The organism is Sphingomonas hylomeconis (assembly GCF_025370105.1).
GTDB lineage: Bacteria > Pseudomonadota > Alphaproteobacteria > Sphingomonadales > Sphingomonadaceae > Sphingomonas > Sphingomonas hylomeconis.
The window spans coordinates 1-57,671 of record NZ_JANQBK010000015.1 but is presented as its reverse complement, the minus strand read 5'-3'; the positions used below and the strand labels follow the sequence as shown (position 1 = coordinate 57,671).

Sequence of the window (57,671 nt, the reverse complement as noted above, 5' to 3'; positions counted from 1 at the left end):
TGGCAGGCGCTGGGGCCGCATGCGCCGGATCCGGTGACCGGTCGGCGCAAGCGGTCGATCGAAACGCATCCGCAATTCCATCTCAAGCTGCTGCTGGAGCGGATGAGCGTCAACCGCGGCGAGTTCGCCACGTGGCGCGACGGCAGCGATCACGACGCGACGATCGCGCGGGGCCGGGCAGTGGCCAATGCGCTGGCCCCGGCGGAGTTTACCGGCAAATGGACCGAGCTGCCGGCGGATCAAAGGCGGCTGTCGGGGATCGCCGCGGCGGAACTGGCGACCCCGGCGGAGGAAGCGCAGGCGATCGCGCTGGCGCTGCGCGAGGCGCTGGAGACGGCGGGGCGGACTGCGGCCCTGGTTACACCGGATCGCGGACTGGCGCGGCGCGTGGCGGCGCACATGCAGCGCTGGGGTGTGGAGATCGACGATACCGCGGGGCGGCCCTTGTCGATTCTGCCCAGCGGCACCTTGCTGACCGCTTTGGCCGAGGCGGCGGTCCAGCGCTTTGCGCCGCTCGCGCTGCTGGCGCTGCTCAAACATCCCTTGGTGCGTGCGGGCACGGAGCGGATGGCCTGGCTGAATGGCGCGCGCGCGTTGGATCGGGTGCTGCGGGGGCCGAGGCCGGCGGCGGGGCTGGCGGGAATCGACGCGCATCTTGCCGATGCGCCGGAGCGTGAGGCGCGGCGCCGGGCCGAAGCCGCGGCTTGGTGGCCGGAGGCGCGCGCGCTGCTCACACCGATCGAAAAGGTGTTCGAGAGCGGCGCTCAGCCCTTGCCGGCGATGATCGCGGCGTTGCGCGAGGCCGCACAGGCCCTGTGTGGAGACGCGCTATGGGGTGGGCCGGCCGGTCGCGCAGCAGCAGAATTCCTGGCCGAGCTGGAAGTGCAGGCGGCGAACGGGCCGCCGGTGATCGATCCGGACAGCCTGGCACCGTTGCTCAAGACCTTGATGGACGAAATGGCGGTACGGCCGGCGCAGGGCGGGCATCCGCGGCTGGCGATCTACGGCCTGATCGAGGCACGGTTGCAGACCGCCGATCTGATGATCCTGAGCGGCTTGAACGAAGGCACCTGGCCGGGCCAGCCGGCGCCCGATCCGTGGCTCGCGCCGCGCATCCGCAGCGAACTCGGCTTGCCGGGGCTCGAGCGGCGTGTCGGCTTGGCGGCGCACGATCTGGCGGGGGCGCTGGGCGCGCCGGCGGCACTGCTGACGCGCGCGCGCCGCGATGCCAAGTCGCCGGCGATCGCCTCGCGCTTCTGGCTACGGCTGCAGGCGCTGGCTGGCGACCGGTTCGACCGGGCACGTGTGCTTGAGGGATGGACGCGCGCGCTCGACGATCCCGGCGTGCACGAGCCCGCCGCGCATCCCAAGCCGTCGCCCGCCGCCGACCTGCGCCCGACGCGGATTGCGGTCACCGATGTCGATCGGCTCAAGGCCGATCCGTACGCTTTCTACGCCAAACGCATCCTGCGGCTGGCATCGCTCGATCCGGTCGATGCCGATCCCAGTGCGGCGTGGCGCGGCACGGCGGTGCACGACGTGCTCGAAGCATGGGCGCGCGAGGACCAGTGCGACCCGCTGGCGTTGCGCGCCCGGGCGCTCGACATGCTCGACGACGAGCGCACCCATCCGATGATGCGCGCCTTGTGGCAGCCGCGGCTGATGGAGGCGATCGACTGGATCTCGGCCAAGATCATCGAGGGGGCAGAAGCCGGGCGCAGCGTGCTGGCGGTGGAGCAGGAGGGCAAGATGCCGATCGCCGGCGTCACGCTGACCGGCAAGTTCGACCGCATCGATCGCATGCCGGACGGCGGATTGGCGGTGATCGACTACAAGACCGGGCAACCGCCCTCTGCCGCGGCGTTGCGCGCGGGGTTCAGCCTGCAGCTCGGGCTGCTCGGCCTGATCGCCGAACATGGCGGCTATGACGGGATCAAAGGCACCGCGACGGCGTTCGAATATTGGTCGCTGGGGCGCAAGGGTGATGGCTTCGGTTATGTCACCACCCCGGTCGATCCGGAGGGCAAGCGCGATCGCATTCCGACTGCGGAGTTCACCCAGACCGCGGCGCATCACTTTGCCGAGGCGGTGCGGACCTGGCTGACGGGGGATGCGCCGTTCGAGGCCAAGCTGCACCCGGAATTCGCGCCGTATGCGGAATATGATCAATTGATGCGGCTGGACGAATGGTATGGCCGTGAGGGTTGATTTGGTTCGCGCGGCGGCGCGGAGGCGCGGAGGTGGGCATGTCGGGCGCGTGAGTCACCGTTCTCCTGCGCACGCAGGAGCCCAGGGTACCGAGCGCAACGCTTGTGGCTCTGGGCCCCTGCTTTCGCAGGGGAACACGGGATTGACCGTTCGGCCGAGACGGGGACCGCTCAAGTCCGGGATGACGGCGGGGTGGGGGCGGGCGACTGCCCCGCACGCAACACCTTCGCGCCTCCGCGCCTCCGCGCGAACCCTCCTTCTTTCCACGCAAGCCTCCTGATGTCCGGCCAGCACAAAGGCGGCCTGCCGATCCTCAAGGACAATCAGGCCCGGGCCAGCGCGCCGGACCGCCATGTCTGGCTCTCCGCCTCGGCCGGCACGGGCAAGACGCAGGTCCTCGCCGCGCGCGTGTTCCGGCTGCTGCTGCGCGGCACCGAACCCGGCGCGATCCTGTGCCTGACCTTCACCAAGGCCGGCGCGGCGGAGATGGCGGGGCGGATCAGCGAACGGCTGGCGGCCTGGGTGCGGATGCCCGAGCCGGAGCTGAAAAAGGATCTGTTCGCGCTCGGCGAGGATCATCTCAACCCCGATCAGGTCGCCTATGCGCGCACCCTGTTCGCCAAGGTGCTCGATGCGCCGGGAGGGGGGATCCGCATCCAGACGATCCACGGTTTCTGCCAGGGGCTGCTTGCGGCATTCCCGATTGAGGCGGGGCTGGTGCCCGGCTTCCGCCCGCTCGAGGCACGCGAGGAATCGCTGCTGGCACGCGAGGCGCTGGCCGAGATGTTGGTCGCCGCCCCGGCGCGCGCGATCGAGATCGTCGGCCTGCTCAGTCTGAGGCTGGGCGAGGGCGAGGCGGAGAATTTCCTGCGGGCCTGCGCCCGCGCGCCCGAGGCGATGGCCAATCTGCCGAGCGAGATCGGCCCGTATCTGCGCCAGGCGATGGACCTGCCGGTCGGCGATATCGAGGCGGAGATCGGCAGCGCCTGCCACGACGACGTGTTCGATCACGAATCGCTCGATGCGGTCGGCGGGCACAATGCGACCTGGGCGACCAAAAGCGGCAAGGAGCGCGCCGCACTCGTCTCAGCCTGGCTCGAGCGTAGCCCTGAAGACCGTGCGGCGACGCTGCACGAACTGCACCGTATCTGGGCCAAGGCCGATGGCGACGTGCGCTCGTTTGGCAAGGGACAGGCGCCGCAGGATCCGGATTATGCCGAGCTGGCCGGCGGGCTGCACAGCACCTGTTCCGAACTGCTGTCGATGCGCACGCGCGCGGCCTATGCCGATCTGCTCGCCGATGCGCTCAGCGTCGGGCGGGTCTATGCCGCGGATTACGCCATGGCCAAAAGACGTGTCGGCGCGGTCGATTTCGATGATCTGATCCGCGCGACGGTCGATCTGTTTGACCAGCCGGGCATGGGCGAGTGGATCCGCTACAAGCTCGATCAGGTGACCGAGCACGTGCTGATCGACGAGGCGCAGGATACCAATGCGCATCAGTGGCGCATCGTCCGCGCCCTCTCCGACGAGTTTTTTGCCGGGCAGGGCGTGCATGCGCCGAAGACTCGCACGCTGTTCACGGTCGGCGACCAGAAGCAGGCGATCTTCGGCTTCCAGGGCACCGATCCGCGCAACTTCGAGGCGGCCGAGCTCTATTTCAGCCGCCGCGCGGAAGAGGCGCTGGGCGATGACGATACGGCACCCGAGGAGCGCGGGCTGCCGATGGCGCAATTATCGCTGACCCAGTCGTTCCGCTCGACCCGCCCGGTGCTCGAATTCGTCGATGCCGCGATCGACGCGATCGGCGCACCGGCGATGGGGGCGCAAGCGGTCGATGTGCATGCCAGCGAAGTGCCGGGCCCCGGCGCGGTCGAGCTGTGGCCACCGGTGGTGACGGGCGGATCGGACGAGGACGCCGAGGGCTGGGTGCCCGATGCGACGCGTGCGCTGGCGCGGCAGATCGCGCGGCAGATCCGCGACTGGCTGTATGGCCCGACGCCGCTGATGCTGGAGAGCAAGGGGCGGGCGCTGCGGCCGGAGGATGTGATGATCCTGGTCAAGCGACGCGGCGAGCTGGCCTCGCTGATCGTTGCGCGGCTTTATGCCGAGGGCGTGCCGGTGGCGGGCGTGGATCGCCTCAAGCTCAACGCGCCGCTCAGCGTGCAGGATCTGCTCGCCGCGATCCGCTTCGTGCTGCAGCCGGGCGACGACCTGTCGCTCGCGTCGCTGCTCGTCTCGCCGCTGATCGGCTGGACGCAGGACGAGCTGATGCTGGCGGCGCCGCGCGGGTCGGGCAGCCTGTGGGCGCATCTCGGCAAGACGCAGCCGCCCGAACGGCTGGCACCGTTGCGGGCGATGCTGGCGCGGGCCGATATCGCCACGCCGTATCGCTTTCTGGAGGAATTGCTCACCGGACCATTGAACGGCCGCCGCAAAATGCTGCGCCGGCTGGGGCAGGAGGCACGCGATCCGATCGAGGAATTGCTCAACGCGGCGCTGGATTTCGAGACGCAGTCGACGCCGTCGCTGCAGCGCTTCCTCGACTGGTTCGATCGCGGCGACGTCGAGATCGTGCGCGATCCGTCCGCGCCGCTGGATGCGGTACGGGTAATGACCGCGCATGGCGCGAAGGGGCTGCAGGCGCCGCTGGTGATCCTGGCCGACGCCACCGCCGATCCGACGCGCACGCCTTCGCGCGTGCTGAAATGGACGCCCGAGGGCGGCGCACCGATCCCGATCTTCCGGCCGCGCAGGGAAGAAGTCGGCGGGCCGTTGGTCGACGTGATCGAGACCGCGTCGGCGCGCGAGCTGGAGGAGCATTGGCGCTTGTTCTACGTCGCGGCGACGCGCGCGGAGGAACGGCTGGTGGTGGCCGGCGCGCTCGGGCCGATGGCCAAGGGCGTGCCACCGGAGCAGAGCTGGTATTCGGCGGCGGATCGCGCGTTCGGGGCGCTGGGCGTGACGCCCGCGGAACAGGCGCGGACGTTCGGCGGGCGCGAGCCGCAAAAGGCGGTGCCGCTGCGGCCGGCGTCGGGCGCGCCCGAGCCGGGGCCGGGCGCAGTGCCGGACTGGGCGCATGCCCCCGCGCCGATCGAGGCCAAGCCACCGCGGCCGCTGGCGCCGTCGTCGCTCGGCGAAGACGAAGTGTCGGATCCTCCGCCCTCGCCGGCGATGCGGCTGGCGGCAGAGCGCGGACGGCTGATCCATGCCTTGTTCGAACGCTTGCCGGCGGTGGCGCCCGAGGCGCGCGCGGCGGCGGGTGAACGCTGGCTGGCCGGGGCAGGCGGCGTCGCGGACGCCACGCTGCGCGCTGAGATCGTGGCGACGGTGCTCGCGGTGCTGAACGATCCGGCGCATGCCGCGCTGTTCGGCGCGGATGCGCTGGCTGAAGCGCCGATCGCGGCGGTGGTCGGCGACGGTGTGGTCGTGTCGGGGACGGTCGATCGCCTGCTGGTCACCGACGACATGGTCCGGCTGGTCGATTTCAAGACCGGGCGGCATGCGCCGGCGTCGCTCGTCGAGCTGCCGCCCTACCACCTGCGGCAGATGGCGGCGTACGTGCAGGCGCTCGGCGTGATCTTCCCCGGTCGCGCGATCGAGGCGGCGTTGCTCTATACATCGGGGCCGGTGCTGTTCGATCTGCCGGGTGATCTGCTCGATGCGCACAAGCCGGGCTTCGCCTGACGGGAGCAAAGCTTGCGCTCATGCGCTTGAGGAGCAACGCCCGCATCCCTAGATAGCGGTCAACGAAGGAGAATTCGACATGGCGACCAAGAAGATCACCGACGGCAGCTGGGACAACGACGTGCTCAAGGCCGATGGCCCGGTGCTGGTCGATTTCTGGGCGGAATGGTGCGGCCCGTGCAAGATGATCGGGCCGAGCCTGGAAGAGATTTCGGAGGAACTCGGCGAGCAGGTGACGATCGCCAAGCTCAATATCGACGAGAACCCCGATGCCCCGGGCCGCTACGGCGTACGCGGCATCCCGACGATGATCCTGTTCAAGGGCGGCGTGCCGGCCGCGACCAAGGTCGGCGCGGAGCCCAAGGGCCGGCTGAAGGCATGGCTCGAGGGCGAGCTGGCATAAGCTTTCCCGAGCGTTCGAGAAGGGCCGTGCGAGCGATCGCGCGGCCTTTTTCATTCGTGCTCCTGCGAACGCAGGAGCCCAGGGTTATCGGCGGCGGCGTATGCGGCTCTGGGCTCCTGCGTTCGCAGGAGCACTAGTTAGCATCAGGCGGGACGCACAATCTGGCCGAGCCGCGGGAAGTGCACCGCGACCCGGCCCACGCGAGGATCTTCGCGTAGCAAGACCAGGTCGCGCGGCGTGAGACGGGCAAGCGTGCCGGCGACCGGATCGGCGCCGGGATCCTCGGTGCGGACGGTCACCGCCTGCCCGGCGGTGAAGCCGCTATCGGCATCGACCTGTTCGGTCACTGCCGGCTCGGCAGTGCGGGCGATATCCAGCGCTTCCTCCGCCGTGGTGTCGATTGGCGTGCCGTGGCCGATCGCCTCGACCCGCGCGATCCAGGCGGCGACCTGCGGGAAGGGCGCGAGGCGCGCGTCCTTCAGCCCGAAATTGCCCTGGAACCACACGTTCATGCCGGCGGCGCAATCGGCATAGCCAGGCGCGTCGCCGCCCAGGAACGCGCGGCCATCGGCCAGCGCATCCTCGAGCCGCGCGAGCCAGGCAGTGAACTGCGCGATGAGGTGCGGCGCGGCCTGCTTGATACGATCGCGATCGAAGCCGAACAGCTTCTTGCGGTCAGCGATGAAGTCGTCCGGGATGCGATCGATGAACGGCGCCATTGCCGAGCTGACGGCGTGGCTGAACGTCGCGCCGCCGGCCTGCTGCGCGATCAAGGCGCCGAGCCGGCCGAGCGGGCCGGGGAAAAGGGTCGGGCCAGGCTGCGCCTCGATCGCCTCGATCACGATCGCGGTGTCGCAATAGATGTCGGCCCCGATCTGGAACACGGGCGTCTTGCGATAGCCGCCGGTGAGCGGGGTGAGATCGGGCTTGGGCGCGATGCTCGGAATGATCACCGAACGCCAGCGGGCGCCCTTGATGCCGAGCGCGAGGCGGAGCAGTTCGCTGTACGGCGAGCGGTCGTAATGGTGGAGGATGAGGTCGGGCATCTGGCTCTCCTGTTGTTATTTTCCTTCAAGCACGTACCCGCCGAACGCCGAAGATCAGTCGCGACGGAAGATGTCACGTCGCGCGGCGCGCGCCGTGATCCTTACGACCGGTAATCGGCGTTGATCGAGATGTAGCCGTGCGTCAGGTCGCAGGTCCACACCGTCGCCCGGCCTTCGCCGAGCCCGAGGTCCACGCCGATCTCGACGTCGCTGCCCTTGAGATGCGCGGCGACCGGGGCCTCGTCATAGCCTTCGACCGCGAGCCCGGCTTCGGCCACCTGCGTGGTGCCGAAGCGGATCGCCAGCTTGTCGCGCTCGGCGGGTTCGCCGGCCTTGCCGACCGCCATGACGACGCGGCCCCAATTGGCGTCCTCGCCGGCGATCGCGGTCTTCACCAGCGGCGAATCGGCGATCGACATGGCGATGCGGTGCGCGCTGCGGTCGCTGTCGGCGCCCTCGACATCGATGCGGATGAACTTGGTCGCGCCTTCGCCGTCGCGCACGACGAGATGCGCGAGCTGGCGGCATAGATCGGCCAGCGCCGCGGCGAACGCGTCGGCACCGTCATCGTCCGACGACGTGAGCGGGGCGTTGCCTGCCTTGCCGGTGGCGAAGGCGAGCACGGTGTCGCTGGTCGAAGTGTCGCTGTCGACCGTGATGCACGAGAAGGTCTTGGTATTGGCAGCGGCGAGGCAGCCTTGCAGAAATTCGCCGGACACTGCGGCGTCGGTGAAGATAAAGCCGAGCATTGTCGCCATGTCCGGCGCGATCATGCCCGACCCCTTGATGATGCCGACCAAATTAACCGTCTTGCCGTCCACAATCGCGGAAGTGGTGGCGGCCTTGGGGAAGGTGTCGGTGGTTCCGATCGTATTAGTCGCGTCCTGCCAGCTGCACACGTCTGCGACGAACGCGGCATCCAGCCCTGCCTCCGCCTTGTCGATCGGCAGTGGCACGCCGATCACGCCGGTCGAGGCGACGTAGATGTCGGAGGGCTGGCAGCCGAGCGCCTGCGCCGTGCGGGCGGCAATCGCCTCGACCGCGGCGCGGCCGCGCGCGCCGGTGAAGGCGTTGGAATTGCCGGCATTGACCACCAGCGCCCGGGCATTGCCGAGCACCAGCGCCTTGCGACACCATTCGACTTCGGGCGACGGGCATTTGCTCTGCGTCAGCACGCCGGCGGCGCTGGTGCCCGCATCGAACGTGACGAAGGTCAGGTCGCAGCGATCCCAGTTCTTGTACTGCGCCCGGGCAACGCGCGGCGTGACGCCGGGAATCGCCGGCAGCGTGGGGAAGGGCGAAGCAAGCGGGGAAATGGTCATGCCGCCCTCATAGATGGCGCAGGCGTTCGCGCAAATGCTCTGGCCGTCATGCGCGCGTATCGTGGCGCTTTGTGCCCTGCCAAACGCAGCAGGGCGTGCGCACGGAAGCGTGCGCACGGCGGTGCCGACCCACCGTCATTCCGGCGTGATCCGGGATGACGGTGGCTCGGCGCCCGGATCACGCCTGTGGCATGATGAGATATTTGGCGCCGGTCGCGCGCCGGTTGTACGCGGCGATCATCGCCGGTTCGATCGCCTGTTCCAGCGTGATGCGGCTGGTATAGGCGCTGGCGAACGTGGTCTTGAGTTCGGCGCCGACCTTGGCCCGCAACTTGGCGGTTTCCTCCTGGCCGACGCGCTGCAGGAAATAGGTCAGCAGGAAGCCGCCGATGCTCCACGACATGCCGAAGCCACGGCTGAGCTCGGTCGGCGCGGTGTTGAGCCCGCCATAGAGATAGACCTGCTTGTGCTGCGTCGAGCCATAGGGGCCGTTGGCCTTCTGCGTCTTGAGCGCTGCGGCTTCCATCGCGGTGAGGATCTGCCCGGCGAGGCGCCCGCCGCCGATCGCGTCGAACGCGAGAAAGGCCTGCGTCTCGCCGATCGCCTCGGTCAGCGACTTCATGAAATCCGGCTGCGAGGAATCGACGACATATTTCGCGCCGAGCCCCTTCAACAGATCGACCTGCTCCTGGCTGCGCACGATGTTGATCAGATCGATGCCCTCGGCGAGGCACAATTTGACCAGCATCTGCCCGAGATTGGAGGCGGCGGCGGTGTGGATCAGCGCCTTGAAGCCATCGAGCCGCATCGTGCCGACCATCGCCAGCGCGGTCAGCGGATTGACGAACGAGGAGGCGCCTTCTTCCGCCGAGGTGCCTTCGGGCACGACCATGCAGGCACTGGCCTTGGCGGTGCGATAGGTGGCGTACATGCCGCCGCCGGCGAGCGCGACGGTCTTGCCGAGCAGGGCCTGGGCGGCGGGCGCGCTGCCGGCCTTGACGACGAGGCCGGCTCCTTCGTTGCCGATCGGGATCGAGACGCCCTTCCGCGACGCGACGTGGCGCAGCATCGCTTCGGGGATCGCCGCCGAGGCGCTGTTCTCGCCCGCTTCGAACGCGTTGCTGTCGGCCACCGTCAGCATCACGCCCAGATCGGACGGGTTGATCGGGGCGGCATCGACGCGGATCAGCACTTCATCGTCGCCCGGCTCGGCCACCGGCACGGTGCGCATCGCGAGTTCGAGGCGGCCGTCCTCGGTGACGGTCGAGAAAAGCTGCTTGGCCGTGGTCGGTATGGTGTCGCTCATGGTCATCCTGCTCCTGCTGGCGTGAATGCGGTCGCGCTGGTGGCGGCCGTCGATCGAGGCCGGCATAGGGGGAGTGCGCGCGTCTTGCTAGTCTGGACGGGGGCGCACGAAAAGGGCGCCCGGATCGCTCCGGACGCCCCTGTCGTCAGTCACACCGCGGCTGAGCCGGGCTTAGTAGCTGTAATACATATCGAACTCGACCGGGCTCGGGGTCATTTCCCAGCGCGCCACATCTTCCATCTTCAGCTCGATATAGCTTTCGATCTGGTCGGCGGTGAACACGTCGCCCTTGAGCAGGAAGGCGTGGTCCGACGCCAGGTTCTCCAGCGCTTCGCGCAAGCTCGCGCAGACCGTCGGCACTTCGGCCAGTTCCTCCGGCGGCAGATCGTACAGGTTCTTGTCCATCGCTTCGCCGGGATGGATCTTGTTCTGGATCCCGTCCAGGCCGGCCATCAGCAGCGCGGCATAGCAGAGATACGGATTGGCCATCGCATCAGGGAAGCGCACTTCGACGCGCTTCGCCTTGGCGCCGGTGCCGTAGGGGATGCGGCACGAGGCGGAGCGGTTGCGCGCCGAGTAAGCGAGCAGCACCGGTGCCTCATAGCCCGGGACCAGCCGCTTGTAGCTGTTGGTCGACGGGTTGGTGAAGGCGTTCAGCGCCTTGGCGTGCTTGATGATTCCGCCGATGAAATACAGGCAGGTGTCGCTGAGGCCGGCATAGCCGTTGCCGGCGAACAACGGCGTGCCGCCGTCCCAGATCGACAGATGCGTGTGCATGCCGCTGCCGTTATCTTCCTTGATCGGCTTGGGCATGAACGTGACCGTCTTGCCGTAGGCCTGCGCGACATTGTGGCAGACATACTTGTAGATCTGCATGCGATCGGCAGTGGTGGTCAGCGTGCCATAGGTCAGGCCGAGCTCGTGCTGGCCGGCGGCGACCTCGTGGTGGTGCTTGTCGCACGGCAGGCCCATTTCGAGCATGGTCGAGACCATCTCGCCGCGGATGTCGACCGCAGAATCGACCGGTGCGCACGGGAAATAGCCGCCCTTGGCGCGCGGGCGATGGCCCAGATTGCCGCTCTCGTACGACGTGCCGGTGTTGGTCGGCAGCTCGATATCGTCGATCTTGTAGTAGGACGTGGCGTAGCTCGTCTCGAACTGCACGTTGTCGAACATGAAGAATTCGGCTTCCGGCCCGATATAGATCGTGTCGCCGATGCCGGTGGTCTTGAGATAGGCTTCCGAGCGCTTCGCGGTCGAGCGCGGGTCGCGCGCGTAGAGCTCGCCGGTCGATGGCTCGACGATGTCGCAGACCAGGATCAGCATCGGCGTGGCGGAGAACGGATCGGTCCAGATCGCATCGAGATCCGGCTTCAGGATCATGTCGGATTCGTTGATCGCCTTCCAGCCCTCGATCGAGGAGCCGTCGAACATGAAGCCGTCGTCCAGCTCGTCTTCGCCGACCACGCCGGCGACCATGGTCAGATGCTGCCATTTGCCCTTGGGGTCGGTGAACCGCAGATCGATCCACTCGATCTCTTCGTCCTTGATCATCTTCAGGACGTCTTTTGCCGTATTAGCCATAAACCCCATGCCCTTTCGTGTTCGATCGTTCGCCCGACAGAATCGGGAATATTGTTGCCGCGCGGCGCGACGCTTTCACCAAATGCTGCGTCGCGTCAAATGGCAGATTCAGATGGCGTCGTCGTTGCGTTCGCCCGTGCGGATGCGCAGCGCGGTCTCCACGGGAATGACGAAGATCTTGCCGTCGCCGATCCGCCCGGTGTGCGCCGCCGCAGCGATCGCTTCGACCACGCGCTCGGCGAGATTATCCTCGACGACGACCTCGAGCTTCACCTTGGGCAGGAAATCGACGACATATTCCGCACCGCGATACAGCTCGGTATGGCCCTTCTGCCGGCCGAAACCCTTGGCTTCGGTAACGGTGATGCCACTCACGCCGACTTCGTGCAGCGCTTCCTTCACCTCGTCCAGCTTGAACGGTTTGATGATCGCTTCGATCTTCTTCACGCAACTGCCCCTCGCTCCGGCGCAAAACGCAGCGCCCACGGCGCCGTGTTACAACAACCGTGCCAGTCGCGCGAGGGGGCCGATTGCAGGGGCGGCAGCGGCAAACGCCATGCGCAGATTGCCCAACGGCGGGGCACGGCGCGCCATGTGCCCGCTTTTGCGGCATCGTCGGGACGGCGGGTCCTGACCGCCTTGGTTGCATCCGCAGGCCCCGATCCGGCAGCAAAATAGCGCGAACACTATGCCAGCACTATGCGAAAGGCGGGAATCGCTCTCGAATTCAAACGCGCCGGCCGCCTAATTGCACAGCCTCAAGGCGCCGCATTTTCCTGCGGCCGCCACTCCGTTGGGGGCAGACATGAACTTCGCATATCCGGCTATCGCAGCAGCACTCCTCGCCATGCCGCTGGCCGCGCACGCCCAGTCGACCGCTGAGGACAAGGTCGCTGCGGACACCGCGCCGCCGCCCGCGATCACGGTCACCGGCTCGGTCGCGATCGCCTCCGACTACCGCTTCCGCGGCGTCTCGCAATCCGATCAGGAGATGGCAGTGCAGGGCGGCATCACGATCGCGCACGACAGCGGCTTCTATATCGGCACCTGGGCCTCGAACCTCGGCGGCTGGGGCACGTTCGGCGGCGCCAATATGGAGCTCGACCTGATCGGCGGCTACAAGGCCAAGCTGGCCGACAATGCCACGCTGGATGCCGGCCTGACCTGGTATGTCTATCCCGGCGGGGCGGACAAGACCGATTTCGCCGAGCCCTATGTCAAGCTGACCGGCACCACTGGCCCCGCCACGCTGACCGCCGGTGCCGCCTATGCACCCAAGCAGCAGGCGCTGGGCCGCTGGTATCGCACGGGCGCGGATGCCGCCGCCGGCGTCTATACCAACCCCGGCGCAAAGGACGACAATCTGTATCTGTGGGGCGACGGCGCACTCGCCATCGCCGGCACGCCGCTGACCGCCAAGGCGCATGTCGGGCATAGCTGGGGGCAGGACGGGCTCGGGCCCAACGCCACCGCGGTGTCGCCGACCGGCAGCTACTGGGATTGGTCGCTCGGCGCGGATGCCACCTGGCACAATCTGACGCTCAACCTCTCCTATGTCGGCACCGATATCTCGAACCGCGACGCCGCCTATCTCCGCCCGAGCTTCAGCAAGGGGCAGGACGGCGCTGGCAACATTGCCGGCGGCACGATCCTCGCCTCGCTCACTGCCGCATTCTGAGGGGACCGACTGATGGAAGACCTTCTGTGGATCCTCGTCATGGTCGGATTGGTGGCGTTGACGCTCGCCTATGTCCGCCTGTGCGACAACGCCTGAACGCGGAGACATCGACATGACGCTCGACCTCTGGCTCGCCGCGATCACCGCGCTCGGGCTGCTCTTTTACCTCGTGGCGGTCCTGATCCGCCCCGAACGCTTCTAGAAAGGAGCGCCTTCTCATGACCCTCCAGGGATGGATCCTGATCCTCGGTTTCATCGCCATTCTCCTCGTGCTGACCAGGCCGATGGGGACATGGCTGTTCGCCCTTTATGAAGGGCGACGCACGCCACTGCATGTCGTGCTCGGCCCCGTCGAGCGCGGCGTCTACAAACTCTCCGGCATCGATCCGAAGGCCGAACAGGGCTGGCGGCGCTACGCGCTGCACATGCTGCTGTTCAACGCCGCGCTGATGCTGCTGACCTATGTCGTGCTGCGCCTGCAGGGCGTGCTCCCGGGCAATCCGCAGGGCCTCCCCGGCCTGTCGGGGCATCTCGCCTTCAACACCGCGATCAGCTTCACCGCCAACACCAATTGGCAGAGCTATGGCGGCGAATCGACCATGTCGAATTTCAGCCAGATGTTCGGGCTGACGATTCACAACTTCCTCTCGGCGGCGACCGGAATCGCGCTCGCCTTCGCGCTGTTTCGCGGTTTCGCGCGGCGCTCGGCGACCACGATCGGCAATTTCTGGGCCGATGTGACGCGCGTCACGCTGTATGTGCTGCTGCCGCTCTGCGTGCTGCTCACGGTGTTCTACATCGCCAGCGGCGTGCCGCAGACGCTAGCCGGCACGGTCGACGTGACGACGCTGGAGGGCGCCAAGCAGACGCTCGCGCTCGGCCCGGTGGCGAGCCAGGAAGCGATCAAGATGCTCGGCACCAATGGTGGCGGCTTCTTCAACGCCAACAGCGCGCACCCGTTCGAGAACCCGACCGCGCTGACCAACCTGGTGCAGATGCTGTCGATCTTCCTGATCGGCTTTGGCCTGACCTGGACGTTCGGCAAGGCGGTCGGCAACACGCGCCAGGGCTGGGCGATCCTCTCGTCGATGCTGATCCTGTTCCTGATCGGCGTCGGGGTGACCTATTGGCAGGAGGCTGCAGGCAACCCGATCGTCCACCAACTGGGCATCGCCGGCGGCAACATGGAGGGCAAGGAAGTCCGCTTCGGCGTGGCCGCCACCGCGCTCTTCTCGGTCGTCACCACCGCTGCCTCGTGCGGCGCGGTCAACGGCATGCATGACAGCTTTACCGCACTCGGCGGCATGATCCCGCTGATCAACATGCAATTGGGCGAGGTCGTGATCGGCGGCGTCGGCGCCGGCATCTACGGCTTCCTGCTGTTCGCCATCCTGGCGGTGTTCGTCGCCGGGCTGATGGTCGGCCGCACGCCGGAATATGTCGGCAAGAAGATCGAGAGCCGCGAGGTCAAGCTGGCCGTGCTGGCGATTGCCATCCTGCCGCTGATCATCCTCGGCTTCACCGCGATCAGTTCGGTCGTCGCCGCCGGTCTTGCCGGGCCGCTGAACAAGGGGCCGCACGGCTTTTCGGAGATCCTCTACGCCTTCACCAGCGGTGTCGCCAATAACGGCTCGGCATTCGCCGGGCTGACCGCCAACACGCCCTATTACGACGGCATGCTGGGTGTCGCGATGTGGCTCGGGCGCTTCTTCATCATCCTGCCGATGCTGGCCATCGCGGGCAGCTTGGCGGCGAAGAAGTACACGCCGGAAAGCGCGGGATCGTTTCCGACGACCGGCGGCCTGTGGGTCGGTCTGCTCGTCGGCACGATCCTGATCCTGGGCGGCCTGACCTTCCTGCCGAGCCTCGCGCTCGGTCCGATCGCCGATCATCTCGCGATGATCAGCGGCAAAACCTTCTGACGGGACCTGGCCACATGGCACGCACCGCGAATAAGTCGCTTTTCACCGCTGACCTGATCGTTCCGGCGATCGGCGACGCTTTCCGCAAACTCGATCCGCGGCAGTTGATCCGCAACCCGGTGATGTTCGTCACCGCCGTCGTCGCTGCCTTGATGACCGTCCTGCTCGTGATCGGGCAGGACAATCTCTCGATCGGCTTCAAGCTCCAGCTGGTCGTCTGGCTGTGGCTGACCGTATTGTTCGGCACCTTCGCCGAGGCGCTGGCCGAAGGCCGCGGCAAGGCGCAGGCGGCGAGCCTGCGCGCGACCAAGGCCGAGCTCACCGCGCGGCGCATGAAGGGCGACCAGGTCGAGCAGGTGCCGGCCAGCGCGCTGCGCGCCGGCGATATCGTGCTCGTCACCGCCGGTAGCGGCAATGGCGGCGATCTGATCCCGGCGGATGGCGAGGTGGTTTCCGGCGTGGCCTCGGTCAACGAGGCCGCGATCACCGGCGAGAGCGCGCCGGTGATCCGCGAGGCGGGCGGCGATCGCTCGGCGGTGACCGCGGGCACGCGCGTCATCTCCGACGAGATCCGCATCCGCGTCACGGTCAATCCGGGCGAGGGGTTCCTCGATCGCATGATCGCGCTCGTCGAGGGCGCCGAACGGCAGAAGACGCCTAACGAGATCGCGCTGACGCTGTTGCTCGTCGGCCTGACGATCATCTTCCTGATCGCGGTTGGTACGATCCCGGGCTTCGCCTCCTATGCCGGCGGCAGCGTGCCGGTAGCGATGCTCGCCGCCCTCCTGATCACACTGATCCCGACGACCATCGCCGCCTTGCTCTCGGCGATCGGCATTGCCGGCATGGACCGGCTGGTGCGCTTCAACGTGCTCGCCAAATCGGGCCGCGCGGTGGAGGCGGCGGGCGATATCGACGTGCTGCTGCTCGACAAGACCGGCACGATCACGATCGGCGATCGCCAGGCGAGCGAATTCCGCGCGGTCGGCGGCGTCAGCGACGGCGAGCTGGCCGAGGCGGCGTTGCTCGCCAGCCTGGCCGATGAAACCCCCGAAGGCCGCTCGATCGTCGTGCTGGCGCGCGAAAAGTTCGGCGTGACGCTCGCCGAACTGCCGGCGGGCGCGGAGGTCATTCCGTTCACGGCACAGACGCGCATCTCGGGTGTGCGTGCCAACAGCGCGCTGATCCAGAAGGGCGCGGTGGATTCGATCCTGCGGGCCAATCCGGGGGCAGGGCAGACCGCCGCCGCCACCGAACTGCGCCGCGCCACGGACGAGATCGCCCGCGCCGGCGGCACGCCGCTGGCGGTGGCCAAGGACGGCCGCCTGCTCGGCGCGGTCTTCCTCAAGGATATCGTCAAGGCCGGCATCCGCGAGCGCTTCGGCGAACTGCGCACGATGGGCATCCGCACGGTGATGATCACCGGCGACAACCCGCTCACCGCCGCAGCGATCGCCGCCGAGGCCGGGGTCGACGATTTCCTCGCCCAGGCGACGCCGGAGGACAAGCTCGCGCTGATCCGCAAGGAGCAGGAAGGCGGCAAGCTCGTCGCGATGTGCGGCGACGGCACCAACGATGCGCCGGCGCTGGCGCAGAGCGATGTCGGCGTGGCGATGAACACCGGCACGCAGGCGGCGCGCGAAGCGGGCAACATGGTCGATCTCGATAGCGATCCGACCAAGCTGATCGAGATCGTCGGCCTCGGCAAACAGCTGCTGATGACCCGTGGCGCGCTGACCACCTTCTCGGTGGCGAACGATGTGGCGAAATATTTCGCGATCATCCCGGCGATCTTCGTCGCGCTCTATCCCGGGCTCGGCGTGCTCAACGTGATGGGCCTGTCCAGCCCCGGCAGCGCGATCCTCTCGGCGATCATCTTCAACGCGCTGATCATCCCGCTGCTCGTGCCGCTCGCGCTCAAGGGCGTGAAATACACGCCGATGGCGGCCGGGCCGCTGCTCGCGCGCAACCTCGCCGTCTACGGCCTGGGTGGCCTGCTCGCCCCGTTCGTCGGGATCAAGCTCATCGATCTGGCGGTCGGCGGGCTGGGGCTGGCGTGATGGCACACCTTTCGCGCCCTTCCCCGGCGGAGGCCGGGGCCCAGCTGTGGGACGATCATGAGCCGCGGCAGCGCTCCGTTGCCGCCGCCTTCCCGACTGGGCCCCGGCCTTCGCCGGGGAAAGGCACCGCTTTAGAAGGAATACCGCAATGACTTCCGACATCAAATCCGCGCTCCGCCCCGTGCTCGCCATGACGATCCTGTTCGCGCTGCTGCTCGGGATCGTCTATCCTCTGGCGATGACGGGCATCGGACAGGCCATCTTCCCCCGCCAGGCCAATGGCAGCCTGGTCACGCAAGGCGGCAAGGTGGTTGGTTCGACCGTCGTCGGCCAGGCGTTCACCAGCGAACGCTATTTCCAGACCCGCCCATCGGCCGCCGGCAAGGGCTATGACGGGCTCGCCTCGTCCGGCTCCAACCTCGGCCCCACGTCGCAGGCGCTGGTCGATCGCATCACGGCGGATGTCGCCAAGCGCCGCGCCGAAGGCGTGGGCGGCGCGCTGCCGGCCGATCTGGCCACCGCATCCGGCTCGGGGCTCGATCCCGATCTGTCGCCGGCATCGGCGTTCGCGCAGGTGGCTCGCGTCGCGCGTGCCCGCAACCTGCCGGCGGAGCGCGTGCGCGCGCTGGTCGCGGCGCAGGTCGAAACGCCGTTGCTCGGCATTCTCGGCGATCCGACCGTCAACGTGCTGGCGCTCAACCGCGCGCTGGATGCCAGCGGCGGATGACCACGGACACGGACCGACCATCTCCCGAAGCCCTTCTGCGCCAGGCGGCGCAGGAGGGCCGCGGCCGTTTGAAGATCTTCCTCGGCGCCGCGCCCGGCGTCGGCAAGACGTTCGAGATGCTGTCGGAAGGCGCCGAGCGTCGTCGCGCCGGCGTCGATGTGGTGATCGGCGTGGTCGAGACGCATGGCCGCGCCGAAACCGCGGCGCTGATCCGCGGGCAGGAAATCGTGCCCCGCCGCGCCGTCGCCTATGAAGGCCATGCGATCGACGAGATGGATCTCGACGCGATCCTGGCGCGCGCGCCGCGGCTCGTGCTGGTCGATGAACTCGCCCACACCAACGCGCCGGGCAGCCGCCACCCCAAGCGTTACCAGGATGTCGAGGAGCTGCTGGCGGCGGGGATCGACGTCTATTCGACGATCAACATCCAGCATCTCGAAAGCCTCAACGATATCGTCGCGTCGTTCACGCGGGTGCGCGTGCGCGAGACGGTGCCCGACAGCGTGCTCGAACAGGCCGAGATCGAGGTAGTCGATATCCCGCCCGACGAGCTGATCGAGCGGCTGAAGGACGGCAAGGTCTATCTGCCGCACGAGGCGACACGCGCGCTCTCGCACTTCTTCTCCAAGTCCAACCTGTCGGCGCTGCGCGAACTCGCGCTGCGCCGCGCCGCGCAATCGGTCGATGCGCAGATGCTCGAGCATGTCCGCGCGCTCGGCGTCGGGGGCACCTGGGCCGGCGGCGAGCGGATCGTCGTCGCGATCAACGAGCTGCCGGGCGCCGATGGCCTGGTGCGCGCGGCGAAACGCGTGGCCGACGGGCTGCACGGGCCGTGGACCGCGCTGTTCATCGAAACGCCGCGCACCGCGCATTTTACCGACGAACAGCACCGGCGCGTTGCCGCGGCGATGACGCTCGCCACCCAATTGGGCGCCGTCGTCGCCACCGTCCCGGCGGCGTCGGTGGTGGAGGGCATTCGTGGCTTCGTCGATCACGCGCGCGCCACCCAGCTCGTCGTGGGCAAGTCACGACGCTCGCGCTGGTTCGAACTGTTGCACGGATCGGTGGTCGACGGCCTGATCCGCGAGACTGCCGGCGTTACGGTGCACGTCCTGCCGATGGAGGAAGAGGCCAGGGGACGCGCGCGCGACTGGCGGCGCGGCAGAACCGGCTGGGGGGCGCCGAGCGGCTATGCCATCACGGCGGGGCTCATCGTCGTGATCACCGCGCTGGCCAGCGCGCTGTTCCATGTGCTGAACCTCGGCAACGTCGCCTTGCTCTATCTGCTGCCGGTGATGGTCGCGGCGAGCCTGTTCGGCCTCAGGACCGGGCTGTTCGCCGGGATCGTCTCCAGCCTGGCGTACAATTTCTTCTTCCTGCCCCCGGTCGGCACGTTCAGCGTCAACAATCCCGAGAACCTCATCTCGATCTTCGTGCTGCTCGGCGTCGCGATCGCCACCAGCCAGCTGACCTCGCGGGTCCGCGCGCAGGCCGATCTGGCCTCGGCCAGCGCGCGTACCAATGCCACGCTCGCCGGCTTCCTGCGCCAGTTGAGCAGCGTGAACGATCCCGCCGAAGCCGCCCGGATGATCTGCGAGGACGTCTCGCGGGTATTCGACGTGCAGACGCTGTTGCTCGGCCCGATGGCGGGGGCCGGCCTGACCGTGCAGGCCGCGAGCAACCCCGCCTATCGGCTCGACACGATGGATCTGGCGGCGGCGAACTGGGCGTTCGACAACGGATCGTCTGCGGGCAAGGGATCGGGCACGCTTGCCGCATCGGAATGGCTGTTCACGCCGCTCAAGGCCGGTGAACGGACCCTGGCGGTGATGGGGGTCGCGCGCGACGATGCCGGGGATCCGGTGCGCGCCGATCAATTGCCGCTGCTCACCAGCCTGATCGACCAGTCGGCGCTGGTGCTCGAACGATTGCGTCTCGAAACCGAGATGCGCGATGTCGATGCCGTGCGCACGCGGGATCGGCTGCGTGCCGCCTTGCTGTCGTCGGTAAGCCATGATTTCCGCACGCCGCTGACCGCGGTCATCGCCGCTGCCGATGCGATGGATCACGGCGCGACGCCCGAGCTGATCGCCACGGTCAAGAGCGAGGCGGCGCGGCTCAACCGGTTCGTCGGCAATCTGCTCGATATGGCGCGGGTCGAGGCGGGGGCGCTCAAGCTCAATGTCGAGGCGACCGACCTCAGCGATGCCGTGGCCGGCGCATCGCATGATGCGCGCCGGGCGCTCGACGGGCATGATCTGCTGCTCGACGTGCCCCCCGATCTGCCGCTGGTGCGGGTCGATCCGCACCTGCTCCATCATTGCCTGCTCAACCTGCTCGACAATGCCGGCCGCTATGGCGATCCGGGCACCCCGATCGTGATCGAAGGGCGCCACCATTACGGGCAGCTGCGCCTGTCGATCATCGATCTGGGCCCCGGCCTCCCGCCCGGGCGCGAAGCCGAAGTGTTCGAGACGTTCCGGCGCATCGAAGGCTCGGACCGCGCGATCGGCGGCACCGGTCTCGGCCTCGCCATCGTCAAGGCATTCGCCGAAGCGATGGGCATGACCGTCGAGGCGAGCAATCGCGGCGACGACACCGGCGCCGCCTTCACGCTTGTCTTCCCGACCAACCTGATCGTGCGCACCGCCGCACCCGAAAGCGCCATCTGATGCCTGCCAAGATACTCGTCGTCGACGACGAGATCGCGATCCGCAAATTGTTCCGCAACACGCTGGAGCGCGCCGGCTATGCGGTGGTCGACGCGATGGACGGACGCGCGGCGCTGGCCGTGGCCGCGGCCGAAGCGCCGAGCGCGATCCTGCTCGATCTGGGCCTGCCGGACCGCGATGGGCTGAGCCTCATTCCTTTGCTGCGGCTGAACGGGGATGCGGTGATCCTGGTCGTCTCGGCGCGCGACGCGACCGACGAGAAGGTCGCGGCGCTCGATCTCGGCGCCGACGACTTCGTCTCCAAGCCGTTCGATACCGAAGAGCTGCTCGCCCGCCTGCGTGTCGCGCTGCGCCACCGCGGCGTTTCGGAAACCACGCAGCGGGTCGTCCGCAAGGGCGATCTGACGATCGATCTCGATCGCCGCCTGGTCTGCCGCGACGGCGCCGAACTGCATCTGACGCGCAAGGAGCATGACGTGCTCGCCGTTCTCGCGCGCCATGTCGGCCGCGTCGTGACGCACGACCGGATCATCGCCGCCGCCTGGGGCGGGGATGAGGATGCGCGGATCGAATATCTGCGCATCGTGATCCGCAACCTGCGCCAGAAGCTGGAATATCCGGGCCCGGTGGGCAGCGTCATCGCCAACGAACTGGGGGTCGGCTATCGCCTGCGCGGCGACAGCTGAGCGATCGGCCGCCGCCCCGGGAATGCCGACATCAGATCAGGCCCATCAGCCTGGCGCGATACAGGCAGGCGATCGTGAAGCTGTCGGCGATGCGGCCATCGCGGACGGCGGATTCGCCGTCGGCCACGCTCATCTCCCGCGTCGAAACCCCGGGCTCGGTCTTCCACCCGCGCGGTGGGATTTCCGCCGCGAACAGCGAAACCTCGACGGCGAGCAGCCCCGAATCCGGATACAGCAGGCCGATCGGGATCAGCCGCAACGGGGTAACGCCGAGTTCCTCGGCCAATTCGCGCTCCGCGCATGCCGCCGCCGTCTCCCCCGGCTCGCCGAACCCGCGCGGGATTTCGAGTAGCCGGCGCCCGAGCGCGTGTCGCGGATGATCGAGCAGAACGATGCTGCCGCCCACGAAGGGCAGGATGGCAGCGCCGGGCGCGCCGCTCTGCGGGGCGACGATCCGCAGATAGGACGTCTCCTGGCCGGATGGCGTGCGGACACGATCGTCGATCAGCAATAGATGCTCGTTCCGCGCCCTGACCGCGCCACCGGGCAGCAGCGGGTAGCAGTCGGGCGCGCGATCGGTGAACAGTGCGGGGCGCTCGATCCGAAGCGCCTCGTATTGCGCGTGTGCATCACGCTCCGGGGCGTCAGCCAATTTCAGCCTCCAGGGTCGGCGCGCCCGGCGCGGCAGGATTGACCGGCCCGGTATCGATCCGCCTCTGATCGAGCTCGGCGCGGAATTTCTGCATTGTCGCGGCGCCCCCGGTCAGCTTGAGTTCCGGCAGGCGCCACGCGGCGAAGGTGCCGCCGAGCGGATCGATCCGCATGGCAAGATGGCGCAGCGGGCGTTCGAGCACCGATTGCAGCACGCCGCTGGCCATATTGCCGGCAAAGGACCCGTCCGGTGTGCCGGGAAAGCAGGCGCCGACGGCGGTGCCGATCGCTGCGCCGAAGCACAGGCTGCCGGCCTGCGCGATCAGCGACCTGGCCTGCGTCCGTCGCTGCCGCAGGGCGCCATGATGTTGGTACAGGTAGCTGGACAGCGCGGCGGACCGGTCCAGCGCCTCGCCCAGCGCCGTCTCGACCGCGCTGAAGAAGGCGGCCTCCGACACGCTGGTGTCCAGCGTTTGCAAGTCGGATACCGCCCGGACATAGCGTCGCCACGTCGAATGATCGCGGATGCGGACGACCTGATCGAGCGACAGGGTGCCGAGGTGTGGAACGGTTTGTTCGCGGTGCTGGCGGTCCTGCATGGTGACCGCCAGCGCGGCGATGGCAGCGGCCAGATCGGGTGTCGCCTCCCTGCCGCGTTGCGGCGTCAGCCCGGCGTCCGCGAGAAGATCGGCCGACACGGCTCCCGACGGCGTCACGTTGTTGAGGCCCAGGGCACCGGCCATGTTCGCGTTATAGATCAGATCGATCAGCTGTTTGATCTCGCAGGCGAACGGCTTGGCGACATCGATCGCGGTATCGACCACGTCCGACCCGTCCTGCACCACCAACCGTTCGTACAATTGCCGCCGGGTCGGCGCATCCCGCGCAATCGGCAGCAATATGTCACGCAGATAGCGGCCGAACGCCGCGACATCCTCGTCCGAATGACGGCGCGACAGATCGCGCAGAAGATCGGGGCGGCCGGTCTCGGCGACGGTGGCGAGCCGCTGTGCAAATCGCGTCGCCAGCCGGTCCGATCGCAACTGCCGATCGATCCGGTCGTCCCAGTCGAGCCGCACGCAGCGCGGCTCGGTGCGCTCGCACACCCGGTTCCAGGCCGAGGCGGCATCCGCGTTCATCGCGCCGCTGTCCACGCTGCCTTTCAGCGTCGGATCCTCGTCGCTGTACAGATAGGCGACGATCGCGCCGTCATCGATCAGCTTGATGATCGCGGTGTCGTCGGCCTCATCGTTCGGCGGCGCAAGCTGTTGCATCACCTCGGTATTCTGCAGGTAGGTGCGATTGACGACGACCTGCTCGGCCGACAGCAGGCACTTGGCGAACTCGTCGAGCACGCAGGAAGTATAGTGCTGCCTGAACCCCAGGCTTTTGGACAGCAACGTGCCACGATCGATATACTGATCGTCGAGGCACGACGCGGCAACGGCATTGCGATGCAATTGGTCCGGCGTCATGGGGCGAAAGATTCCGCTCGAATTGGTGCGCGAATAGCGCCGACGTTCCACCTGCATGACGCATCGTAACATCGCGCGGGCCATAAAACGAGCGGCACGGGCCGGCCCGCGCACGCGGGTCAGGGGGCAGGCGGGTTTCGCCGATCGGCTGGCGCGGTCGGCATCGGAGCCGCGATACGGCTCGGCACGTCATGCGCGGAGACGTGGTTGAGCGTGATCACCCAGCGGCCATCGATCTTGCGGAACAGCCGCGTGTTGACGCCTTCCGCAGCGTGCGCCGGCCGCTCGAGATGGTAGCGGCCGACCAGCATCGCCGCGTCGCCGGACAGCATGTCGACCTTCATGTCGTAGAAGTGCAGCGTGCCGCGGGTGGCGGGAGACGATCCATAGTCGCGCACATAATGGTCCAGCGTCCCCTGCCAGCCATCCTGGAACTTTCCGCCCGAGACGAACACGACGTCGGGGTTGCGGAACCCCGCCATATAGCCGCGAAAATCGCCACGATTCCACGCTGCCTCCATCTGCGCGATCACCCTCAGGATCGCGCCACGATCCTGTTCGGGGCCGGCAAGCGCAGGCCCCGACAGACACAGCGCGGCGGTGGCGACCAAAGCTCGAATCCTGTTCATGCGCACAACAGACACGCATCGTGCACGCCGATCAACCGCGGAATGGCGATCGCCCGGGTCAGGCGTCGAGCACCTCCGCGATCTTCGCTGCAAGCTGATCGATGCCGAACGGCTTCGGCAGGAAGTTCGTGCCCGGATCGAGGATGCCGTTATGCACCACCGCATTGCGGGTATAGCCGGTCGTGAAGACGATCTTCATCTTGGGCAGCAGCGGGGCGGCGCGATCGGCGAGCTGTCTACCCGTCATGCCGGGCATGACGACATCGGTGAACAGCAGCGTGACGTCCTGCCCGGCCTCGATTATCGCCAGCGCCTCGGCGCCGCTCGCGGCGTGCAGGACGGTATAGCCGAGCTCGCGCAGCGCCTCGACCGAGTTGTTGCGCACGCGTTCCTCGTCCTCGACGACCAGCACGATGTCCGACGGCTTGCCCTGCCGCAGCGTGGCCGGCGCGCTACGCACCGTCGTCGGGGGTTCGTCACCCCAGAAGCGGGGCAGGTACAGCTTGAAGGTCGTGCCATGTCCCACCTCCGAATAGACGCGGACATGGCCGCCTGACTGGCGCGCGAAGCCGAACACCTGGCTCAGCCCCAATCCGGTGCCCTTGCCCACCGACTTGGTGGTGAAGAAGGGATCGAAGGCCTTGGCCATCACGTCGGGCGACATGCCCGTGCCCGTGTCGCTCACCGCGATCTGAACATACTGGCCCGGCGCCAGCTCCGCCTCGTGCGCATAGGCATCGTCGACATAGGCGTTGCTCGTCTCGATCGTCAGCTTGCCGCCTTCCGGCATGGCGTCGCGCCCGTTGACCGCGAGATTGACGATCACGTTTTCCAGCTCCGCGGGATCGGCCTTCGCCTTCCACAAGCCTGCGCTCAGGATCGTCTCGAGCTGCACCAGTTCGCCCAGCGACCGGGCGAGCATCTCGGCGAGGCCGGCCACGAGTTTGTTCGGCTCGATCGCCTTGGGCGAAAGCGGTTGCTGGCGCGAGAAAGCGAGCAGCCGCTGCGTCAGCGTGGCGGCGCGCGTCGCACCCTCCATCGCACCGTCGAGATATTTGCCGACATCGCTCTCGCCCCTGGCAAGCCGGCGCTGCGCGAGATTGAGCCCGCCGATGATGATCGCGAGCATGTTGTTGAAGTCGTGCGCGATCCCGCCGGTAAGCTGCCCCAGCGATTCCATCTTCTGCAGCTGGCGCAGCTGGCTCTCGGCAGCGGACCGGCGATCGGCTTCCGCCTTGATCTCGGTCGTGGCCTCGGCGAGCGCCACGCTCTGCTGGTCGACGCGCTGGCTGAGCCGGAGCAGCGCCTCGGCGCGCTCCACCGCCAGCCACGTCATTTCCGCCACTTCCTTCACCAGCGAAATTTCCGCCGGCGTCCAGTGCCGTACCTCGGCATGATGCAGGTAGATGCCGGCCTGCCAATGGCCAGCGTTCATCAGCGGCACGCACAGACCGGCCAGCACGCCGTCTTCCGCATAGGCCAGCAGGTCGCCGTCATTGTCGTGGCGGCTATCGCTGAACACCAGCGTCTTGCCGCGGCGGCGGCGCTGCTCGGCGCGCGCGCCAAACGCGCTTACCGCCTGCACGCCGGTCAGCGGGGCAAGCGTGCCATCGGTCCAACTCCCGCCATGGCGCATCTGCTTCACGCCGAGCAGCCGGTAAAAGCCGGCGCGATTCACGCCGAGCCGTTTGCCCAGCGCCTCCGAGGAAATGCGGATGATCGTCTCGGGATCGGTCGCCACACGTTGGCGCGCCGTCAGGTCGATCACGAAGTCGCGTTCGGCCTTGGCGGCGCGGATCGCCAGTTCGGAGGTCATCCGATCGGTAATGTCGTAGCTGACCCCGGGGAAGCGCTCGCAACGGCCGTCCGCGCCGGCGATGCATCGCCCCTGCGCCGATACCCAGCGGACACGCCCCTCGGCGTTCAGCAGGCGATATTCGGACCGGAAGCTGCCGCATCGCTCGACGGCATCCAGCACCTCGCTTTGCACCCGCGACAGATCGTCGGGGTGAATGCCGGCAAAAAATTCGGCGATCGACGCACCCGCGGCGGCCTTGTCGGGGTCGATGCCGTACAGCGTGGCGAACCGGGTGTCGGCGGTCACGCGATCGGCAAGGACGTCCCAGTCCCAGATGCCGATGCTGTTGCCCGCCGACAAGGCAAGGTCCAGCCGCTCGGCCGCCGCCGCCCGTTCGCGTTCGGCCACCACCCGCGCGGTCGTCTCGCCGGTGACGCACAGCAACCCGGCGATCTTGCCCGCGTCGTCGAAGACGGGCGAGTAGGTGAAGGTCCACCAGCTCTCTTCCGGCCGTCCTTGCCGGCTGAGGTCGAGCCGCATGTCGGTAACCGTGCAGCTTTCGCCCGCCAGCGTCGTCGTCACCAGCGGCTCGATGTCGCTCCAGATGCTCGCCCAGACGTCGCGGAACGGTCGGCCCAGCGCCGTCTCGCTGCGATAGCCGAGGATCGGGCGATAAGCGTCGTTGTAGAAACACAGCAGGTCCGGCCCCCAGGCCAGGAACATCGGGGTGGGGCAGGCGAGCAGCAGCGCCAGCGTCGATCGCAAGGCGGGCGGCCATCCCTCCCGCGGGCCCAGGGGCGATTGCGCCCAATCATGCTCGGCCATCTCGCGAGCCAATGTCTTTTCCGTGATCATGCAGCGACTTACATCTGAGTTGTTGGCGCTTCCTACCAGCTAGCGCGAGGCGGGAGAAGAGCCGCCCGACTAAGATCGTTTCGGAAGTGGCTTGCCCAGGCCGCATCACGATTGGCGTGAGCGCCGCTGCTGCGGCCCGCCTTGCCCTCTGCGCCCGACGATCGGATGCTCGATATCGGTAAACGGGCGTCGTTACGTTCGAACAGCGCCGCTTTGCGAGCGCCCCGCAAGGTCGACCCGGCATGCGCGCAACAGCCTGGCGCCGCCGATACGCCCGCCAACCAACCTCGGCTTGACGACGAAAGACGTGCTACACGCGCGCTCGTGGCGATGCGCCATGCAGGAGTGCAGGCTTGGAATCCGTATCGATCGTATTGATTTTGCTGCTGGCGGTCGTCGTCAGCGGTGCCGTGTCGCGGATGCTGCCGGTGGCAATCCCGACCCCGCTGGTGCAGATCGCGCTGGGCTTTGTCGTGGGTCTCGCCACGCATCTGCGCGTGACGCTCGATCCCGAGCTCTTCATGCTGCTGTTCCTGCCGCCGCTATTGTTTCTCGATGGCTGGCGCATCCCCAAGGACGCGCTGTTCAAGGATCTGTCGACCGTCGTCGAACTGGCACTGGGCCTGGTCCTGCTAACGGTGCTCGGCATGGGCTTCCTGATCCACTGGATGATCCCGGCCATGCCGCTTGCCGTGGCGTTCGCGCTGGCGGCCGTCATCTCGCCGACCGATCCGATTGCGGTGTCGGCCATCGCCGCGCGCGTCCCGATCCCGAAACGGATGATGCATATCCTCGAAGGCGAGTCGCTGCTCAACGACGCCTCCGGCCTGGTGTGTTTGCGCGTAGCGATCGCGGCGGCCCTCACCGGCAGCTTCTCCGCGACCGAGGCGGCGTTGAACTTTCTCTGGATGGCGGGGGCGGGGATCTTCGTCGGCGTCGCGCTGACGCTGGTGGTGACGCGGACCAAGGCTTGGGTGTCGCGGCGCTTCGGCGAGGAAACGGGCTCGCAGATCCTGATCAGCGTGCTGATCCCGTTCGGCGCCTATCTGGTCGCCGAGCATGTTCACGCATCGGGCGTCCTCGCGGCGGTCGCGGCCGGCGTGACGATGAGTTTCGCCGAGATTTCGCGCCAGGCGCTGGCGGTCACGCGGATGCGACGCAACTCGGTGTGGGACACGATCCAGTTCGCGGCCAACGGCATGATCTTCGTGTTGCTCGGCGAACAGCTGCCGGAAATTCTCTCGGGTCTCGACCAGACCGTCGCGCTGACCGGCCATGCCAGTCCGTGGTGGCTGGCCGTCTACGTCGCGGCGATCATGGCGGCGCTTGCCGCGTTGCGCTTCGGCTGGGTGTGGGTCTCGTTCCGCATCACCTTGCTGCGGCGCCCGCCGGGGGGCGAGTCCGGATCGAGCCCGTCCTGGCGGCTGGTCGCGGCGATGTCGTTCGCCGGGGTGCGCGGCGCGATCACGCTCGCGGGCGTGCTGACGCTGCCGATGGCGATGGGCAACGGCACGCCCTTTCCCGGCCGCGAGCTCGCGATCTTTCTCGCAACGGGGATCATTCTGAGCTCGCTCGTCCTTGCGAGCATTGGCCTGCCGCTCCTCCTGCAGGGACTGACCATGCCGCCCGAGCCGTCACAACAGGCCGCCGAGGACATGGCGCGCATCGCTGCGGCGGAAGCAGCGATCAGGACCATCGAGCGCGTTCAGCACGGGCTTGCCGAAGGGCGCAGCGACGCGGACGTCTATGCCGCGGCCGGCGCCCGGATCATGGACGGCTATCGCGAGCGGATCGAGGGGCTGAGCGCGGGCAGCGACGCCAGCCAAGTGGCGCGCACCAACGAAGGGATCGACCGCGAGCTGCGGCTCGCCGCGGTCCGCGCCGAGCGTACGGAAATCATGTCGATCGCCCGCGATCGCGGCCTGGGCAGCGAACTCGCCGCCAAACTCGTGCGCGAGCTCGACCTGCTGGAGGTGCGCTACAAATAGCGTGCCGCCGCCACCGTGTGGCGACGCCGTCCGGCACGATGGACAAACCCGCTCTGCAACCGCTGTCGACGCGTGCCCCGGATCGTACGACCGCCACATTAGCGTAGCGGTGGCGGAGGCGTCCTTATCGGGGCGGCGGCGCGTCGGTCGCTTGCGCGGCGCGCATGCGCTCGACATCGGCCGCGGTCTTATAATCCACCAGTTCAACCTGGAATACGAGATCGGCATTGGCCGGGATCGGGCCCGACCCCTGCGCGCCATAGCCCGTGGCCGCGGGGATGCAGAAGCGCCCGACACCCGTCTTGGCCATCATCTGCAGGGCTTCCGAGAAGCCCGGGATCACGCCGTCGACGGGCAGCGGCGAGCCCATCCCCTGGTCGAAGACCACGCCCGTCGCGGCGAGATACCCGATATAATTGACCAGCGCGACATCGCTCCGCGCCGGCTTCGTGCCCGCTGCCGGTCGCAGCAGCGTATAGCCCAGCCCCGACGGGGTTCGGGCGCTACACACCCGTTGCGCCGCAGGGACGATAGGATTGAGCGGCAGCGCGATGATGCTGTTGTTCGCCGCAACCGGCTTCGGCGCCGCCGGCCGCGCCTTGACGCCGCGTGGCGCTGCCGCGCTGGCCGCAAGCGGCGCCGCGAGCGCAATCCCGGCGATGGCAGAAACGACGATAAGCACGGTGCGGCAGGACATGGTCATGACCACGTCCTTATGGCGTGTCTGAGCATATTGCCACCATCTGCGTTGGACCGGCGATGAGGATGGTTTCTTCGCGCGCATGCAGCGCACAATGGACCTAGTCGTGCAGAAGACAGGTCGCCGGAGCGGCGGGGGCAGAAGCCGCGCGAAGTATGGCTTCGGATTCTTGCATGCGACGCTAACCCTGTAGCACCGCGCCGCTTTACCATGTCGCTGAACGCCGCCGCCCGAGGAGGGATGGTGCCTTCTATGGGAAGTGTTGTTCAAGCGCGATCCGCGCCGGGTGCGGGGCGGAGCATCTTAACCGCACATGTAACGCACGACGGCCGACACGCGAACGGAGGGCGTGCGCTTTGCCGGTTGCACCCATGACCTCAACCATGTTGCCGGGGGGACTGCCAGGCGGCCGTATCGCAAGAGGTCGTCGCCGCCGCCGGCCCGGCTTGCACTATAAAGCGACGTCATCGCCATTTTGGACGCGCTTGAGCAGCGCCATCGCACCAAGCGCTTTGGGCAGGCCGGCATATGGGATCGCCTGGAGGACGAGCTCCTTCAATTCCTCCGCCGTAATGCCGACCTTATGCGCGTGCTTGAAGTGCAGCGCGACGCCGTGCGCGCCGAGCGCGATCAGCATCGCCATGCACACCAGTTCGCGATCGCGCAGCGACAGGCCCGGGCGCGCCCAGATCGTGCCGAAATTCACCTCCGACACGATCCGCCACAAATCCTCGTCGAGCGCACGCACCCCTTCGTTCTGGCCCCAGCCGAGCGCTTCGAGCACGGCGAGCCCCGCGCGTTCGCGCCCGTCGTCGTGCGTGCCGTCCTGCGTGTCGTCACTCACTTTTGGTTCTCCCGCCCCGGTCATGCCGCATAGTCCGCGCCTCTTGCATCCAACATGCGACGCAGCGCGGCCCATTCGCGCGCGATCACTGCCTCGCCGCCTTCGAAAGCCAGCGCCATGCGGCGGCAATCCGCCTCGTTCGGCCATACCAGCTCGCTTTCGGGATCGCGGCACTGCGACAGCGAGGCGACCTGCATCCGACACGCGCGTTCGAGATAGTACATGCGCGAGAAGGTCTCGGCGATCGTCGGCCCGACCACCAATGGCCCGTGATTGCGCAGCATCAGCACATAGCCGTCGCCCAGCGCCGCCGGCAGCCCCGCGCGCTTGGCGTCGCTGTCGAAGATGCCGCAATAGTCGAAATAGCCGACCTTGCCGTAGAAGCGCAGCGCGTGCTGCGTGAGCGGCAGCAAACCCTTGCGGTAGTTGGCAACCGCGACTGTCGCCTCGGTATGCGCATGCATCACGCAGGCCGCGCCCGGCGTTGCCGTATGTATCGCACCGTGGATGGCGAAGCCGCCGCGGCTGATGCCAAGCCCCGACGCGTCGGCGAGGATGGTGCCGTCGAGGTCGCACTTCACCATCTGCGACGCGCGCGCCTCGCCGAACAGGTGCCCATAGGGAAGCTGCAGGAAATGTGTGGGCTCGCCCGGCACCACCACCGAGATGTGCGTGTGGATCAGGTCGGTGATCTCGAGCCAGTCGAACAGCCGATAGGCGATCGCGAGGTCGACGCGCGCCGCCCATTCCGCGGCGGAGCATTCGACGACGACCGGGCGCGAGGGCATGAGATTGGTCACGCGGCGTCTCCTAGAACTTGACCGAGCCGCGAACGCCGAAGGTCCGCGGCGCCAGCACCCGGACACCATAAGCGGCGATGACCGGATAGCTGGTGCTCATCGTCGCGTCGGTGATCGAGACGACATTGGTGAGATTGTCGACATAAGCCTTGAGCGTAAAGCGATCGCCGGGAGAGAGATAGCTGAGCGCCATGTCGACACGCGCCGTCGCATAGGCTTCCGATTCGGGCAGATACGACACGTCGTTCTGGAAGCGGGTTTCGTAGCGCACCCCCGCTTCGCCCACCAATCGGCCGCCATTGGCCAGCGGAACGGACTGTTCGAGGCGGCCGATCAGCGTCCAGCGCGGCGAGCGCAGCGGCGTCTGGCCCGAGCAGTCGACGGTCGATTGCGGGGCGCCGCGCGTGACGGTGCAGGCCGAACTGGCCGGTGGGGGGGCAAGCGTCTGGTAGACAAACGACTTATATTTCGCGTCGAGGTACTGCAGTTGCGAGAAGAGCCGTGTGGTTGGCGTCAGCAGGAACTCGGTTTCCGCCTCCAGTCCGAACGCACGCGACTGACCAACATTCTCGGTCACCAGCGTCGAGGCGCCGCCCACCAGCTTGACGTAACTGACCTGCTGGTTGTGATAGTTGAGGTAGAAGGCCTCGGCGTTGAACTGCAGCCGGTTGTCGAGGAAGCGGTTCTTCGAGCCCAGCACGAAGGAGGTCACTTCCTCGGGCGCATAGGTGTTGAAGCCCGGCGGTCCCGAATAGAAGCCGCCCGCCTTGAACCCCGTCGAGACGTTGGCGTACAGCAGGTTGCGCCGGCCGGCGTCGAACTCCAGGCCGGCTTTCCAGTTGACCCGGTTGTAGTGGCGCTTGTCCTGGATGAGGAACAGCGGGGTCCCCGTCTGCGTCGCAGGGATGACCGGATCGGGGCCGACCGTCAGCACGGTATAGCGTCGGCTGTCCGAGGCCTTTTCCTCATAGGTGTAGCGGATGCCGCCGACCGCGCGCAGATGGTCGACCACTTCGTAGGACAGTTGCGAAAAGGCGGCGGCGGTCCAGCCGGTGGTATTGGTATAGGCGTCGCTAAAATTCCTGCGCTGCCCGTTCTCGCTGTTGGAATGGGCATGCATGATCGTGTCGAGGTAATAGGCGCCGAACACATATTGCAGACGCTGGCCGCCTGGTGCTGCCAGGCGCAGTTCGACCGACTTCTGCTTGGGATGCTGTTTTTCGCGGATCTGCCAGCTTGTCGCCGTGGTGACGAAATCGACGTCGGATTTGCGATAGCTCGCGACCAGCGAGACCGTGCCCGCGCCGGTCGTCAGGTCGGCATTGAGACCGAAGCCGAGATAGCTGTCGTCGAGAAACGGGTTCCGGGTCTGCACCGCGATTCCGGCCGCGGTATAATAGCGGCCGAGATCGCCGACACCGGTATAGGGATCGGCGACGAAGCAACTCCCGCCTGGCCGCCCGAGCGACGCGCAGGTCTTGCGCAGCGTCGCACCCGCGCCCTTGCCGCCCTCGTGCGACCAGTCGGCGGTCAGCAGCACCGACAGGTCGGTCGACGGCTTGAACAGCAGCGACGCGCGCACCGCCTGCGCATCCTCGTCGTTGGTACCGTCGCTCATATAGCCGGTATGCCGCACCCGCTGCCCGGCAATGCGCAGCGCGACAGTGTCCGACAGCGGCAGGTTGAGCGCGCCGTTGACATTCAAGCGGTTGTAGTTGCCGACATCGAAGCCGAGATTGCCGCCAAGCGTGAAGCCGGGCCGGCTGGTGATCAGGTTGATCGCTCCCGCCGTTGCGTTGCGGCCGTAGAGCGTGCCCTGCGGACCCTTGAGGATCTCCAGCCGCTCGAGATCGTAATACAGCCCTCGGATCGAGGTCGGCGTTGCGAGATATACGCCGTTGATGTTCACCGCGACCGAAGGATCGGCAAAGGCGTTGCCACTCAGCTGCGTTACCGACCGGATCGTGAAGGTGGTGTAGGGCCCCCCGGCCGGCTGCACCTGCAATCCCGCGGTCAGGCGGCTGAGTTGCTCGGTACTGGTAACGCCGCGGTTGCGCACGTCGTCGCCCGAGACGGCGGTGACTGAGAGTGCGGCGCGCTGCACGTTCTCGCTGCGCCGCTGTGCCGTCACGACGATGTCCTCGAGGCCCGTCTGCGATTCCGGCGGCGTGGTCGGGCTCGTCGAGGCTGCCGTGCCGCTAGTGTCCTGCGCCAGCCCGGGCGTCGCAGCGGCTCCGATCGTCAGCGCGATCAAGGATGCCCCCAATTTCAAGCTCGTCATCACTAGCCTCCCCCATCGTTATCGATGTTTTGTGAACGCTAGGGGCGGGGGCCGCCCGCGTCTGTCCGTCATTCAGAGGACATCCTGCGTAGGGGTCAGTGGCTTACCAAGGAGCAGAGCTGATAGGGGCTGGTAACGCTGAGCCGGCCGTAGGCGCGCTGGCGATAGGTCAGGACCGAGGCCTTGCCGACCCCGAGGTCGAGCGCGGTCGCCTCGACCGTCATGCCGACCGCGGCACGGGCGCAGACCTCGCGCTCGCGCCGTGTCAGATCGGGAAAACGCGCGCCGAAGCGATCCTCCAGTTGCGGCACGGACAGTTCACGCGCGGTTTCGGCGCGGGCGCGGTTCATCGGCAGCATCGGCAGAGCGAGCCAGGCGAGATTGATGAGCGCGGTGACTTCGTCATCGGTGAAATAGCCATCGCTCTTGTGCCGGGCGACCGACAACGCCCGCCACGCGTCGCTCCCGCGCTGCACGATCGAGACCCGTTCGATGATCCCGGCATCGTCGAAAATGCGGCGCCGGAATCCGGCGGAGGCGATGTCCGAGGGGCGGATCCGCTGATAGGCCAGATCGCTGCACGCAGGGGTGGCACGGCAGGCGTCGTGGATCGGGTCGAGTTGCAGATACGACTTGCTGTAGAGCGGGAACAGATCGGTCACCCCGGGCTCGCATGAATAATATTGCAGGCTGGTTTCCAGCCGCCCTTTCGCTTCGAACAGATAGACGCGGCGCGCCCCCGCGGTGACGGTCATCACCGAATCGCGCACGGTGGATCCGAATTCTTCGGTGCCGATCGCCTGCAGCAGTTTCTCGTAGACGGCGCCGCACGCGGTGGAGGCGCGCCACTCCTTGATCTGCTGGATCTGCGTCAAAGGCCGCTCCCTGTTCTGTCCGCGGTCTGCAATCGGGCCGGTTCCGTCCCCGCTCGCTTGCCCGTCTCGTTCTCGCGTCGCGTCGTAACACGTCGCGCGTTCGCAATCACCAGCAACGCCGCCACGCACAGCGCGGTCGGCACGGCGAACAGTGAGGTGACGGTGGTTTCGGCAACCTGATGGGTGAGCGCGAGGCCGATCAGGATCGGCGCGAGCACCGTGCCGACCCGCCCGACGCTCTTCGTCACGCCAATGCCGAGCGCGCGCAGATGCACTGGATAGAAGCCCGCGAGCACGACGTTGATGCCCGCATAGGCGCCGAGCGCGCAAAAGCCGTCAGCGACGAGCAGCGTCATCAATAAGACCGGGGTCGCCGTCGCCAGTACTTGCCCGATCCACACGAAAAGCACGGTGGCGCCGAGGAAACAGCCCACGAGCATGCGGATCTGCCCGAAACGGTCCATCAGCGCGCCGACGACCAGCCCCGCGACGATCCCCCCCAACCCGAAGACCGTCACCGACAGCGATGCGAACGACGCCGATCGCCCGACCTGGACAAGCATCGTCGGGAGCCAGCTGCTGAGGCAATAGCTGATCGTCAGCATCGCGATGAACAACAGCCATAACATCACCGTGCCGAGGCCGAAGGGCGGCGCGAGCAGCAGCAGCGCGCCGCGCAAGGGCGGCGGCACGGGCTCACTCGATGCGGCGTCGGCCTGGCGTGGCTCGACGAGGAATTGCCAGGAAATCGCCGCGGCGAACAGACACACCGCGCCGATGCCGGCCATCACCATGCGCCAGTCGCCGGGCAGCGCGGCGATCCCCGCCAGCGCGCAACCGGTGCCGTATCCAACGAACATCAGCGATATGATGAAGCCGCGCCGGTGCGGCGGCGCCGCCTCTGCGATCATCGCGAGGCAGCTCGGCAGCGTGCCGCCCAGGAAGAAGCCGGTCACCAGCCGCAACCAGAACAATTGCTCCCCACTTTGCGCCAGACCGCACAGCATCTGGAACAGCCCGAAGCCCGCCAGCGTACCGATCACCACCCCGCGATGGCCGATCCGCCCCACCGCGAGCGGAAAGGCGATCAGGCCGATGCACTGCCCGATCAGATTGGCGGAGAAGAGCGGGCCGAGCTGCGCGATCGAAAGGTGCAGTGAGCGCGCGACGATCGGCGCGAGCGGCCCCATCACGGTATGCACCACGCCATCGAGCAGATAGGCGAGCGTGCAGATCGCGATGGTCGCGACAGCTGCGGGGGGCAGCCCGTCACCCCCGCGTTCGGATCGTTGGTCTGGTTGGCGCATCGTCGGCGTCCTCTCCTCCCGCAATCTCTCGCATATCGCCAGCGCGCCGCTTGTCCCCTCTCGAGGGGACGGCGATGGTGACCGTGCGACTGTCCCGGCGCAAGAGGACAGACGCCTCCCGGCGCCGTCGCCAAGGTTGCCCGCATCACTGGAGGGGAGAGCCAAGTGCTCGAAGGCAACAAGGTCATCATCACGGTCGCGCTGAACGGTGGCATGCAACAGGATCGCGACGGCGCGATCATTCCGAAGCAGCCGGTCGAGATCGGCGAGGCGGCGGCGCGGTGCCATGAGGCGGGGGCCGCCGTGGTCCACGTCCATGCCCGTGGGCCGGACGGCAAGAACAGCGGCGATCCCGCAATCTATTCGGCGATCATCCGCGAGATCCGGGCGCGCTCGCCGATCCTGATCCAGACCACCAACGGCATCGGGGTGCGGCGCGATCCGGTGACCGGCCAGCTGTACTGGCCCGACGACACCGAGCGGCTCGGCCTGCTCTCGATCGAGCCGCAACAGGATCTGTTCGGGATCGCCGCCGGTTCGGCCGATTTCTACAATCCCGAGGGCGGCTATCCCGGCGAGACGCCTTATGTGAACTCGCCCGAACTGCTCAAGAAGACGATCGAGGCGGTCTATGCCAAGGGCAGCGCGCTCGAATATGAGGTGATCGAGGCAAGCACGCTGCACCGCCTGCTGCGCTATGCGAACGAAGGGCTGTTCGATCGCCACCGTGAGAATATCTGGCTGCTGCACGGCGGCGGCTTCGGCTCCACGCCGCCGATCTCGCGCAACGTGCTGTTCGCGATCGACGAGGGGCTGCGGCTCTTCCCCAAGGCGATCTGGGGCGTGACGGCGACCGGGCGCGACATGTTCAGGATCGTGACGCTGGGGCTCTCGATGGGGTGCGATCTCGTGCGCGTCGGGTTCGAGGACGGTGTTCATTTGCCCGACGGCACCGTCGGACGCGACAATAGCGAAATGGTGGCGGCGGCGGTCAGGATCGCCGCAATCTATGGTTTGGCGCCGGCGAGCGTCGCGGAAGCGCGCAACCGCTTCGGCATCGGAGCCACGGCGGCGTGACACGACCGGCGGTGCTCGTCCACAATGCGGCGCTGCTCCCCCGGCTCGCGGCGGCCGATTTGCCCGATTGCCGCATCGTGCCGCCAGAGGCGATCGCCGATGGCGTCTCCGACGATCTTGCGGCGTCGGTCGAAGTGCTGGTCAGCGCAGGTGAGCCGCTGCCCAATAGCCTCGTCGACGCGCTACCGCGGCTGAAACTCGTCGCCTGCTTCGCGACCGGCTATGCCGGGATCGATCTGGCGCATCTGCGCGCGCGCGGCATCCGGCTGACCACCGCCGCCGGGGTCAACGCGCACGACGTCGCCGATCATGCGGTCGCCCTGTTGCTCGGTCTGCAGCACGGCGTCATCGCCGCGGACCGCGCCGTGCGGGAGGGGCGCTGGCGCGACGGCGTGACGCCGCGCCCTTCGTTACGCCGGCAACGTGTCGGCATCGTCGGCCTCGGCCGGATCGGGCTCGCCACCGCCGTGCGTCTGTCGGCGCATGAGATGGACGTGCGATGGTGGGGGCCGCGGGAAAAGCCCGACGCTCCCTTCGCTCGGTCGGACAGCCTGGCAACTCTCGCGCACTGGAGCCAGGTCCTGATTCTGACCGGTCGTGCCGACGCGCGGAACACAGTCCAGATCAATGCCGAAATCCTGCATCTGCTCGGACCGGCGGGGTTTCTCGTCAACGTCTCGCGCGGGACGCTCGTCGACGAGGATGTCCTGATCGCCGCCTTGACGGCTGGTACGATCGCTGGGGCCGCCCTTGACGTGTTTTGCGAGGAACCCGTCCGGTCGGCCGCTTGGAGCAGCGTGCCCAATGTCGTGCTGAGCCCGCATCTTGGCGGATATACGCAGGAAGCGGGCAGGGAAATGGGCTGGCAGCTACACGAAAACGTGCGGCGGTATCTGTGCGGCGAACCACTGCTCACCCCGACGGACGATGTTTGCTGATACGCCGCCCGGCGTTCTGGCAGTGCGGCGGGATCCGGTGTGGGACGCAGACGGCCAGCGCGCGTCGTTCGACTGACTTTCTCGCCGCGGCGCGAAGACGAGCGACCAACAGATGTTCGATCGCGCGACATGGACGGTCGGCTTTGCCACTGGTGTCGCCACGCGGTGCCGGTTGAACTTTGCAAAACTTTACCCGGCACACATTCTGGAGCCTAGGCGCACCGCCATTGCAGAGCGGCCGACGAAAGGTTGTCGGACGATTTGGAGGGAGTGCTGCACCATGAACCAATATATCAAACGCCGCCGACTACTCGCTGGACTGCTGGCTGCCGCGGCCGGCACCGCAGCGATCGCGGGTGCTGGTCTAGCCATGGCGGGGCCGGCAATACACCAAGCGCATGGTCATTCGGCCGCGGCTGATCCTGCGGTCATCGACGCACACTTCGACACACTATTTCCGAAAATCCTGCCTGACGGCACCCCCAAGCAAAGGGCCGAGCTGAAGATGATCGCGCATTCGGTTCATACCGATCTGAATGCCTTCCACGCGCAGTTCCCGACCGCGCATCAACGTGCGCACCTCTTGTTGCTGCAATCGACGGTCGACCGCGCCGGGTTGGAGGCGCTGCGCCAAGAACAAGTGCAGCAGGCGGACCTTGTTTCGAGGCGGATCGTCCGGCGGCTGGCCGACGCCGCCGAGGTGCTGACACCATCGCAACGCGTCCGGTTGGCCGCGCATCTCAAGGCCGCCCATCGCAACGGAGCGGGACTGTGAGGCTCATGTTGGTGGGCGTCTGCATGGTGGCTGTTTCGGGCCAAGCCAGTGCCGCTCCGCTGATGCTTTCAACGCGCCAAGCCTTGATAGAACGCGTCAGCTTTGGCGATCTGGATCTGCTCGGCGACGCCGGCAAGGCAACCCCTCCAGAGGCGCATCCGCGCGGCAGCGCGTCGGGTATGCAACACCCCTGGTGTTCTGCCCCTGGCGGCGAAGGTGAGCGAGGTGCGCTGCAATCGAACTGCGATAGCGCGTGCTTCAGTTCAGTTCGACCGGATTGCCGCGGCCCGTGGGGCAAAAGCGGTCGAAATCGCCGCACTGGCGTTAAACGCGGGTCGCTGACGGCAAGCGATCGTCGGACTCGGCCGACAGGCTTCGCGCGGTGCGCGAAGCCTGTATGGTCTGCCGGACACCCTCGCATCATCTCGAAGGCCAAGGCCATTTCTCAGCGCATCCTGATGATAGAAGACGATGGCCGGCTGGCGGCGATGGTGGAAACCTATCTGGCTCAGCACGGCTATGTCGTTACGCATGCACCGACCCGTGAGGAGGGATTGGCCGCCTTGTGCAACCACGAGCGTGAGGAGTTCGCGGCGGTATTGCTGGACCTTATGCTCCCCGACGGCGACGGGCTCGACATCTGCCGTCGCGTTCGCGCCCTGCCGTCGCCCGCAGGCGCGGTGCCGATCGTGATGCTCACGGCCAAGGGCGATCCGTTCGACCGCGTGATCGGTCTGGAACTGGGCGCCGACGACTATCTTCCCAAACCGTTCGAGCCCCGCGAACTGCTGGCCAGACTGCGCGCCGTGCTGCGCCGACCGGCTTTGGCGGCGGCGGACAGCCTGCCGCGCCTGCGGTTCGGGCGGCTGGAGATAGACCGCGATGCCCGTGTAGCGCTGCTGGATGGGCAGCGTTGCATGCTGACTGCCTATCAGTTCGATCTGCTCGTGGTGCTTGCCGAACGCGCCGGTCGCGTGCTGTCGCGCGACCAGCTGATCGACGCGCTGAAGGGGGAAAGCCACGAGCCGTTCGACCGATCGATCGACGTCCATATCGGACGCCTGCGTGCCGCCATCGAAGACGATTCCCGGCAGCCGCGGCGCATCATTACCGTGCGCGGGGCGGGTTATGTGTTCGCAAGGGTGCAGGATGATTGAGCCTGACGTGCCGGACGGTGGCAGCAACCGTCCGCGCCTGATGCAACGCCTCTATTGGCGGATCTATCTCGCATTGCTGGCGAGCCTCACCGTGGCGGCAGTGCTCTTTGGGCTGGCGCACCTGCGCTACGGCGCGGCGCCGGCGGCCATGCTGGGCTTCCGCGGGCATCTCGCCATGCTGGCGTTGCTGCTGGCGATCGCGATGGTGGTGGCGGCCGCGGCGTTCCCAGTGGTTCGCCGGCTCACCCGCCGGCTCGAGCGGCTCCAGGCAAGCGTCGATGCCTGGGGGGCGGGCGACCTGTCGAGCCGGGTCGCGGTCGAGGGGCGCGACGAGGTTGCGCAGCTGGCAACGAGCTTCAACCAATCGGCTGAGCGTATCGAAGCGTTGATGCGCGCGCAGCGGATCTTGCTGGCAAATGCCTCACACGAACTGCGATCGCCGCTAGCGCGTATCCGCATGGCGATCGAACTGCTGTCCGAGGCTCCGTCGGTGGCTGTACGCGCCGAACTGGCGCGCAATGTGATGGAGCTCGACCAGTTGGTCGAGGAAGTCTTGCTGGCAAGCCGCCTCGACGGGATGTCGACGCATGAGCATAGACCAACGGCCGTGGACCTGACTGCGATCGTTGCCGAAGAATGTGCGCGGGCGATCGCGCAGTTCGCGGGAGAGCGAATGGAGATATCCGGCGACGCGGTCCTCCTGCGGCGGATGATCCGCAATCTCCTCGACAACGCGCAACGCCATGGCGGCGGGACACCGATCCTCGTGACGCTGACAGCATCTGCAACGCAGATCGGGCTCGAGGTCCGCGATGGTGGCGCAGGCGTCCCGCAGAGCGAGCGAGAGGCCATCTTTGCGCCGTTCTACAGGGCACGCGGTGCCAGCGAGACTGATGGCGGATATGGCCTCGGTCTCAGCCTCGTTCGTCAGATTGCACGGCAACACGGGGGCGACGTGCGCTGCATCGCAGGCGGGGCGGGCGGTGGTCGGTTCAAGGTTGCATTGCCGCGATGAACGGCTCTGCGGCAATGTATGCTGTACCTTCACCGCCAAGCCGTCGAACGCCTTGAGAATATCGGCCTTCCTCCGGTTAAAAACGCGTGAGGTTCAGCTGTACGAGCTCGTCAAGGAAATCGACCACGGCACGGACGCGCGGGAGGCGTTGCTGGTCGGCGTGGAACATCAGCCAGTAGCTTCGCGTGATCTCGACGTCAGGCAATATCCGTACCAGCCGCGCATCCTGCTCGGCGGCGAAGGCGTGTAGGACGCCGAGGCCCAAGCCGCTGGCGACTGCGGTCTGCTGGGCCGCGATCGAACTCGACCGGAACACGGTCGGCGCGTCGGTGACGATTTGGTGGAAGTAACGCAGTTCGGGAATGTCGATCAGTTCGTCGATATACCAGACGAGCGGATGATGGCGCAGCGCCTCGACCGTGGTGATCGGTGCAGCGCCCGACAGGTAGCTCTCCGCGGCATAGAGTCCGAGCCGGTAATCCACCAGCTTGCGCGCGACGACGCGGCCCCTGGGCGGCCGGTTGAGGCCGATGGCGATATCCGCCTCGCGTTTGGACAGGCTGACGGTGCGGCTTTCCGGCGCCAGTTCGAGCTGGATCTGGGGATGTCGCTGCCGCAGCAGCCCGACATTGGGGGCGACGAGGTACGTGCCGAACGCTTCCGGCGTCGCCAGCCGCACCGATCCGGCAATGCCGCGGCTGCGTTCGCCGAGATCGGCGGTGGCGAGCAGCATCTCCGCTTCCATCCGCTCGGCATGCTGCAGCAATGCCTCTCCGCCGGGGGTCAGCGTCACGCCGCGCGGCGATCGATCGATCACCTGGCTGCCCAGCGCCGCCTCCAGCGCGGTGATGCGGCGGGCCACCGTGCTATGGTCGAGCCCGAGCCGCTGCGCCGCCGCAAGCAACCGTCCTTCCCGCGCCACGGCAAGGAAGATGCGCAGGTCATCCCAGTTCAGGCTCTGCATATTTGCACAACTAATTCGCTTTCGCCGATGTTTCTGCGCACATTTATACAGAGTATCCCTGTGCATCAACGCACATCGGAGAGTATCATGCGCAACATCACCCATTTCATTGGCGGCGAGGCCGCTGCCTGGTCCGGCGCGCGGACCGGCGACGTCTTCGCGCCGACGCTCGGCCAGATCCAGGCGCAGGTCGATCTGGGGGACGCCACGACGATCGATCAGGCCGTCGCCAACGCACGGGCGGCGCAACCGGCCTGGGCCGCGACCAACCCGCAGCGCCGCGCGCGCGTGATGTTCCGCTTCAAGACGCTGATCAAAGAGAATCTCGAAGAGCTGGCGCGGCTGCTCGCCTCGGAACACGGCAAGGTGATTTCGGATGCCAAGGGCGATCTGCAGCGCGGTCTCGACGTGGTCGAGTTCGTCTGCGGCATCCCGCATCTGATGAAGGGAGAATATACCGAAGGGGCAGGGCCCGGCATCGACGTCTATTCGATGCGCCAGCCGCTCGGCGTGGTCGCCGGCATCACGCCGTTCAATTTCCCGGCGATGATCCCGCTGTGGATGCTGGCGCCGGCGATCGCCTGCGGCAATGCCTTCATCCTCAAGCCATCTGAGCGCGCGCCGTCGGTGCCGGTGCGGCTGGCGGAACTGGCGGTCGAGGCCGGGCTACCGGCGGGCATTCTCAATGTCGTGCATGGTGACAAGACGGTGGTCGATGCCATTCTCGATCACCGTGACGTCAAGGCGGTGAGCTTCGTCGGCTCGTCCGACATCGCGCAATATGTCTATGGCCGCGGCGCGGCGAACGGCAAGCGCATGCAATGCATGGGCGGCGCCAAGAACCACGGCATCGTCATGCCGGATGCCGATATCGACCAGGCGGTCGCCGACATCCTGGGCGCCGCCTACGGCTCGGCCGGCGAGCGCTGCATGGCGCTGCCGGTGGTCGTGCCGGTCGGGGAAAAGACCGCCGAGGTGCTGCGCGAGAAACTGGTGCACGAGATCGCCAAGTTGCGCGTCGGCGTGTCGACCGACGATCAGGCGCATTACGGGCCGGTGGTCAGCGCACAGCACAAGGCGCGGATCGAGGACTATATCCGGATGTCGGTCGACGAGGGCGCCGAACTGGTCGTCGATGGGCGCGATTTCTCGCTGCAGGGCTATGAGCAGGGCTATTTCCTTGCCCCAACGCTGATCGACCATGTCACCCCCGACATGCAGAGCTATCAGGACGAGATTTTCGGCCCGGTGCTGCAGATCGTTCGCGCGCGGACGTTCGAGGAGGCGGTCAGCTATCCGTCGAACCACCAATATGGCAACGGCGTGGCGATCTTCACGCGCAACGGCGACTTTGCCCGCAAGTTCGCCAGCGAAGTCGAGGTCGGCATGGTCGGCATCAACGTGCCGATCCCGGTGCCGGTCTCGTATCACAGCTTTGGCGGCTGGAAGCGCTCGGGCTTTGGCGATCTCAACCAATATGGCAGCGACGGGATCCGCTTCTATACCCGGACCAAGACGATCACGCAGCGCTGGCCGAGCGGCGGATCGGTGATCGACCAGAGCTTCGTCATTCCCACGATGTGAGCCCGCTGGCCGGCCGGTGGTCGCGTGATGGACCTTCGGCCGGCCGCACGACGTTGAAGAGTTGAGGAGACAGTCATGATACCCACCGGCAAGCCTGACGCTGCCGATCAGCCGATCCCGGCGGAACGCCCCAAGCCCGCGCCCGACGCGCCGAAGACTGGCAGCGCGATGGACGATGAGCCGGAGCCGGGCACGGATCCGCTGCACGAAGGACCGTAAGCATCGCAGCGGCGGCCCAATCCCTTGCCCGGGTCAGCCGCCGCCGCGAAAACCGTCGAATATCTGCGCGCGCAGCGCGAGGTGGCGGCGGCGGATCGCATCCGAGCGCCAGCCGAGATAGTAGCTGAACAGGCCGGAGACGCTCAGCGCGAACGGCCGCACCAGCGTACCATCCGCCAGATACCGCTGCACCAGCGCGGCACGCGCCATGGCGATGCCGTGGCCGAGGATCGCGCCGCGGATGGTGAAGGCGGCGTCATCGAAATAGATCGGCTGTTCCGGATAGCTGATCGGCAACTGCGCCTTTTCCAGCCATAGGTTCCAGGTCACGCCCGAATGCAGCAGCAGCGGCGCGCGCCGCATCGTCTCCGGGGACAAATCGGGAAAGCGTGCGAGGAACGCCGGGCTGCACACTGGGAAGATCCGCTCGTCGCCGACCTTCTCGACGATCATGTCGGGCATTTCCCCATTGCCGTAGACCAGGGCAACATCGGCATTCGACGGCGCAAGCTGCGACAGGTCGTTGAGCGTGGTGACGCGCAGGCCGCTGCCTTCGGTCGCTGCCCGCACCTGCGCCATGCGCGGCAACAGCCAGTGATCGACGATCGCGAACTGGGTCGCGAAATGCAGCACCTCCGCACCGGTGCGCTCGGCCGGGTCCGCCACCGCATAAGCCTGGCTGAGATAATCGAGCGCGCGTTGGGTCTCGATTGCGAGCGATCGCCCCACCGAGGTCAGCATCATGCGATTGCCGACCCGCTCGAACAATTGCTGCCCCAACGTCTCTTCCAGCCCGCGGATCTGGTGGCTGACGGCGCTTTGCGTAACGCACAGTTCGTCCGCCGCCGCGGTGAAGCTGCCTAGGCGGGCGGCGGATTCGAAGCACCGCAACGTCTGCAGCGGAGGGAGCGAGCGATACGATTGGGACATAAGGCCAGCTAAAGCATCGAGCGAACAAATGCATCACACATGAGCACGGCTCATGCGCACGGCCACAAAGATCAATTGTTCGCTGGCGTAGGGGCAGCTTAACGCAGGGCAAATGGCCATGCAGAGCTATCGATACCCCCGTACCGGAGAGAGAATTTGGTAAGTCCCAGCAGCGGCGTCGGTCCTCAGGCCGCGCCCGACAAACGGTGGTATATCGGTGCCACCAAGGCCCAGTGGACCACCTTCTGGTCGTCCTATATCGGCTGGGCGCTCGATATCATGGATCTGATGCTGTTCGCGATGATGATCGCGTACATCAGCCCCGATCTTGGCATGGACAAATCGGCCGCCGGCATGCTCGTCTCGGTGACGTTGATAGCCAGCGCGTTCGGTGGCCTGATCTTCGGTTTCCTCGCGGATCGCATCGGCCGCGCCAAGGCCATGGTCCTGTCGATCCTGTGCTATTCGGTCGGCACCATGCTCTGCGGCTTTTCGCAGAACCTCACCCAGTTGCTGCTGTTCCGCATCGTGCTCGGCATCGGCATCGGCGGCGAATGGTCGTCGGGCGCGGCGTTGCTGACCGAGACCTGGCCGGCGCGACACCGCGCCAAGGTGATGGCCTGGGTCCAGTCCGCCTTCGCCACCGGCTATGCGCTGGCCGCGATCGTCGCGGCGCTGCTGCTGCCACATATCGGCTGGCGCGGCGTGTTCTTCTTCGGTCTGGTGCCGGCCCTGTTCGCCTTCTGGGTGCGCCGTCACACGCCGGAACCTGAAATCTGGCTCAAGCAGAAGGAGCGGCTCAGCTTCGGCCAGACGATCAAGCTGCTGTTCGGCGAGCATAAGCGTAGCACGATCGTCGGGCTTGCCTTCACCTCGGCGGCGATGTGCGGCTATTGGGGGCTGTTCACCTGGATCCCGACCTATCTCGCGACGCCGGTCGCGGCCGGCGGGCCTGGCCTCGACCTCGTCAAATCGACGACCTGGATCGTGATCATGCAGGTCGGCGCTGCCGCCGGGTTCGTGACGTTCGGCTATATCGCGGATTCGATCGGGCGGAAGGCGGCGTTCATGACCTTCTTCTTCATCTCCGCACTGGCCGTGCCAGCCTATACGATGATCCATGATCCCACGATCCTGCTGATCTTCGGGCCGATCGTCGCCTTCTTCGGCACCGGTTTCTACAGCGGTTTCGCGCCGACCTTCGCCGAACTGTTCCCGACCCAGATCCGCGCGACCGCGCAGGGCTTCATCTACAATACCGGCCGGGCATCGGCCGCGGTCGCCCCGGCGATGGTCGGCCTGTTGTCGGGATCCTACGGGATCAGCGGCGCGCTCGCCTTCACCGCCGGCTTCTTCGCGCTGGCCGGCTTCATCGTCCTGTTCTTCCTGCCCGAAACCAAAGGAGCCGAGCTTCAGTGACCGAGCTCAACATTAACGCCGCGTCGCTTGCCCCTGCTGGCTTCGATATCGACACCTGGCTGGCCGATACGGCGGGCGCGGCGCAGTTCGATCTCAGCCACGTGATGGCCAAGGGCATGCCGATCCATCCGGCGCACCCGCCGTTCCATATCACGCTGAACAACCGCCACGGCGATACGGTGCGCTATTGCGGCCATTCCTCGGCCAATGAGCTGATGTGCGGCAGCCTGCATTCGGGAACGCATATCGATGCGCTGTGCCACGCCTCGTCGCATGGCAAACTGTTCGGTGGGATCGATGCGGCGGAGGCGCAGGCCGGCACCGAATTGTTCAAGGTTCTCGGTGCCGAGACGATCGCGCCGATCTTCCGCCGCGCCGTGTTGCTCGATGTGGCGGGCGTGCTGGGCGTCGACGCGCTCGAACCGGCCTATGAAGTGACTGCCGCCGATCTAGACCACTGCCTGGCTGCCGCGGATACGGAGATCCGGCCTGGCGACGTCGTCCTGCTGCGCAGCGGCTGGGCTGCCTATTGGGCGGATTCGCCTCGCTATCTCGGGCTGGATTCGGCCGGCGCGCCGGGGCCGGGCGTCGAGGCAGGGCGGTGGCTCGCGGCGCACCGGCCGTTCGCGGTCGGCTCCGATACCTCGGCGTTCGAGGTGATGAACCACCACGATATCACGCTCGAGGTGCACAAGATCCTGATTGCCGAACACGGCATCCACATCATCGAGAACCTCGATCTGCAGGCGCTCGCCGCCAGCCCGCACCGCACGGTCGCGCTGGTCGCGCTGCCACCGAAGATCGCCGGCGCCACGGGCGCGCCGCTGCGCCCCATCGCGCTCGCCTGAAGGACAGACCATGCTTTCACCAGAAGATCGCCGCGCCGGCGCCGAAGCGCTGTTCCGCGCTGACCGCGACGGCAGGACCATTCCGCAGCTCAGCCATACCTACCCGGCGATCGAGCTGGAGGATGCCTATGCCATCCAGGGGCTATGGGCCGAGATGCGGATCGGGCAGGGCGCAAGGATCGTTGGGCACAAGATCGGGCTGACCTCGCGTGCCATGCAGATGGCGTCGAAGATCACCGAGCCGGATTACGGCGTGATGTTCGACGACATGGTGTTCAGCGATGGCGCCGTGATCGCCGCGAGCCGCTTCATGGCGCCGCGCATCGAGGTGGAACTGGCCTTCGTGCTCGGCCAGCCGCTGGAAGGACCCAACGTCCGCGTCCACGATGTGCTGCGCGCGACCGACTATGTCACGCCGGCCCTCGAGATCATCGCCTATCGTACCGAGGTGCCGCGCGCGATCACCGATACGATCGCGGACAATGCGGCGTTCGGCGCGATCGTCCTGGGCGGGCGCACGATCCGGCCGATGGATGTCGATATCCGCTGGGTCGGCGCGACCCTGTCCAAGAACGGCATCATCGAGGAATCGGGCGTGTCGGCGGCCGTCATGGGCCATCCGGCGGCGGGCATCGCCTGGCTGGCGAACAAGCTCGCGCCGCTCGGCGGGCGGCTGGAAGCGGGCGAGATCGTGCTGGCCGGATCGTTCACGCGGCCGGTGTCGGTCGCGCCGGGCGACGTGATTCACGCGGATTACGGGCCGTTGGGCGCCATCGCGACGTCGTTCTCATGATCATGGACATTCCCGAAAACCGCTTCAAGCAAAGGCTCAAGGCCGGTGAGGCGCAGACTGGCCTGTGGTGCTCGCTGTCTAGCGCCTACGCTACGGAGGCCGTCGCCAGCGCCGGTTTCGACTGGCTGATGTTCGATACCGAACATTCGCCCGCCGATCTGGAGACGACGCTCGGCCTGCTGCAGGTCGCTGCCGGCTACGATGTCTCGGCGCTGGTGCGACCGGCGATCAACGATCCGGTGCTGATCAAACGCTTCCTCGATATCGGCGCGCAGACCTTGCTCATCCCGCAGGTCCAGTCCCCGGCCGAGGCGGAAGCCGCCGTGCGCGCAATGCGCTATCCGCCGCACGGCATTCGCGGCGTCTCCGGGCTGACGCGCGCCACGCGGTTCGGCCGGGTGCGCGACTATGCCGTGCAGGCCGAGCACGAACTGTGCCTGCTCGTCCAGGTTGAGACACGGGCCGCGCTGGACGCCCTGGACGAGATCGCGACCGTCGATGGCGTGGACGGCGTGTTTATCGGCCCCGCCGATCTCGCCGCGAGCTTCGGCCATGTTGGCCAGCCATCGCATCCCGAGGTCGTCGAGGCGCTGGTCGGCGCGATCGAGCGGCTGGTGTCGCTTGGCGTGCCGGCCGGTCTGCTGAGCGGCGATCCGGCAGTCGTCCGGCGCTGCGTCGATGCGGGGTCGACGTTCACGGCGACCGGCGTGGATGCCGGGCTGCTCGCGCGCGGCGCCGACGCCTTGGCGGCAGCAGCGCCGCGCCGCGCCTGACCCCAGCCCAGTTCATTTCATTCAGACGATGCGGGAAAGATTCATGACTCGGAAGATCGGTGCGCTATGCGCTGCAGGCCTGATCGCAGCGGCGTCGCCGGCCTATGCGCAAACCAGCGATGCGGCGGAGACACGACAGCTTCGCGACACGCTGAAGCAACTCCAGGATCGGCTGCAGGCGGTCGAGACCGAACTTGCCGCGACTCGTGCCGCAGCGGCCTCGCGAACGGGTCCGGCCGTGGCCGCCACCGTTCCCCCGGCACCCGCCGCCGCTGCATCTTCGCCCCTGCGCGTGGCCGCCGCGGAGGTGACACGCCAGCAGGCGCCCAGTGCTGCAGCCCCTGTGCAGGCAGCCAGCGCGGCGAGCCGGCCGAGCAAGGGCTTCCGCGTCGGACAGACCGACTTCACGATCACCGGCTTTATCAAGGCCGATGTTCTGCTCAGCCGCTATAGCGGCGGCCCGACCGCGACATTCCCGCTTGGCCGCGACTTCGCGGTGCCGCAGTCGATCCCGGTCGGTGGTAGCCAGAAGGGGGTCGATTTCGACGCCCACGCCAAACAGACGCGCATCGCATTCCTCACCAGCACGCCGATCGGCGACAGCGACCTGACGACCGTGATCGAGGCCGATTTCCAGGTCGCCTCGGGCACGCAGGGCAACGAACGGTCGCTCAACGCCTATAATCTCGGCCTGCGGCGCGCCTCCTTGTCGTACAAGGGTTGGACGGTCGGGCAGGATTGGAGCACCTTCCAATATCTGCCTGCGCTGCCCGAAACCGCCGATTTCCTGGGCGTGACCGAAGGCACCGTGTTCGTCCGGCAGATGCTGGCGCGCTACGCGCGGCCGCTGTCCGACCAGTTGACGCTGCAGGTCGCGCTGGAAAATGCCGAGACCACGACGATCGACGCGGGTGCCGCCGTGGCGACCGACAATAACGACGATCGCATGCCCGATGCGATTGCGCGGTTGTTGTGGAAGCGTGGCGACACCGAATTGTCGCTGGCAGGCTTGATCCGCCAATTGCGTGCCGACGATATTACCGGAAACGCCACCGCCACCGGCTACGGCCTGTCCTTTGCCGGCCATACGCCATTGCCGACGGGGAAGGGGGACGATTTCCGCTTCATGCTGACCGGGGGCAACGGGATCGGACGCTATATCGGCGTCGCGTTTGCGCCGGACGCGGTCTATTCGCCGACGACGACCGAGCTCGACACCGTGAAACTGATTTCGGGCTTCGCTGCCGCACGGCATTTCTGGGCCCCGGGCGTACGCAGCACGGTGTCCGCCTCGTTCCAGGATGTCGATAATCCGGCGGGGATCACGTCGCCCTTCGCCAATCGACGGGCATGGTCGGCAGGCATCAACCTGTTCGTCTCCCCGCTGCCCCGGCTCGATCTGGGCGCCGAATTCCGACACACCGAACGCGTTCTGGGGAATGGCGACAGCGGTGCGCTCGATCGCCTGCAATTCACCGTGAAGCAAAGCTTTTGAACGTGCGCCAGCTTCGATCTGAGGTTCTGTAAGGCCAAAGCCGCAGTCCATTACGCTCGCGTGGGGCGCTATATCGAAATGGCGCCAACTGCGGGGCCATCGCGTCCAGCTTCTCACGGGGGCGGCGCAGGGCGTTGGACCCGAACAGGACGTGCAGCGGTGGATGGTCGGAATCGACGACGTCCAACAGCGCCATCGCCGCTCGGACGGGATCGCCGAGCTGCCGCCCATCCGCGGCGCCAGGCGCGTCGGAAGCTCGACCAAGCGACGCGGCCTGAGCCGCGTTCTCCAGGGTCGCTATTGCGGATCGATTGGGTGGCGAGCAAGTCGGTGCTGAAGGCGCACGGCGTGAGTGTGGTGACCGTAAAGCCGAGCGGCGCTATGTCGTGGACAGGCGTAGCCGATAACCCGTCGCGCGCCTGTCCTGCCGCACAATACAGCGCCGCCGCGGTCCGACGCGCGCCCGGCCAGCAACGTGATGTCCGGGCGGTGACCACTTGTCTGCACGCGTAGGCAAGGCTTTGCCAAGCGGACCGGCGGGAACGGACCGAATGCGTTCCCATCGTACAATCCTCGGCATGGTGCCCAAGATGGTGCGTCACCCCAGCAAGCGCGCCAGCGACCTTGTAGCCGCCAAGGGAACGTTCGCCAAAGCGCCGGGGACCGGAACATGTCTTTGCCGGGGGCAAACTCAAAACTGCATGTAGTCACAAACGGCTGATTGCCGATGGTGACCCCTACGGGAATCGAACCCGTGCTTCAGCCGTGAAAGGGCCGCGTCCTAACCGCTAGACGAAGGGGCCATGCCGGCAAGCGCCGGTTGGTGGAAGCGCCGACTAGGCAAAGCCGCGCGCCGGGTCAACCCGCTGCGTGAGCTTATCTGTCGTTTCCGCACGATAAGCGCTCATTCCGCCCAGGCGGCGTCGTCGAGATGCAGCTCGGCGGCGGGCCTGGCGCCCCAATCGTCGATCCGGGCGCGGCCGGCGAGCCACAGCTTGCGGTGCGGGGGCGCCCCGAGCAGCGCCGCGCCGAGCGCGGTTTCGGCCTGGCGGAAGGCGACCGCCTTGAAGCTGCGGCCGTCGTCGCCCGCCACGATCAGGCGGACATGCCCGCTGCCGACCACGTCGGCCTTGATGATCCGCACCGGCCCGGTGACGATCCTGGGTTGCGGCCAGCCCATGCCGTACGGTCCGCCCAGCTCCATCGAATCGACCAGGGCAGGGGTCACGCCGCCGGGCGAGAGCAAGGCATCGAGCAGCAAGGCGCGGTCGCCGATCGACCGGGTCACGGCCTCGGCGAGCCGCGATTCGAGGAAGTCGCCGAATGCGGCCAGCTGGTCCTCGGCGATCGTCAGGCCGGCGGCCATGGCGTGCCCGCCGCCGGCGACGAGCAGCCCGCTGTCCTTGGCGGAGAGCACCGCGGCGCCGAGATCGACGCCAGCGATCGAGCGGCCCGAGCCCTTGCCGACGCCGTGTTCGTCGATCGCGATGACGATCGCCGGGCGGCCGTATTTCTCCTTCAGGCGGCCGGCGACGATGCCGATCACGCCGGGGTGCCAGCCGTGGCCGGCAACGACCAGCACGGCGCGCTCTCTGGCGACCTGTGCCAGGCTCTCTGCCGCCTCCTGCACGATCGCTTCGATCGCGCGCCGTTCCTCGTTGAGGCGGTCGAGCTCGGCGGCGATGTCGGCCGCTTCCTGCGGGTCGCGCGTGGTCAGCAGCCGGACGCCGAGATCGGACTTGCCGACCCGGCCGCCGGCATTGATGCGCGGGCCCAGCGCAAAGCCGAGATCGGTGCAGGTCGGCGCGCGGGTCAGGCGCGAGGCGGAGATCAGCGCGTTGAGCCCGATATTGCGGCGCTGCGCCATCACCTTGAGGCCCTGTGCCACGAACGCGCGGTTGAGCCCGCGCAGCTGCGCGACATCCGCCACGGTGCCGAGCGCGACGATGTCGAGCAGGTCGAGCAGCCGCGGTTCCGGCCGGTCCTTGAACGCGCCGCGCGCGCGCAGCACGCGGATCAGCGCGGCGCCGAGCAGGAAGGCCACGCCGACCGCCGCGAGATGGCCGTGCGTGGCGCCCCCATCCTTGCCCTGGCTCTCGTCGAGCCGGTTGGGATTGACCACGGCATGCGCATGCGGGAGCGCGAGCGCGCATTTGTGATGGTCGACGACGATCACGTCGACGCCGGCATCGCGCGCCGCGTCCAGCGCCTCGAACGCCTGCGCGCCGCAATCGACCGTGACGATCAGCTCGGCGCCGTCATTTTTCAATTTGACGAGCGCGGTGCCCGACGGGCCATAGCCCTCCATCAGGCGGTCGGGGATATAGGCCGTGGCGTCGAGCCCGAGATCGCGCAGCAACAGGATCATCAGCGCGGCGGAGGTCGCGCCATCCACGTCGTAATCGCCGAAGATGACCACCGATTGCTGCGCCGCGATCGCATCGGCCAGCCGCTCGGCGGCGCGGTCCATGTCGCGGAAGATCGACGGGTCGGGCATGAAGCTGCGGATGCTCGGCGCCTTGTGCGCCTCCAGTTCCTCGCGCGGGCAGCCGCGCGCGAGCAGCAGCTGCGTGACGAGATCGTCGGGCGCGAAGCCCGGATCGCGCGTGTCGGTGGCCAGCGCGCGCCAGCGCCACGGCTGGCCGAGGATCGATTTGGTGATGTTGAGGACGGTGTTCATGAACGCCGCTTGGTAAACCGACGGGGAAGGCGAGGGAAGGGCGCGCGGCAAATCCTTCGCGCCCACAGGCGGGCTGCGGGCGGAACTAGCGGCCCCGGAGGCCCGGCCTAGCTGTGCAGCGTCCCCTCGGCCTGGGCCTGTGCGTGGGGCAGCAGCACGGGGACGCCGCCGACGCGGGTCGCGACGATGCGCGCGATGCGCCACGCGGGCACGCGATTGATGCGGATGTGATAGTCGTAGAAGGTCGAGATGCCGCCGTCGCCACGCAGATCGGCGACCGGGCCGTATGCCGACACGATCAGGTCGCGCGACGCGTCACAGCGATCGACGATGATCGTGCTGATCATGTGGCGCAGCATCCCGCCACCGTCGCGGCGGATGATGCTGGGCAGCGAACCGAGCTCGGCTGGGCCGCGCAGGGTCAGCCCGTCGCTTTCCTCGAACACGCCGTCATGCGTGAACAGCTTGGCCCAGCAATCGCCGCGATCGTGATCGAGGTAATGGCAATAGCGGCTGAGCAGTTCCTGCACCTCGACTCTGGTCGGGTGGTCGATTGCGGAAATGCAGCCCATCGTCTCTCTCCAGCGCCCGGCAAGCGATCGGAGCACGGAAGGGTGCCGTCGATGCATCTAAGCGACGGTCGATTGCATACCCAAAGTTCGAATATGTCAAGCCAGGCGGCGGTCTCGCAGCAGCGGCGCCTCTTCCGGCGGCCTACCGCGAAAGGCAATGAACGAAGCGAGCGGATCGCGGCTATTGCCGGGGGCAAGGATCTCGCGGCGGAAGCGATCGGCCAGCGCGGGATCGAAAATATCCTCGAACGCGGCAAAGGCATCGGCGTCGAGCACTTCGGCCCAGAGATAGGAATAATAGGCGCCGGCATAGCCGCCATCGAAGATATGGGTGAAATGCGTCAGCCCGTGGCGGGGCGCGATCGCGGCGGGCATCGCGATGCGGTCGAGCGTCGCGCGGGTAATCGCGGCGGAATCGGGCGCGGCCTCCGTGCTGCGATGCACGGCGAGATCGAGCAGCGACGAGGCGACCAGCTCGATCGTCGCGAAGCCCTGGCCGAAATCGTCGGCCTGGCCGATCGCCGCGATCAGATCGGCCGGCATCCCCAACCGGGCCAGCGTGTCCGGCGCGACGATCCAATGTTCCATGAACTTGGAGGGGAATTCGACGAAATCGCGTGCCACCGCGGTGCCGGCCTGGCTCGGATAGGTCACGTCGGAGAGCAAGGCGTGCAACGCATGGCCGAATTCGTGGAACAGCGTCCGGGCCTCGCTGATCGACAAGGCGGTGTCGGCGCCCGGCGGGGCCTTGGCGAAATTGGCGACGAGATAGGTGATCGGCAGCACGGGCGGCACGACCGGCGCGTCGATCTTCTCCTGAACGCGCAGGCTGCCCATCCAGGCGCCGCCATGCTTTTCGGGCCGCGCGAGATAATCGGTATAGAGCAGGCCGATGGTCGCACCGTTGCGGGACACGGCCCAGGCGTCGACATCGGGATGCCAGCCGGGCAGATCCTGGCGGCGCTCGAAGGTCAGCCCATAGAGCCGCGCCGCGCAATCGAACGCGGCGGCGCGGACGCGATCGAGCGTGAGATATGTCTTCACCTCGGCGCCGTCGAGCGCATAGCGGTCGCGCCGCACGCGTTCGGCATAGAAGCGCCAGTCCCACGGGGCGATCTCGGCCGTTTGGCCATCGGATCGTGCGACCGCCTGCAGTTCCGCCTGCTCGGCCGCGACCTGCGCCAGCGCCGGCGTCCAGACGCGCATCAGCAGCGCCTCGGCGGCGTCGGGTGTCTTGGCCATGCTGTCGACCAGCGCGTAATCGGCATGGCTCTTATAACCGAGCAGGGCGGCGCGCTCGCGGCGCAGCGCCAGCATGCGGTCGACGATGTCGCGATTATCGTGCGCGCCGCCGTCGCAGCGCGTGGTGAAGGCGCGCCACAGCGTTTCGCGCAAATCGCGCCGCGTGGAAAAGGTCAGGAAATTCTCGGCATCGCCGCGATCGAGCGTGATCAGGTGCTTGCCGCGATCGCCGCGCGCCTCGGCCCGCCGCGCGCTGGACTCGCGCAGTGCCTGTGGGAGGCCGTCGAGATCGGCGGGGTCGAGCAACAGGTGCCAGTCGGCCGCGGCGGCCATGACATTCTGCCCGAACAGCGTGCCGAGACTGGAGAGTTCGGTGGCAATCGCGGCGAACCGCGCCTTGTCCGCGGCGTCGAGCAGGGCGCCGCCATCGACGAAGCCGCGATAGCCGTGCTCGAGCAGCCGGGCCTGCGCATTGTTGAGCCCGGCGGTGTCGCGCGCTTCCCACACGCTCTTCACGCGCGCGAACAGGTCGGGATTGTGGCCGATCGAGGTGCCATGCGCGGTGAGCAGGGCGCCGATCTCGGCTTCGATCGCGTGGATCGTCTCGTCGGCCTGCGCCGAGGACACGGTCCAGAAGATCCGCCGCGCGCGCGCCAGGCGTGCGCCCGCCCGCTCCAGCGCGACGATCGTGTTGTCGAAGCTCGGCGGGGCGGGATCCTCGACGATCGCGGCGATGTCCGCCGCGGCTTCGGCAATGCCCTGGCGAATGGCGGGCAAATAGGCCGCGGGATCGATCCGGTCGAACGGCGGCGCCGCGAACGGTAGCGGCGAGGGGGCGAGCAGCGTTTCGATCATGGGAACATACCGGTCATATAATGCCGTGCTCCGGCGCACGCCGGAGCCCAGGGTTACAGAGAAGGTCGCCGGCGACGCTGTGCACCTACGGTCGCAGGAGAACCGGCAGCCAGAGACCGTAGCGCGATCGCCTACGGCCGCGCCGCCGGCGGCGAACTCATGTCGATCGTCTCAACCTTGTCGGTATGGACATGGAATCCGGCCAGCTGCGCCGGCCCGAACGTCGTGGTCAGCGCGGTATCCGTCGCATCGCGCCCGCGCGCCATCAGCAGCCGCCCGGCGCGCTGCTTGTTGTGCCGTGCATCGAACGTGTGCCAGCCGCCGCCGAGATAGACGTCGAACCAGGCGGAGAAATCCATCGGCCCGGGGATCGGCGGGATATCGATGTCGCCGAGATAGCCGGTGCAGTAGCGCGCCGGGATGTTCATGCAGCGGCACAGCGTGATCGCGAGATGCGCGAAATCGCGGCACACGCCCAATTGTTCCTGATGCGCATCCCACGCGGTCTTGGTCGGGCGGGCGTGCTGATAGCCGAAGGTGATGTGGTTGTGCGTGAACGCGACGATCGCCGCGACGCGTTCCCAGCCCGGCGCGACATGACCGAACAGGCCCCAGGCGGTGTCGGACAGGCGGTCGGTCTCGCAATAGCGGCTGCCGAGCAGGTAGACGAGCACGTCGTCGGGCAGATCCTCGACGCGGTGCTGGATCGCATCCGGGCTGTAGGGATCCTTCTGGAACGAATCCTCGATCACGAAGTCGCAGCTGAGCGTCAGCCCGCCCGCGGGCACGGTGAGGCGCGTGCAGATGTTCCCGAACGCATCGGTATAGTCGTACATCGGCACCTCGGGCGTCGTCACGATACGGTGCGGTGTGCGCAGATCTCGGTTACGCGACGGGTGGAGACTGAGCATCGCCATCAACGGCGTCGCCACCTCAGTCTCGTAACGGATGTCGTAGCCGGTACGAATCAGCATATGGTCGTCTTTCTGGGCTTGAGGTCGGCGGGTCGGGGTTTGTCGGAAACGGAACGGTCGACGTTGATGTCGACCGAGACGGTCATGTCGAGGAAGCTGCCGGGAAAGCCGCTCCACGTGCCGGAAATCGGCACGGCCTGGTAGATGTCGCGCGCCACCGCGACGCGGATCAGTCCGCGGCTGCCGACGATGCCGTTGGTCGGGTCGAACTCGACCCAGCCGGAGCCGGGCAGATAGACGCGTACCCAGGCATGCGTGTTGCCGCCGCCCGTGCGCGCCTCGGTGGCCGTGGGGTTGTAGACATAGCCGGAGACGAAGCGCGCGGCGAAGCCCAGCGCGCGCACCGCCTCGATCATCAGCATGGCATAATCTCGGCAGGTGCCCTTGCGGCGGGCAAGCGTCTCGATCGGCGATTGCGTGCCCTTTTCGGGGCGGCCGACATAGGTGAACTCGCGCTTGATCGCGCGGGTCATCTCGGAGAGCATGTGCAGCGTGTCGGTCGGGCCATCGGTATTGACGAAGCGGCGCGCCCAGCTGTCGATCTGGCGCTGCGGATCATGATGCTGGCGCTCGATCGAGCGCAGCAGATCGGGCATGTCCTCGCTCGAATAGGTGAACGGATAGCCCTGCGCGTAATCCTCGATATCGACGTGCTGCAGCTCGCTCGGCATGTGCTGCAGCCGGATCTGGCTGTCGAACACCAGTTCGCGCGCCGGCCGGTCGAACGTCGCGATCGCCACCGAATTGCCGAACACGTCCTGCAGCCAGCGGATATCGGCCGGCGCGGGGTCGATGTTGAGTTCGGCGTCGATCAGATGCTGGTCGTAACTTTCGCGCGGGCGCACCATGATGCGGTGCTCGCCAAAGGATACCGGCTGGCGATAGGTGTAACGCGTAATGTGTGAAAGGTTCAGGAATGGCATCGGATACTCGTCGCAGCGACAACGTCTCGGGTAAGACGCTGCTCTCGGCACATGATCCATCGCCGGTTCGGATATTCAACCCCGCCGGCGCTTCATCGTTCCTGCTGATCGGCGATCATGCCGGAAATCTCGTGCCGGAAGGCTTGGCGTCGCTGGGCCTACCCGCGGCCGAGCTCGAGCGGCATATCGGCTGGGACATCGGCATCGGCGAACTGGGGCCGCTTTTGGCCGAACGTCTGGACGCGGTGTTCATCCGCCAGACCTATTCGCGGCTGGTGATCGACTGCAATCGCGATCCGGCGCGCGCCGATGCGATGCCAGAGGTGAGCGACCTTACTATCGTGCCCGGCAACCAGGCGCTGACGGCCGAGCAGCGCGCCGCGCGCGTGGCTGCCATCCAGGTGCCGTATCAGGATGCGATCGGCGCCGAGCTGGCGCGCCGCGACGCGGCCGGCATGGAGACGATCCTGGTGTCGCTGCACAGCTTCACCCCGGCGATGCAGGCCGTGCCGCGACCGTGGCAGGTCGGCGTGCTGCACGATCGCGGCAACACTGGCTTTGCCCGGGCGCTGATCGCGGCGTTCGAGCGGGCAGGGGATCTGACCGTCGGGGACAACGAACCCTATAGCATGGATACGATCGACTATACCGTGCCCCGCCATGCCTATGAACGGGGGCGTGCCTATGCCGAAATCGAGGTGCGCCAGGATCTCATTGCCACCAGCCAGTGCTGCATTGCCTGGGCGGCGCGGCTGGCCGCAGCGCTGGGGGCGGCGGCGGACAGCGTGAATCGGGGCTGATTCGACCGTTATTGCATTTCGTTCCCGCACTCGGGGCCGCAAGATGACGAATACGTTACCTGAGAAACGGCGGTTTTCAGCCATTTTCGGGAAAAATGTAGGAAAAGTGCAAGAAAGCGTTTGACCGAATCCGA

46 protein-coding genes and 1 tRNA gene (1 of these 47 running past the window's edge) are annotated in these 57,671 nt (G+C 67.1%); 24 read left to right on the top strand and 23 right to left on the bottom strand.

Features of this window, described 5'->3' with window-relative positions:
- The 3 genes from addB to trxA form a co-directional block, all read left to right on the top strand.
- Positions 1-2,208, top strand: partial view of a double-strand break repair protein AddB gene (gene addB, locus NV401_RS15345; protein ID WP_261295323.1) — the 3' portion only. Its footprint begins 765 nt before the window's first position; only the last 2,208 of its 2,973 coding nucleotides appear in the window; its start codon lies off the left edge, out of view; the stop codon is at positions 2,206-2,208.
- A 279-nt stretch (positions 2,209-2,487) separates the two neighbouring features.
- Positions 2,488-5,895, top strand: a complete 3,408-nt coding sequence (gene addA / locus NV401_RS15340) for a double-strand break repair helicase AddA (RefSeq protein ID WP_261295322.1) — start codon at positions 2,488-2,490, stop codon at positions 5,893-5,895.
- Positions 5,896-5,974: 79 nt separating this feature from the next.
- Positions 5,975-6,298 (top strand): thioredoxin TrxA, encoded by a 324-nt coding sequence (gene trxA, locus NV401_RS15335; RefSeq protein WP_261295321.1) that lies wholly within the window; start codon positions 5,975-5,977, stop codon positions 6,296-6,298.
- Between the two features lie 143 nt (positions 6,299-6,441).
- Here trxA and NV401_RS15330 read toward each other — a convergent pair whose 3' ends face one another.
- The 5 genes from NV401_RS15330 to NV401_RS15310 form a co-directional block, all read right to left on the bottom strand.
- On the bottom strand, positions 6,442-7,344 hold the full coding sequence (locus tag NV401_RS15330) for a glutathione S-transferase family protein (protein ID WP_261295320.1): 903 nt from the start codon (positions 7,342-7,344) through the stop codon (positions 6,442-6,444).
- 101 nt (positions 7,345-7,445) lie between these two features.
- A complete protein-coding gene (gene argJ, locus NV401_RS15325; RefSeq protein WP_261295319.1) occupies positions 7,446-8,666 on the bottom strand; it encodes a bifunctional glutamate N-acetyltransferase/amino-acid acetyltransferase ArgJ in 1,221 nt (406 codons plus the stop codon).
- Positions 8,667-8,844: 178 nt separating this feature from the next.
- Complete coding sequence (locus NV401_RS15320) at positions 8,845-9,972, bottom strand: zinc-binding dehydrogenase (RefSeq protein WP_261295318.1); 1,128 nt, start codon at positions 9,970-9,972, stop codon at positions 8,845-8,847.
- Positions 9,973-10,143: 171 nt separating this feature from the next.
- Positions 10,144-11,556 carry a type I glutamate--ammonia ligase gene (glnA, locus tag NV401_RS15315; protein ID WP_261295317.1) on the bottom strand — a complete coding sequence of 471 codons (1,413 nt, stop codon included), beginning with the start codon at positions 11,554-11,556 and terminating at the stop codon, positions 10,144-10,146.
- Positions 11,557-11,664: 108 nt separating this feature from the next.
- Positions 11,665-12,003: a P-II family nitrogen regulator gene (locus tag NV401_RS15310; protein WP_261295316.1), complete on the bottom strand. Its 339-nt coding sequence runs from the start codon at positions 12,001-12,003 to the stop codon at positions 11,665-11,667.
- A gap of 358 nt (positions 12,004-12,361) precedes the next feature.
- Between NV401_RS15310 and NV401_RS15305 the strand changes: the two genes are divergently transcribed.
- The 7 genes from NV401_RS15305 to NV401_RS15275 all read left to right on the top strand — a co-directional run bounded on the left by NV401_RS15305 (position 12,362) and on the right by NV401_RS15275 (position 21,301).
- On the top strand, positions 12,362-13,234 hold the full coding sequence (locus NV401_RS15305) for a TorF family putative porin (protein WP_261295315.1): 873 nt from the start codon (positions 12,362-12,364) through the stop codon (positions 13,232-13,234).
- A gap of 112 nt (positions 13,235-13,346) precedes the next feature.
- A complete protein-coding gene (gene kdpF, locus NV401_RS15300) occupies positions 13,347-13,436 on the top strand; it encodes a K(+)-transporting ATPase subunit F (protein WP_066489609.1) in 90 nt (29 codons plus the stop codon).
- A 16-nt stretch (positions 13,437-13,452) separates the two neighbouring features.
- Positions 13,453-15,156, top strand: a complete 1,704-nt coding sequence (gene kdpA, locus NV401_RS15295) for a potassium-transporting ATPase subunit KdpA (protein WP_261295314.1) — start codon at positions 13,453-13,455, stop codon at positions 15,154-15,156.
- A gap of 14 nt (positions 15,157-15,170) precedes the next feature.
- A complete protein-coding gene (gene kdpB, locus NV401_RS15290; protein ID WP_261295313.1) occupies positions 15,171-17,216 on the top strand; it encodes a potassium-transporting ATPase subunit KdpB in 2,046 nt (681 codons plus the stop codon).
- A 148-nt stretch (positions 17,217-17,364) separates the two neighbouring features.
- The gene (gene kdpC, locus NV401_RS15285) at positions 17,365-17,943 is read left to right on the top strand and encodes a potassium-transporting ATPase subunit KdpC (protein WP_261295312.1); all 579 of its coding nucleotides are present in this window, start codon (positions 17,365-17,367) and stop codon (positions 17,941-17,943) included.
- On the top strand, positions 17,940-20,615 hold the full coding sequence (locus tag NV401_RS15280) for a sensor histidine kinase (RefSeq protein WP_261295311.1): 2,676 nt from the start codon (positions 17,940-17,942) through the stop codon (positions 20,613-20,615). The genes kdpC and NV401_RS15280 overlap by 4 nt, the downstream gene beginning before the upstream one ends.
- Entirely contained in the window at positions 20,615-21,301 is a 687-nt protein-coding gene (locus NV401_RS15275) for a response regulator transcription factor (protein WP_261295310.1), read from the top strand. The genes NV401_RS15280 and NV401_RS15275 overlap by 1 nt, the downstream gene beginning before the upstream one ends.
- Positions 21,302-21,332: 31 nt before the next feature.
- Here the strand turns inward: NV401_RS15275 and NV401_RS15270 are convergent, their stop codons facing one another.
- The 4 genes from NV401_RS15270 to NV401_RS15255 all read right to left on the bottom strand — a co-directional run bounded on the left by NV401_RS15270 (position 21,333) and on the right by NV401_RS15255 (position 26,709).
- Positions 21,333-21,953, bottom strand: a complete 621-nt coding sequence (locus NV401_RS15270) for an NUDIX hydrolase (RefSeq protein WP_261295309.1) — start codon at positions 21,951-21,953, stop codon at positions 21,333-21,335.
- Positions 21,946-23,427 (bottom strand): hypothetical protein, encoded by a 1,482-nt coding sequence (locus tag NV401_RS15265; RefSeq protein ID WP_261295308.1) that lies wholly within the window; start codon positions 23,425-23,427, stop codon positions 21,946-21,948. Before NV401_RS15265 ends, NV401_RS15270 begins: the two co-directional genes overlap by 8 nt.
- A 119-nt stretch (positions 23,428-23,546) precedes the next feature.
- Complete coding sequence (locus NV401_RS15260; RefSeq protein WP_261295307.1) at positions 23,547-24,056, bottom strand: YybH family protein; 510 nt, start codon at positions 24,054-24,056, stop codon at positions 23,547-23,549.
- Positions 24,057-24,114: 58 nt separating this feature from the next.
- The gene (locus tag NV401_RS15255) at positions 24,115-26,709 is read right to left on the bottom strand and encodes an ATP-binding protein (protein WP_261295306.1); all 2,595 of its coding nucleotides are present in this window, start codon (positions 26,707-26,709) and stop codon (positions 24,115-24,117) included.
- Positions 26,710-27,062: 353 nt separating this feature from the next.
- Here NV401_RS15255 and NV401_RS15250 point away from each other — a divergent pair, with 353 nt between their 5' ends.
- Entirely contained in the window at positions 27,063-28,697 is a 1,635-nt protein-coding gene (locus NV401_RS15250) for a Na+/H+ antiporter (RefSeq protein WP_261295305.1), read from the top strand.
- A gap of 124 nt (positions 28,698-28,821) precedes the next feature.
- Here NV401_RS15250 and NV401_RS15245 read toward each other — a convergent pair whose 3' ends face one another.
- From NV401_RS15245 to NV401_RS15220, 6 genes are all read right to left on the bottom strand, one after another.
- On the bottom strand, positions 28,822-29,400 hold the full coding sequence (locus NV401_RS15245; RefSeq protein WP_261295304.1) for an FKBP-type peptidyl-prolyl cis-trans isomerase: 579 nt from the start codon (positions 29,398-29,400) through the stop codon (positions 28,822-28,824).
- A 448-nt stretch (positions 29,401-29,848) separates the two neighbouring features.
- Positions 29,849-30,241 carry a carboxymuconolactone decarboxylase family protein gene (locus NV401_RS15240; RefSeq protein WP_261295303.1) on the bottom strand — a complete coding sequence of 131 codons (393 nt, stop codon included), beginning with the start codon at positions 30,239-30,241 and terminating at the stop codon, positions 29,849-29,851.
- Between the two features lie 20 nt (positions 30,242-30,261).
- Positions 30,262-31,041 (bottom strand): class II aldolase/adducin family protein, encoded by a 780-nt coding sequence (locus NV401_RS15235; RefSeq protein ID WP_261295302.1) that lies wholly within the window; start codon positions 31,039-31,041, stop codon positions 30,262-30,264.
- Between the two features lie 10 nt (positions 31,042-31,051).
- The gene (locus tag NV401_RS15230) at positions 31,052-33,322 is read right to left on the bottom strand and encodes a TonB-dependent receptor (protein ID WP_261295301.1); all 2,271 of its coding nucleotides are present in this window, start codon (positions 33,320-33,322) and stop codon (positions 31,052-31,054) included.
- A 95-nt stretch (positions 33,323-33,417) separates the two neighbouring features.
- Positions 33,418-34,197 (bottom strand): helix-turn-helix transcriptional regulator, encoded by a 780-nt coding sequence (locus tag NV401_RS15225; protein ID WP_261295300.1) that lies wholly within the window; start codon positions 34,195-34,197, stop codon positions 33,418-33,420.
- Complete coding sequence (locus NV401_RS15220) at positions 34,194-35,504, bottom strand: MFS transporter (protein ID WP_261295299.1); 1,311 nt, start codon at positions 35,502-35,504, stop codon at positions 34,194-34,196. The genes NV401_RS15225 and NV401_RS15220 overlap by 4 nt, the downstream gene beginning before the upstream one ends.
- A 165-nt stretch (positions 35,505-35,669) precedes the next feature.
- On the opposite strand from NV401_RS15220, the gene NV401_RS15215 reads away from it, so the two are divergent.
- From NV401_RS15215 to NV401_RS15195, 5 genes are all read left to right on the top strand, one after another.
- Entirely contained in the window at positions 35,670-36,581 is a 912-nt protein-coding gene (locus NV401_RS15215; protein ID WP_261295298.1) for a BKACE family enzyme, read from the top strand.
- Positions 36,578-37,519 carry an NAD(P)-dependent oxidoreductase gene (locus tag NV401_RS15210; RefSeq protein WP_261295297.1) on the top strand — a complete coding sequence of 314 codons (942 nt, stop codon included), beginning with the start codon at positions 36,578-36,580 and terminating at the stop codon, positions 37,517-37,519. Before NV401_RS15215 ends, NV401_RS15210 begins: the two co-directional genes overlap by 4 nt.
- Before the next feature lie 280 nt (positions 37,520-37,799).
- Positions 37,800-38,294 carry a hypothetical protein gene (locus tag NV401_RS15205; RefSeq protein ID WP_261295296.1) on the top strand — a complete coding sequence of 165 codons (495 nt, stop codon included), beginning with the start codon at positions 37,800-37,802 and terminating at the stop codon, positions 38,292-38,294.
- A 5-nt stretch (positions 38,295-38,299) separates the two neighbouring features.
- Positions 38,300-39,451 (top strand): response regulator transcription factor, encoded by a 1,152-nt coding sequence (locus NV401_RS18835; protein WP_261295445.1) that lies wholly within the window; start codon positions 38,300-38,302, stop codon positions 39,449-39,451.
- Positions 39,444-40,466 carry a HAMP domain-containing sensor histidine kinase gene (locus tag NV401_RS15195; protein WP_261295295.1) on the top strand — a complete coding sequence of 341 codons (1,023 nt, stop codon included), beginning with the start codon at positions 39,444-39,446 and terminating at the stop codon, positions 40,464-40,466. The genes NV401_RS18835 and NV401_RS15195 overlap by 8 nt, the downstream gene beginning before the upstream one ends.
- Before the next feature lie 76 nt (positions 40,467-40,542).
- On the opposite strand, the gene NV401_RS15190 is transcribed toward NV401_RS15195, so the two are convergent.
- The gene (locus NV401_RS15190) at positions 40,543-41,430 is read right to left on the bottom strand and encodes a LysR family transcriptional regulator (protein ID WP_261295294.1); all 888 of its coding nucleotides are present in this window, start codon (positions 41,428-41,430) and stop codon (positions 40,543-40,545) included.
- Positions 41,431-41,517: 87 nt separating this feature from the next.
- Between NV401_RS15190 and NV401_RS15185 the strand changes: the two genes are divergently transcribed.
- Positions 41,518-43,014, top strand: a complete 1,497-nt coding sequence (locus NV401_RS15185; protein ID WP_261295293.1) for a CoA-acylating methylmalonate-semialdehyde dehydrogenase — start codon at positions 41,518-41,520, stop codon at positions 43,012-43,014.
- A 75-nt stretch (positions 43,015-43,089) separates the two neighbouring features.
- Positions 43,090-43,233, top strand: coding sequence for a hypothetical protein (locus NV401_RS15180; protein ID WP_261295292.1), 144 nt, complete (start codon positions 43,090-43,092; stop codon positions 43,231-43,233).
- Between the two features lie 33 nt (positions 43,234-43,266).
- Here NV401_RS15180 and NV401_RS15175 read toward each other — a convergent pair whose 3' ends face one another.
- Complete coding sequence (locus NV401_RS15175; protein WP_261295291.1) at positions 43,267-44,163, bottom strand: LysR substrate-binding domain-containing protein; 897 nt, start codon at positions 44,161-44,163, stop codon at positions 43,267-43,269.
- A gap of 156 nt (positions 44,164-44,319) precedes the next feature.
- On the opposite strand from NV401_RS15175, the gene NV401_RS15170 reads away from it, so the two are divergent.
- The 5 genes from NV401_RS15170 to NV401_RS15150 are packed head-to-tail and all read left to right on the top strand — an operon-like array spanning position 44,320 to position 49,491.
- Positions 44,320-45,582 (top strand): MFS transporter, encoded by a 1,263-nt coding sequence (locus NV401_RS15170; RefSeq protein WP_261295290.1) that lies wholly within the window; start codon positions 44,320-44,322, stop codon positions 45,580-45,582.
- Complete coding sequence (locus tag NV401_RS15165; protein ID WP_261295289.1) at positions 45,579-46,430, top strand: cyclase family protein; 852 nt, start codon at positions 45,579-45,581, stop codon at positions 46,428-46,430. The genes NV401_RS15170 and NV401_RS15165 overlap by 4 nt, the downstream gene beginning before the upstream one ends.
- Before the next feature lie 10 nt (positions 46,431-46,440).
- Positions 46,441-47,223, top strand: a complete 783-nt coding sequence (gene hpaH / locus NV401_RS15160; RefSeq protein ID WP_261295288.1) for a 2-oxo-hept-4-ene-1,7-dioate hydratase — start codon at positions 46,441-46,443, stop codon at positions 47,221-47,223.
- Positions 47,224-47,225: 2 nt separating this feature from the next.
- Positions 47,226-47,996, top strand: coding sequence for an aldolase/citrate lyase family protein (locus NV401_RS15155; RefSeq protein ID WP_261295287.1), 771 nt, complete (start codon positions 47,226-47,228; stop codon positions 47,994-47,996).
- Between the two features lie 43 nt (positions 47,997-48,039).
- Complete coding sequence (locus tag NV401_RS15150; protein ID WP_261295286.1) at positions 48,040-49,491, top strand: DcaP family trimeric outer membrane transporter; 1,452 nt, start codon at positions 48,040-48,042, stop codon at positions 49,489-49,491.
- A 728-nt stretch (positions 49,492-50,219) separates the two neighbouring features.
- Here the strand turns inward: NV401_RS15150 and NV401_RS15145 are convergent.
- From NV401_RS15145 to NV401_RS15120, 6 genes are all read right to left on the bottom strand, one after another.
- Positions 50,220-50,294, bottom strand: a tRNA-Glu gene (locus tag NV401_RS15145).
- Positions 50,295-50,395: 101 nt separating this feature from the next.
- Positions 50,396-52,171 (bottom strand): single-stranded-DNA-specific exonuclease RecJ, encoded by a 1,776-nt coding sequence (gene recJ, locus NV401_RS15140; protein ID WP_261295285.1) that lies wholly within the window; start codon positions 52,169-52,171, stop codon positions 50,396-50,398.
- Positions 52,172-52,278: 107 nt separating this feature from the next.
- Entirely contained in the window at positions 52,279-52,743 is a 465-nt protein-coding gene (locus NV401_RS15135) for a nuclear transport factor 2 family protein (protein WP_261295284.1), read from the bottom strand.
- Positions 52,744-52,839: 96 nt separating this feature from the next.
- The gene (locus tag NV401_RS15130; RefSeq protein ID WP_261295283.1) at positions 52,840-54,840 is read right to left on the bottom strand and encodes a M3 family metallopeptidase; all 2,001 of its coding nucleotides are present in this window, start codon (positions 54,838-54,840) and stop codon (positions 52,840-52,842) included.
- A gap of 131 nt (positions 54,841-54,971) precedes the next feature.
- Entirely contained in the window at positions 54,972-55,814 is an 843-nt protein-coding gene (locus NV401_RS15125; RefSeq protein WP_261295282.1) for a transglutaminase-like domain-containing protein, read from the bottom strand.
- A complete protein-coding gene (locus tag NV401_RS15120; RefSeq protein WP_261295281.1) occupies positions 55,808-56,737 on the bottom strand; it encodes a transglutaminase family protein in 930 nt (309 codons plus the stop codon). The genes NV401_RS15125 and NV401_RS15120 overlap by 7 nt, the downstream gene beginning before the upstream one ends.
- Here NV401_RS15120 and NV401_RS15115 point away from each other — a divergent pair.
- Entirely contained in the window at positions 56,731-57,537 is an 807-nt protein-coding gene (locus NV401_RS15115) for an N-formylglutamate amidohydrolase (RefSeq protein ID WP_261295280.1), read from the top strand. The two genes, NV401_RS15120 and NV401_RS15115, sit on opposite strands and share 7 nt — an antisense overlap.
- Positions 57,538-57,671 lie beyond the last annotated feature (134 nt).

What these genes read in the sequence shown, in the direction of transcription:
- addA (WP_261295322.1), top strand. Translation starts at nt 2,488, where the DNA reads ATGTCCGGCCAGCACAAAGGCGGCCTGCCGATCCTCAAGGACAATCAG.
- trxA (WP_261295321.1), top strand. Translation starts at nt 5,975, where the DNA reads ATGGCGACCAAGAAGATCACCGACGGCAGCTGGGACAACGACGTGCTC.
- NV401_RS15330 (WP_261295320.1), bottom strand. Translation starts at nt 7,344, where the DNA reads ATGCCCGACCTCATCCTCCACCATTACGACCGCTCGCCGTACAGCGAA.
- argJ (WP_261295319.1), bottom strand. Translation starts at nt 8,666, where the DNA reads ATGACCATTTCCCCGCTTGCTTCGCCCTTCCCCACGCTGCCGGCGATT.
- NV401_RS15320 (WP_261295318.1), bottom strand. Translation starts at nt 9,972, where the DNA reads ATGAGCGACACCATACCGACCACGGCCAAGCAGCTTTTCTCGACCGTC.
- glnA (WP_261295317.1), bottom strand. Translation starts at nt 11,556, where the DNA reads ATGGCTAATACGGCAAAAGACGTCCTGAAGATGATCAAGGACGAAGAG.
- NV401_RS15305 (WP_261295315.1), top strand. Translation starts at nt 12,362, where the DNA reads ATGAACTTCGCATATCCGGCTATCGCAGCAGCACTCCTCGCCATGCCG.
- kdpF (WP_066489609.1), top strand. Translation starts at nt 13,347, where the DNA reads ATGACGCTCGACCTCTGGCTCGCCGCGATCACCGCGCTCGGGCTGCTC.
- kdpA (WP_261295314.1), top strand. Translation starts at nt 13,453, where the DNA reads ATGACCCTCCAGGGATGGATCCTGATCCTCGGTTTCATCGCCATTCTC.
- kdpB (WP_261295313.1), top strand. Translation starts at nt 15,171, where the DNA reads ATGGCACGCACCGCGAATAAGTCGCTTTTCACCGCTGACCTGATCGTT.
- kdpC (WP_261295312.1), top strand. Translation starts at nt 17,365, where the DNA reads ATGACTTCCGACATCAAATCCGCGCTCCGCCCCGTGCTCGCCATGACG.
- NV401_RS15280 (WP_261295311.1), top strand. Translation starts at nt 17,940, where the DNA reads ATGACCACGGACACGGACCGACCATCTCCCGAAGCCCTTCTGCGCCAG.
- NV401_RS15275 (WP_261295310.1), top strand. Translation starts at nt 20,615, where the DNA reads ATGCCTGCCAAGATACTCGTCGTCGACGACGAGATCGCGATCCGCAAA.
- NV401_RS15265 (WP_261295308.1), bottom strand. Translation starts at nt 23,427, where the DNA reads ATGACGCCGGACCAATTGCATCGCAATGCCGTTGCCGCGTCGTGCCTC.
- NV401_RS15260 (WP_261295307.1), bottom strand. Translation starts at nt 24,056, where the DNA reads ATGAACAGGATTCGAGCTTTGGTCGCCACCGCCGCGCTGTGTCTGTCG.
- NV401_RS15255 (WP_261295306.1), bottom strand. Translation starts at nt 26,709, where the DNA reads ATGATCACGGAAAAGACATTGGCTCGCGAGATGGCCGAGCATGATTGG.
- NV401_RS15245 (WP_261295304.1), bottom strand. Translation starts at nt 29,400, where the DNA reads ATGACCATGTCCTGCCGCACCGTGCTTATCGTCGTTTCTGCCATCGCC.
- NV401_RS15230 (WP_261295301.1), bottom strand. Translation starts at nt 33,322, where the DNA reads ATGACGAGCTTGAAATTGGGGGCATCCTTGATCGCGCTGACGATCGGA.
- NV401_RS15220 (WP_261295299.1), bottom strand. Translation starts at nt 35,504, where the DNA reads ATGCGCCAACCAGACCAACGATCCGAACGCGGGGGTGACGGGCTGCCC.
- NV401_RS15205 (WP_261295296.1), top strand. Translation starts at nt 37,800, where the DNA reads ATGAACCAATATATCAAACGCCGCCGACTACTCGCTGGACTGCTGGCT.
- NV401_RS18835 (WP_261295445.1), top strand. Translation starts at nt 38,300, where the DNA reads ATGTTGGTGGGCGTCTGCATGGTGGCTGTTTCGGGCCAAGCCAGTGCC.
- NV401_RS15195 (WP_261295295.1), top strand. Translation starts at nt 39,444, where the DNA reads ATGATTGAGCCTGACGTGCCGGACGGTGGCAGCAACCGTCCGCGCCTG.
- NV401_RS15190 (WP_261295294.1), bottom strand. Translation starts at nt 41,430, where the DNA reads ATGCAGAGCCTGAACTGGGATGACCTGCGCATCTTCCTTGCCGTGGCG.
- NV401_RS15185 (WP_261295293.1), top strand. Translation starts at nt 41,518, where the DNA reads ATGCGCAACATCACCCATTTCATTGGCGGCGAGGCCGCTGCCTGGTCC.
- NV401_RS15180 (WP_261295292.1), top strand. Translation starts at nt 43,090, where the DNA reads ATGATACCCACCGGCAAGCCTGACGCTGCCGATCAGCCGATCCCGGCG.
- NV401_RS15175 (WP_261295291.1), bottom strand. Translation starts at nt 44,163, where the DNA reads ATGTCCCAATCGTATCGCTCGCTCCCTCCGCTGCAGACGTTGCGGTGC.
- hpaH (WP_261295288.1), top strand. Translation starts at nt 46,441, where the DNA reads ATGCTTTCACCAGAAGATCGCCGCGCCGGCGCCGAAGCGCTGTTCCGC.
- NV401_RS15155 (WP_261295287.1), top strand. Translation starts at nt 47,226, where the DNA reads ATGGACATTCCCGAAAACCGCTTCAAGCAAAGGCTCAAGGCCGGTGAG.
- NV401_RS15150 (WP_261295286.1), top strand. Translation starts at nt 48,040, where the DNA reads ATGACTCGGAAGATCGGTGCGCTATGCGCTGCAGGCCTGATCGCAGCG.
- recJ (WP_261295285.1), bottom strand. Translation starts at nt 52,171, where the DNA reads ATGAACACCGTCCTCAACATCACCAAATCGATCCTCGGCCAGCCGTGG.
- NV401_RS15135 (WP_261295284.1), bottom strand. Translation starts at nt 52,743, where the DNA reads ATGGGCTGCATTTCCGCAATCGACCACCCGACCAGAGTCGAGGTGCAG.
- NV401_RS15130 (WP_261295283.1), bottom strand. Translation starts at nt 54,840, where the DNA reads ATGATCGAAACGCTGCTCGCCCCCTCGCCGCTACCGTTCGCGGCGCCG.
- NV401_RS15125 (WP_261295282.1), bottom strand. Translation starts at nt 55,814, where the DNA reads ATGCTGATTCGTACCGGCTACGACATCCGTTACGAGACTGAGGTGGCG.
- NV401_RS15115 (WP_261295280.1), top strand. Translation starts at nt 56,731, where the DNA reads ATGGCATCGGATACTCGTCGCAGCGACAACGTCTCGGGTAAGACGCTG.
- NV401_RS15120 (WP_261295281.1), bottom strand. Translation starts at nt 56,737, where the DNA reads ATGCCATTCCTGAACCTTTCACACATTACGCGTTACACCTATCGCCAG.